We start from the raw sequence: 55,860 nt of genomic DNA on the forward strand, positions 1-55,860 counted from the left end.
CCGCTCGGGCATGGGCACGGCCTCGCGCTTCGGGCCGCGGGGCGGCGCCGCGCGCCGGACGGTGCGGTCGGGCCGGGCCGGCGCGGGGGCCACACGGGCGCCGCGCGCCGCGCGCACGGGGCGTTCGCCGACGGCGGTCGCCGTGCCGCCGTCGGTCTGCGTTGTCTCCTTGTCGATGCTCATTCCGGCTCCCGGATCCTCTCTGCCGCCCGCAACCTGGCCGAGGCGGCGCGCGGGTTGCGCGCCACCTCCTCCTCGTCTGGGAGCTCGGCTCCCCTCGTCACCAGACGGAACCGCGGCTGGTGGGCCGGCAGCGGGACGGGCAGCCCCGGAGGGCTGGTGTCCCTGGTTCGCGCCGTGAGGACCTGCTTGCACAGCCGGTCCTCCAGTGAGTGGTAGGAGAGCACGACCACGCGCCCTCCGACCTTCAGTGCGTCGAGTGCCGCGGGGAGCGCTCCTTCGAGAGCGGACAACTCCCCGTTCACCTCGATGCGTAACGCCTGGAACGTTCTTTTTGCGGGGTTTCCGCCGGTACGGCGGGTGGCGGCGGGGATCGCCTCGCGGACGATCTCCGCCAGCCGCTTGGTGGAGGTGATCGGCTCGGCCTCCCGCTCGCGCACGATGAACCGCGCGACGCGGGCGGCGAAACGCTCTTCGCCGTAGTCGCGGAGAATGCGCGTCAACTCTCCCTCGGAGTAGGTGTTGACCACGCCGTCGGCGGTGAGCGCCTGCTCGGGGTCCATGCGCATGTCCAGCGGGGCGTCATAGGAGTAGGCGAACCCGCGGCCGGCCTCGTCGAGCTGCGGGGAGGACACCCCGAGGTCGAACAGGGCGCCGTCGACGCGGGGATGGCCGGCGCGCGCCAGCACCTCGGGAAGCTCGTCGGAGACGGCCCGCACCAGGGTGGTGCGCGCGGCGTACGGCGCGAGGCGCGCGGTGGAGCGCTCGATGGCGGTCGGGTCGCGGTCGATGCCGACCAGGTGCAGGCCCGGGTGCGCGGCGAGCAGCGCCTCGGCGTGCCCGCCCAGCCCGAGGTTGGCGTCCACCACCACGGGGCTCGGACCTTCGAGCGCGGGCGCGAGCAGTTCGAGGACGCGCTGAAGCATCACCGGGACGTGACCGCCCGGCTCGGCGTGATCGTGGACATGCATGGTCTAACCCCCTTTTGCCGCCTCGGTCGTGTCCATGGCCCCCGGACACGTCCTGCTCGCGGATTCGCGGCCTTGCTTTCGGTCACCTCGCCGGAGGGCCACGCCCCCGCGCCACTGAACGGCTCGCCCGGCCAGGTCCCCATCCGCGTCCCCTCTTCGCGCCCCGCCACCTGACACCGGGGAAGGTGCATCAGCTGGCGGTGGCGCCGCGGTGACCGGGGAACCTTCCCGGCACCATGGGAGCGGGTGGAGACCTCGCCGAACGACGTTTTCACCGACGAGTCGACCTAGTGTCAAAGAACTCCTGGCAGCACCTCCTCCGACAGCTCGGAGAACGCCTGCTCTTGGTCGGCCAGATAGGTGTCCCAGGCCGTCGCGTCCCAGATCTCCAGCCGGGTGTTGGCCCCGATGACCACACAGTCTCGGCGGAGGCCCGCGTACTCGCGCAGGCTCTGGGGAATGGTGATCCGCCCCTGTTTGTCGGGCGTCTCGTCGGAAGCACTGGCGAAGAAGACACGACTGTAATCGCGGACGGCCTTGGCTGTCACGGGCGCGGTACGCAGCGCCTCGGTGATGCGCTGGAACTCCTCTACGGGAAAGACGTAGAGGCACCGCTCCTGGCCCTTGGTGATCACAAGACCCTCCGCCAGCTCCTCACGGTACTTCGCCGGCAGGAACAGTCGTCCTTTCTCGTCCAGACGCGGTTGATGGGTGCCGAGGAACACCGGCCCCACCTCCCGTGCCACGTGGAAAGACTGGTCGCTACTACCCCAGCCCCTCCACTGCGCACCACCATACTCCACTTCTCCCCACCGTCAACTGATCCAGACCGCGCCGCGCCGATATACGCCCGGCGTTTGCGCAGGTCAGCAGCGGTGGAGCGAAGTGGAGCGCCTCGAGTCGCCGCACATGCCCCGGGCGTGTCGCACCGCCTTCTCGCCACCACTCGAACCGGCCTGCGCCCGCCTCCTTTCCGGGCTGAGCAGGACGCGGCCGCGGTGCGCACGGCGGCGGAGAAAGGCGGAGCGCCCGACACCGGCGGCGCGGGTGGGGAAAAGTGGTGCCGCCGGCACCCGGCACCGGTGGAGGAAAGTGGAGCACCCCCGGCGAGGCGGGTGGGGAATAGTGGAGCGCCCCAGGCGAGGGCGGGTCGGCGGGAAGCGGGGCGGCCGGCCGGCCGCCGCCCGGGCCGGGGAAAGGGGAGGCCCCGGACGCGGCGCAGTGTCACGGGATTCGCACATCGGCGGCACCTGAACGCGACCGCGGAGAAGAACACTAGGGCTGTTCATCCCGAATATGACGGATAGTCGCCCTGGAACGCACGGCACCGTAGTGTCGGTACGCACAATGGAAAAGGAAAGCAAAGCCCCCCGCGAAACGATCCAGGCGTGGGGCTGCCACACCCTCATGGAGGCCCGGTGGGAATAACCCACGATGTCGGACAGGAGCTGGAAGGTCTGGTCGCCACTGCGCACCGGATCCGTGAGGCGATCGAATCGGTCATCGAGGGCAAGGACGACGTCGTCCGGCTCACCCTCACGGTGCTCCTCGCCGAAGGGCACCTGCTCATCGAGGACGTGCCGGGCGTCGGCAAGACCATGCTGGCCAAGGCGCTGGCCCGCTCGATCGCCTGCCCCGTGCGCCGCGTCCAGTTCACCCCCGACCTGCTTCCCAGCGACATCACGGGCGTCAGCGCCTTCAACCAGCAGTCCCGCGAGTTCGAGTTCAAGCCCGGCCCGGTCTTCGCCAACATCGTCGTCGGCGACGAGATCAACCGCGCCTCCCCCAAGACCCAGTCGGCGCTGCTGGAATGCATGGAGGAGCACCAGGTCACCGTCGACGGCGTCACCTACCACCTCGAGGCGCCGTTCATGGTCATCGCGACCCAGAACCCGATCGAGATGGAGGGCACCTACCCCCTCCCCGAGGCGCAGCGCGACCGCTTCACCGCCCGCATCGCGATGGGCTACCCCGAGGCCGCCGCCGAGCTGAAGATGCTCGACTCCCACGGCGCCTCCTCGCCGCTGGACAAGCTGGAGCCGGTCGCCACGACCGCGGAGGTGCAGGCCCTCATCGACGCCGTGCGCGCCGTCTATGTCTCCCAGCCGATCAAGAAGTACGCCATCGACCTGGTGTCCGCCACCCGCCAGTCCCCCGACCTGCGGCTCGGCGCCTCGCCGCGCGCGACCCTCCACCTGGTGCGCGCCGCCCGCGCCCACGCCGCGCTCGCCGGGCGCGACTACGTCATCCCCGACGACCTGCAGGAGCTGGCCGTCCCGGTGCTGGCCCACCGCCTGCTCCCGAGCCTGGAGGCCCAGGGCCGGCGCCGCCGTCCCGAGCACGTCCTGGCCGAGCTGGTCCACCGCGTCCCGGTGCCGGACAGCCGGGAGAGGGGGTACGGCGGGGAGGGGCCGGAACGGTGATGGCGGGGCTCCGGGCGCTCACCTCGCGCGGCCGCTCGTTCCTGGCCTCGGGCGCCGCGGCCCTGCTGTGCGCCTTCTTCCTCGGCGAGCACGACCTGCTGCGGGTGAGCGTGCTCATCATCGCGTTGCCGCTGATCGCCGCCCTGGTCGTGGTCCGCACCCGCTACCGCCTGAGCTGCGCGCGGCGGCTGGACCCCGCGAGGGTCGAGGTCGGCTCCGACAGCACGGTCACCGTGCGGCTGGAGAACGTCACACGGCTGCCCACGGGGCTGCTGCTGATCGAGGACACCGTCCCCTACGCCGTCGGCACCCGTCCCCGGTTCGTCCTTGACCGGGTGGAGTCGCGCGGCGTCCGGGAGATCGACTACAAGGTCCGCTCCGACCTTCGCGGCCGGTTCCCCATCGGGCCTCTGTCGGTGCGCATCGCCGACCCGTTCGGCCTGGTCGAGCTGACCCGCGCGTTCACGGCCACCGACACGCTGATGGTCATCCCCGAGGTCGTGCCGCTCCCCCACGTGCGCCTGTCGGGCGAGCTGACCGGCGGCGGCGACAGCCGCAGCACCAGCGTGGCGGCGGCCGGCGACGACGACATCGGCCCGCGCGAGTACCGCCAGGGCGACGACCTGCGCCGGGTGCACTGGCGCTCGACCGCGCGGTACGGCGAGCTGATGGTCCGCCGCGAGGAGCAGCAGTGGCAGAGCCGGGGCGCGTTGCTGCTGGACACCCGCAGGCACGCCCACCGCGGCGAGGGCCCGCGCTCGTCCTTCGAGGTGGGCGTCTCGGCCGCCGCCTCGATCGGGATGCAGCTGGCCCGCGAGGGTCTCGGCCTGCGGCTGGTCACCGACCAGGGCGCCCAGCACCTGCCCGACTCCGGGGGCGGGCACGCCCTGCTGGACGCGCTCGCCGTCGTGCGGCAGAGCACCGCCCGCTCGCTGGAGTCCGGCGTCACCGCGCTGCGCCAGGGCGGCGGTGACGGCCTCATCGTCGCCGTCCTCGGCGACCTGGACGCCGAGGAGGCCCAGGCGCTCGCCCGGCTGCGCACCGGCGGCGTCACCGGCGTCGCCGTCATGCTCGACGTGCGCGGCTGGCAGCAGACCCCCGCCCACCATCCGCAGGTGGACGAGTCGTTCGAGACGGCGCGGGCCGTGCTGGCCGGGTCGGGCTGGCGCGTCGTGCGGCTGCCCGCGGGCACCTCCCTGGCGGCCGTCTGGCAGGAGGCCGGCCAGAGCGGCCGGTACGCCGGCCCGCCGGAACCGATGACGGCAGGAGACGCCGCATGAGACTTCCGATCGCGGCGGGCCTGGCCACGGCCGCGGCATCCCTCACCCTCTACCCGCTGTTCCGCGGGGGCACCTGGTTCTGGGCGGGCATGGGCGCGATCATCGTGATCGTCGCCGCGTCCGTGCTCACCGCGCGCCACACCACGCCGCGATGGCTCGGCCCCCCGGCCGAGCTTCTCGTGCTCGGGGTCTACCTCACGGTGGTGTTCACCCGCGACGACAACTGGGCCTGGATCCTCCCCACCAAGGACTCCGCCCTCTCCCTGGCCGGGCTGCTCGGGCAGGGGTTGTCGGACATCCAGCACTACGCGGCGCCCGTGCCCGACCATCCGCCGATCGCGCTGCTCGCGGTGGGCGGCATCGGCCTGATCGCCGTGCTGGTCGACCTGACGGCCGTGCGGCTGCGCCGAGCGGCGCTGGCCGGGCTGCCGCTGCTGGCCCTGTTCACCGTCCCGGCGGCGGTGCTGACCGACCCGATCGGCTGGCCGGCGTTCATCATCGGCGCCCTCGGGTACGTGGGGCTGCTCACCGCCGACGGGCGCGAGCGCCTCAGTCACTGGGGCCGCGCCGTCCTGGTGCGCCGCTCGCGCGGCACCGGCGCCCGCGCGCAGGTGGACACCGCCCCGCTGTCGGTGACCGGCAAGCGCATCGGCTTCGCGGCGATCGCCCTGGCGATCGTGCTGCCCGCGCTGCTGCCGACGCTGGAGCCGAGCCCGCTGTTCGGCTTCGGCGTGGGGTCGGGCGACGGCAGGGGCGGCAACACGATCACCATCCCCAACCCGATCGCCAGCCTGCGCGGCCAGCTCACCCAGCCGGCGAACGCCACGGTGCTGACCTACAGCAACAACGACAACGTCCCGCGCTACCTGCGCATGTACGCCCTGGACACCTTCGACGGCGCACAGTGGACGATGTCGCAGCCCAAGGGGCGGCCCGAGGACCGCGTCTCGGAGGGGCCGATGCCCCCGCCGCCCGGCCTGTCGACGCTGGTCCCGCTCAAGCCGTTCAGCACCCGGATCACCGTCAGCGACGACGTGGAGGGGCTCAGCTTCCTGCCCCTGCCCTACCCGTCCTCCACGGTGCGGGTCGATGGCGACTGGCGCGCCGACCAGAGCAGCCTGATGGTGTTCTCCACGCGCGACACGGCCGGCGGGCAGACCTACAGCGTCACCGGGCAGGAGCCTCAGCCGCCCGCCGAGGAGCTGCGGGCGATGCTCCCCGCCTCCGATCCCGAGATCCTGACGCGCTACCTGGCCCTCCCCCCGGATCTGCCGCGGCAGATCCGGGCGCTGGCCCACGAGCGGGTCTCCGACACCGACACGCCCTACGAGATGGCGGTCAAGCTGCAGTCGTGGTTCACCGGCGGCGACTTCGTCTACAGCCTGGCCACCCAGGGCAACGGCAACGACGCGCTGGCCGACTTCCTGCGCAACCGCGCCGGCTACTGCGAGCAGTTCGCCGCGGCCATGGCGGTGATGGCCCGCGTCCTTGGCATCCCCGCGCGCGTCGGCATCGGCTACACCGGCGGCAGCTTCATCGGCGGGACCTGGCAGGTGCGCACCCACGACCTGCACGCCTGGCCCGAGCTGTACTTCCAGGGGGCCGGCTGGCTGCGGTTCGAGCCCACCCCGGCCGGCGGCCTCGGACAGGCCACCGCCCGCGTCCCCGACTACAGCCGCCCGCCCGTCGACGCCGCCGCCCCCGGGGACGTCCCGAGCGCCGGGCCGAGCGACGGGACCGAGACCGGTGACCCGGCCGGCGCGCTCGGGGCCCGCGGGCGCACCCCCCGCGACCCCGATACCGGCCTGCCGGTGGACCCGGTCGCCGTGGACCCCGGCGTGCCCCTGGCCGGCAAGATCGGCATCGGCGTGGGCATCGTGCTGCTCATCGGGCTCATCCCGGCCGCCGCGCGGACGGTGGTACGCCGCCGGCGCCGGCGTGCCTGGGCGAGGGCCGGCGTCGGCGGGCTCGCCTTGGACGCCACCTCGCCGGAGGTACCGGCGGGCACCGCCGCACCGCCGGAGAGGCGGGCGGGCATGGTCGGACCGTCAAAGGTGCGGACGCAGGGGCGGGTCCCGGCGCCGGCGGCCCACCTGGGCGAGGCCGTGCACGGGTCCTGGCAGGAGCTGATCGACACGCTGTACGACCTCGGACTGGGCCACGAGGCGAGCGAGAGCCCGCGCGCCCTGGCGCGCAGGATCGCCGAGCAGTGCGGGCTGGACCAGGACGCCGCCGTCTCGGTCACGGCCATCGCCGCGGCCGAGGAGCGCATGCGGTACGCGCGGACGCCGGGGCCGGTGCGCCCGCTGGACGGCGATCTGCGGCGCGTGCGGGACGCCCTGCGCGCCGGGGTCACGCGCGGGCGGCGGCTGCGGGCCACGCTGCTGCCGCCCTCCACGCTGCGCCGGCTCAGGCACGCCGGGGAGAAGGTGCTCGACGGGTTCGACCGGCTGGAGACGCTGCGCCTGTGGCCGCGCCGCCGCGACGCCGCCGAGCCCACCGGCGCCGACCCCGTGGAGGAGCGGGTGCTGACCGCCTCCCGCCGCTGACCCGCCACCCGTCGCCGTAGGCCCGCAGGCGACCTGCGGGCCTTCACGCCGCACCTTCCACGTGAGGGCCTTCGCGGTCGCGCGCGCGGGGGCGAGTGTTCTCCGAGCGAAAATCTTCCGCGGTGATGACACGCGGGTGCGGAGTCGCGGTGGGTGGAGGGGATGGTCACCGTGCGTGCGGAGATTCGGGCGGGTGAGAGGTCGCCGTCGGGTCGCTGGAGTGGGAGGAGCGCACCGTGCCGCCGGGGGCGGGCCGTCGCCGTGGGATCACAGGGGCCCGCCGCGGCGGATCAGCGTTCTTCGCCCCTGCGGCGCCAGCGCTCTTCCATGCGCTCCATGAAACTCGGCTTCGCGGCCCGCCGGCGGTCCGGCTTGCCGGTGGCGCCCGGCCTGGTCTCACCGCCGAACCCGTTCATGCGTTTCCAGCACGACAGGCCCCACATGCATGCGGCGAGCATGACCACAAAGCCGACGACACTGAGCGGGATCAGGTCGGGTGCCACGACGCCGACCATCAACAGGACGACACCCAGGACGAAGCCGATGGCGGCTTTGACCAGGCGGCGCTTGTAGTGGTTGCGCGGATCACTGATCCGAACGGTATTGGCCCACTTCGGGTCCTCGGCATAAAGGGCCTGCTCGATCTGGTCGAGCAAGCGCTGCTCGTGCTCAGAGAGCGGCACGGCGCCTCCCAAGGACGGCCCCTAGTCGGGGAAGACGGCAACGGGCACCACAGGGTGTCCGGACCTCGCGGTCGGTTATCCCCAGAATACGAGGCTGTAGACGTAGGCGAAAGAAAACGTCCAACGTAGACCAAACCGGAGGTGACGTCATAGATCCATTCCATCGAACCGAGGGCGAACGAGTGAAGCCGGGCGGACCGCCTCGGGGCCGAACCTCCGCGTGGCGCGGTCCATCGCCATTTCGGCCTCCCGCCAGCCCGTTTCCCGTTCTCCGAGACCGAGCTGATGCGTCGCGGTGCCGGCGGGACGGAGGTTCTCGACCCGCACGCCGACCAGACGGAGCCGTACGCGCTCGAGACCGGCGGCCCGGTAGAGCGCACAGGCAGTGGCATATATCTCTTTCGCCACATCGGTCGCCTCACGGAGCGTACGCGAGCGGGTGATCGTCGTGAAGTCGGAGCGGCGGAGCTTGACGCTCACCGTGCGGCCGACGTGGCCGCCCGCGCGCAGCCGGGCGGCCACCCGCTCGGACAGCCGCAGCAACTCGCGCTGGATGGCCTCGGGGTCGTCCACGTCGTGGGAGAAGGTCTCTTCGGCGCCGATGCTCTTGTCGGGGGCGTGCGGGGTGACCCTGCGCTCGTCGCGCCCCCAGGCGAGGGCCGCCAGATGGGCCCCGACGGCCCCGAACTCGCGCTGGAGGGTCGATGCGGGCACGTGGGCCAGATCGCCCACGGTCTTGATCCCGAGGCGCACCAGGGCCTGCTCGGTGCGCTCGCCGACGCCCCACAGGGCGGCGACCGGCAGCGGGTGGAGGAACTCCACGACCCCGTCGGGGGGGATGACCAGCAGGCCATCGGGCTTGCAGTGCCGGGAGGCGAGCTTGGCGACGAATTTGCTGCTCGCGACGCCGACCGAGCACGTGATGCCGTGACGCTCGGCGACCTGGGCGCGGATGAGCGCGGCGATCTCGGCGGGCGGCCCGAGCCGGCGCACGGCCCCGCGCACGTCGAGGAACGCCTCGTCGGAGGCGATCGGCTCGACCTCGGGGGTGATGGCGTGGAAGATCTCCATCACGCCCTTGGAGACCTCGGAGTACTTGCCGTGGCTGGGCGGGATGATCACGGCCTGCGGGCACAGGCGGCGGGCGCGGGTCATCGGCATCGCCGAGTGCACCCCGAACCGCCGCGCCTCGTAGGTGGCGCTGAGCACGACCCCCCGGGCGCCCGCGGCGCCGATGATCACGGGGGTGCCCTTCAGCTCGGGGCGGTCGAGCAGTTCGACGCTGGCGAAGAAGGCGTCCATGTCGACGTGCAGGATCGGGCAGCCGGTGTCGTCGGCCAGCGGGGCCCGGCCCGGGCCCTGGCGCAGCCCCGGCTCGGACCGCAGAACCTGCTTGCGCGACACGAGGTCATCCTATCCGAACGGACGTTCCATCCGGCGGGTGCGCCGGCACGAGGGGCCCCTCATCGGTGCCCGAGGAAGTGGAGCTGGGTGGCGATGTCGCGCAGCACCGGGTGGGCGGCGGCGGCCTGTTCGAGCGCGATCAGCGCCCGCGCGGCCCCCGGCTCGCCGTCCAGCAGCCGGCCGGGCACCAGGTCGGCGAAGACGCGCACGCCCCTGGCCTCACCGGGGGTGAACCCGGCCGCCGCCAGCAGGCCGGCGAGCGCCTCGCCGCTGAAACGCCGGGGCGTCGGGTCGTGCTCGCCCCACCGGCCGGACGGATCGGCCAGCGCCTGGCGGGCCTCGTCGAAATGGCCCGACAGCGAGCGGTGGATCGCCGTGGCGACCGGGTTGGCCGCAAGGACGCTGACCACCCCGCCGGGCCTGAGCACGGCGGCGACGGCCTCCAGGGCGCTCGCGGGGTCCTCGACGTACTCCAGCACGCTGTGGCACAGCACCAGGTCGGCGCAGCCCGGCTCGAGCAGCTCGCGCAGGTCGGAGGCGTCGCCTTGGATGCCCTTGACGCTCACCCCCGCCTCGGCCGCCCGGCGTTCGAGGGCGGCCAGCGAGTCGGGGCTGGGGTCGACCACCGTGACGGCGTGGCCCCGCACGGCGAGCGGCACGGCGAACCCGCCCGTGCCGCCGCCGGCGTCGACGATGTCGAGCCGCTCGCGCCCGGTGGCGCCGACCCGGCCGGCCAGCGCGGCCAGCAGCGCGTCCCACACCACGGCGGTGCGCACCGCCGGAGAGGTGGCCGCCTGGCGTGCGGCGCCTTCGGTGCGCAACTTCGGCTCGCCTCCTAAAAGCATGTCGGTCGGCCCCAGCCTACGCCGTGCGGGCCACGGCCCGGCCTCAGAGGGCGAGAGACGGCTTGAGCTGCTTGAAACGGGCGAGCAGGCCGTTGACGAACTGCGGCGACTCGTCGGTGGACAGCTCGGAGGCCAGGTGCACCCACTCGCTGATGACCACCGCCTCGGGAACGTCGGTGACCCAAAGCAGCTCGTAGGTGCCGGCCCGCAGCAGGTTGCGGTCGACGGCGGGCATGCGGTCGAGGGTCCAGCCCTCGGAGTAGGTCGAGATCAGCTCGTCGATGCGCGAGCGGTGGCGGCTCACGCCTTCGACCAGCGTCGCGGTGTACTCGTTGACGGGCGGCTCGGCGCGCTCCACCCGTTCGGCGAGCACGCCGACCGGCGGCTCGTCGCGCAATTCCGCCTCGAAGAGGATGTCAAGGGCGCGCCTGCGAGCCTTTCCCCGAGCCGACACCTCAGGCCCGGCCGAGGTACTCGCCGGTGCGAGTGTCGACCTTGACCTTCTCACCCGTCGTGATGAACAGCGGCACCTTGATCTCGGCGCCGGTCTCGAGCGTGGCGGGCTTGGTGCCGCCGGTCGAGCGGTCGCCCTGCAGCCCGGGCTCGGTCTGGGCGATGAGCAGCTCGACGGCCGCCGGGAGCTCGACGTACAGGACGTTGCCCTCGTTGACGGCCACCGTCGCCAGGGTGTTCTCCAGCAGGTAGTTGGCCGCGTCGCCGACGGTCGCCCGCGACACGTTCAGCATGTCGTAGGTCTCGGTGTCCATGAAGACGAAGTCGTCGCCGTCGAGGTAGGAGAACTGCATCTCGCGCTTGTCGACGTTGGCCACCTCGACCTTCACGCCGGCGTTGAAGGTCTTGTCGACGACCTTGCCGGAAAGCACGTTCTTGAGCTTGGTGCGGACGAAGGCACCGCCCTTGCCGGGCTTGACGTGCTGGAAATCCACCACGCTCCAGAGGTCGCCGCCTTCGAGCTTGAGCACCAGGCCGGTCTTGAGGTCGTTGGTCGTCGCCACTCGTTACTCTCCTGCGTCGTCATGGTCACACTGAGCGCCGTTCCGCCTCACAGGACCAGCAGCTCCTTGGTGGTGCGGGTGAGGAGCTCCGGGCCGCCGGCGCGCGTCACGAGGGTGTCCTCGATGCGGACGCCGCCCCTGCCTGGCAGGTAGACGCCGGGCTCGACGGTGATCGGAACCCGATCGTCAAGTCTACCGGCACCGGCGGGACGCAGGAACGGGTCCTCGTGGATCTCCAGGCCCACTCCGTGCCCGAGGCCGTGGCCGAAGTGCGCGGCGTGCCCGGCGGCGTCGATCACCTCGCGCGCGGCGGCGTCCACCTCGGCCGTGGACGCCCCCGGCGCGAGCGCGTGCCGCCCGGCGCGTTGCGCCACCCTGACCAGGTCGTACAGCTCTCGCTGCCACCCGGCCACCGGGCCGACGGCGACGGTCCTGGTCATGTCGGCGTGGTAGCCGCCGTACAGGGCGCCGAAGTCGATGGTGACCAGGTCGCCGCGCTCGATGGGGCGCTCGCCGGGGCTGTGGTGCGGGACGGCGCCGTTCGGCCCGCTCGCCACGATGGTGTCGAAGGCGGGTTTGTCGGCTCCGAGCTCCATCATGCGAGCCTCCAGGACGCGGGCGACCTGCCGTTCGGTCATGCCGGGCGCGATCGCGGCGACCACGTCGGCGAAGGCGCGGTCGGTCAGCTCGCACGCGGTGCGCAGCGCCTGGATCTCCGGCTCGTCCTTCACGACGCGCACGGCCTCCACCAGGCCCTCGACCGGCGGCAGGTCGCCGCCGAGCCGCCGGTAGCGGGCCACGGACATGTCGTGGGCCTCGATCGCCGGCCGGTCGGCCATCGAGGCCAGGCCGCCGGCCACGTCGCGCTCCTGGACGACCTCGACCCCGGGACAGTCGCGGCGGGCGGTCTCGATGTAGCGGGAGTCGGTCGCGAGGACCGCGGAGGCGTCCGCGCGCACGAGCACGGCGGCGTTCGAGCTGACCAGGCCGGTGAGGTAGCGGACGTTGACGCCGCGGGTGACCAGCAGGGCGGTGACCCCGCGCTCGGCCAGCAGGGCGGCGACCCTGGCCCTCCGCGATTCGTACATGATGGTCATGTCCCGAACTGTACGGTCAGCCGGCCTTCGCCGGGGCGTTGCGGGAGGAGCGCAGCGGCAGCTCGCGCAGGTAGATCACCGCGACGAAGCCGATGACGGCCGCCGGGACGCACGCGAGGAACACCGACTGCATGGCGGCGGTGAAGGATTCCACGACGATGTGCTGCAGGGCCGGGGACAGCCGTCTGATGGCGTCGGGGGTGCCGAGACCGAGGTCGGCGCCCGCCGGGACCGGGACGCGGCCGGAGGCCACCATGGCCGTGATCTCGTCCCTGACCCGGGTGGTGAGCAGGGCTCCCAGGGCCGCCACGCCCACCGCTCCGCCGAGGTTGCGGAAGAAGGAGACGCCGGAGGTGGACACGGCCATGTCGCGCGCCTGCGCGGCGTTCTGGGCGGCCAGGACGAGCATCTGCATGCTGAAGCCGAACCCGGTGCCGAGCAGGGCGGTGTCCAGGCCGATGCTCCAGCCGCTGGAGTCGGTGCGCAGCAGCGACAGCAGAGCGCTGCCGGCGCAGATCAGCAGCAGGCCCGCCACCGGGAAGATCTTCCAGCGGCCCGTGCGGGTGACCACGCGCCCGGAGGCCACGGCCGACACCAGCAGGCTCAGCACCAGTGGCGTGGTCATGATGCCGGACATGGTGGGGGTCATGCCCTTGACGACCTGGAAGTACTGCGGCAGGTAGGTCATCGCGCCGTACAGGGCGAGGCCGACGAGCAGGGAGGCGCCGCCGGCCAGGACGAAGGTGCGGTCGCGGAACAGGCGCGGCGGCAGGATGGGGTCGGCGGCGCGGCGCTCGGCGAGGACCGACAGGGCGACCAGCACCGCCGCGAGGGCGCCCAGGCCGAAGCTCCAGCCGGAGTTCCACGCGAACTCGTCGCCGCCGAACGACAGCAGCAGCATCAGCGCGCTGGCCCCGCCGGTGATGGCGAAGGCGCCCCACCAGTCGACGCGGGCGTCGCGGGGGTCGCGGTCGTGGCGCAGCACCCGCTGGATGACGGCGAAGGCCACCAGGGCGAAGGGGACGCAGATGTAGAAGCACCAGCGCCAGCCGAGCCACGGGGCGTCCACGATGAACCCGCCGAGCAGCGGGCCGCCGACCGTGGAGACGCCGAAGACCGCGCCGATGTAGCCGGAGTAGCGGCCCCGCTCGCGCGGAAGCACCACGTCGCCGAGGATCACCTGGGTCAGCGCCGACAGACCGCCGGTGCCGATGCCCTGCAGGGCGCGGGCGCTGACGAGCATGCCGACGCTCTGCGACGCGCCCGCCAGGAGGGAGGCGGCGATGAACACCACCAGGGCGAGCTGGAACATGCGCTTGCGCCCGAACAGGTCGGACAGCCTGCCCCACAGCGGCGTGGAGGCGGTCATCGTCAGCAGCGGCGCGCTCGCGACCCAGGCGAGCTCGTCCTGCGCGCGGAACTCGCCCACGATGGTGGGCAGCGCGTTGCCGACCAAAGACGTCGAGATCATCGAGGTCATCAGGGCGATGAGCAGCCCGGACATGACCTTGAGGATCTCGCGATGAGTGTAGGTCCGGCGGCCCCCCGACTCGCCATGCGCGTCCGCCCGGGTGTCCCCCTGCACCACCACTACAGGCCCCCAGTTTTCAGCTTTTACCAACTATTTGTATTAGAGACCTGTTTACCTGTCAAACAGCTACAGAGCGTTATATGCAGCCATGCGCATGTTGAGGGCCGGAGCGAAGGGGACGGCCGCGCGGGCGCCTCCGGCCTGGGACGGGGACCGGACGACGCCGCCGCGCGACGCGCCGCGAGACAGGTCAGCCCGCCAGCTCCCTGATCTTCTCGATCAGCGCCAGGCGCTCCTTGTGCGAGCCCGCGACCGGGTTGACGTTGATGGTGGTGACCCCCGACTCCCGCAGGGCCGCGACGCGGTCGCGGACGAAGCCCTCGGGACCGACCAGCGACATCTTCTCCAGCAGTTCCATCGGCACCTGGGCCGCGGCCTCGTCCTTCTTGCCTTCGAGGTAGAGGTCCTGGATGCGCTCGGCCTCCCGCTCGTAGCCGTAGCGCCGCGCCAGGTCGTTGTAGAAGTTCTTGCCCTTGGCGCCCATGCCGCCGATGTAGAGCGCCGCCATCGGCCTGCCGAACTCCAGGTAGCCCGAGACGTCATCGCCGATCGCCAGGGTGGCCTGGGCGATGACGTCCAGTTCCCCCAGTTCGGGGTCGCGTCTGGCCTTGCCCGCCACAAGGGACGCGCCCCACACGTCGGCGGCCTTCTCGGGGACGTAGAAGATCGGCTCCCAGCCCTCGGCGAGCTCGGCGGTCAGCTCGACGTTCTTCGGGCCGATGGCCGCCACCACGATCGGGATGCGCGGCCGGACCGGGTGGTTGATCAGCTTGAGCGGTTTGCCCAAGCCGGTGCCCTGTCCGGCGGGAAGCGGCAGGGTGTAGTGGCGGCCCTCGTAGGTCAGCCTCTCGCGCCGCCACACCTTGCGGCAGATGTCGATCACCTCGCGCGTGCGGGCCAGCGGCGCGGTGTAGGGCACGCCGTGGAAGCCCTCGATCACCTGCGGGCCCGAGGCGCCGAGGCCGAGCACGAAACGGCCGTCGGAGACGTAGTCCATGCCGGCCGCCGTCATGGCGAGCAGCGTGGGCGTGCGCGAGTAGATGGGCAGGATGCCGGAGGCGATCTGCAGTCGTTCGGTTCTCGCGGCGATGTAGCCCATCTGGCTCACGGCGTCGAAGCTGTAAGCCTCGGCGACGAAGACGATGTCGAGCCCGGCGCTCTCGTAGTCGGCCAGCTCGGCGACGGTCTCCTTGAACCCCCCGGCGTAGTTCAGTGCCATGCCGATGCGCATCCCGGTCCTCCTACTCGTGGGTAACAGAAGGATGTTCCCCTATTTCGGCGGCCAAGGCCAACAGCGCCGTGGCCGGAAGCGGTCACGGCACGCCGAGGACCCCGGCGGACGTCAGGGCACACCAGAGGCGAGGAGACGTAGCGGACGACAGGGCACCCCAAGGGACGTCAGGTCGACGCTAGGGGACGCGGCCGACGCCGCCCAGCACCGGCAGGAACCCCCCGCCCAGCGGCAGGGCGTCCGGGGACGGCCGCCACTCGTTGAGCGGGACGACGCCGGGGTCGATGACCTGCAGCCCGTCGAACAGCCGCAGGATGGACGCGCGCGGCCGGGCCTCCAAGACGGCGTTGGCCGCGCCGTAGACCTTGCGGCCTTGGGCCATCTCCGAGGGGAACGCGTCGGAGCCGAGATGCGAGATCACGATGTGGCTACCGCTCGGCAGCGCCCGGGCGTAGGCGGCGACCAGGCCCCAGGGGTCCTCATGGTCGGGGACGAAGTGCAGGCACGACACCATGAGCACGCCGACGGGGCGGTCGAGGGCGAAGCCGGCGGGCAGCGCCGCGATGATCTCGTCGGGGCGCCGCAGGTCGGCCTCCAGGAAGGACACCCGCGGGTTGGTGGCGAGCAGCGCCCTGCCGTGGGTGGCCACGACGGGGTCGTTGTCGACGTAGACGACCTGGGCGTCCGGAGCGGCGGCCAGCGCCACCTCGTGCACGTTGCTCTGGGTGGGCAGGCCGGCGCCGAGGTCGAGGAAGCCGCGCACCCCGACCTCGCGGGCCAGGAACCTGACCGCCCTGCCGAGGAAGTCGCGGTTCTCGCGCACCGCCTCCCGCACCTTCCCCTGCGAGATCTCGATCACCTTCTCGGCGGCGGCGCGGTCGGCGGGGAAGTGGTTCTTACCGCCGAGGTAGTAGTCGTACATCCGGGCGACGTTCGGGCGGCCCACGTCCAGCTCTTTGGAAGGACGTTGCTCGTCCACCATCACCCGTCTCCTCTCCGCCGATGGCATGATCGTACTGCCCGCGCCGGTGGCCGGGAAAGGCGCAGGTCGCGCTGGATCAGCCGTCGTGGGCGCCGAGCGCGTCCAGATCGCCCGGGGTGTCGACGTCCGCGGGGTCGCCGGCGTCGTCGCAGGGCACCAGCGTCACCAGCTCGGGATGGGCCCCCAGGAACGGCCGGGCGCCGACGTCGCCCTCGGCGAGCGCCCCGACCTCGGCGAAGTGCTCGCGCGCGATCAGCACCGGGTTGCGCGGCGCGCCGCCGTAGGCGGCCACCGCGACCGTCGCGCCGGCCCGGAAGGCGGCGACCAGGCGGCGCACGGCCTCCGGGCGGATCAGCGGCTGGTCGGCCAGGGCCACCACCACCGCCCCGGCCTCGCCGGGCACCGCCGCCAGCCCGGCGCGCAGGGACGATCCCATGCCGGTGGCCCAGTGCGGGTTGTGCACCTCGACCGCGCCGGGGACCCCTGCGGGCGCCGCGCCCAGCACCACCAGCACCGGGTCGCATCCGCCGTCGCGCAGCAGCCGCACGCCGCGGTCGGCGAGCCGCTCCCCCGCGTACTCCACCAGGGCCTTCGGCGCGCCGAAGCGGCTGCCGCCGCCGGCGGCGAGCAGCAGGCCGGCGACCGGGGTCACGGGCGCTCCTCGCGGGGGCCGGCGGCGCCGGTCTCCCCCTGGTCGGCGCCGTGGATGCGGCCGCTGGTCTCGGTCAGCGCCCGCCCCGAGCCGCCCCAGCGGAGCTGGATCAGCTCGGCGGCGATGGACACCGCCGTCTCCTCCGGGGTGCGGGCGCCGAGGTCCAGGCCGATGGGCGAGCGCAGCCGCACCAGGTCGGCCTCGGGCACCCCCGATTCGCGCAGCCGTTCCAGGCGGTCCTCGTGGGTGCGGCGCGAGCCCATGGCGCCGACGTACCCGGCCGGGGTGCGCAGCGCGACCTCCAGCAGCGGAACGTCGAACTTGGGGTCGTGGGTGAGCACGCAGATGACGGTGCGCTCGTCGACCTGCGCGGTGGACAGGTAGTCGTGCGGCCACTTCACCACGACCTCGTCGGCCTCGGGGAAGCGCTTTGCGGTGGCGAACACCGGGCGGGCGTCGCAGACCACGACGTGGTAGCCGAGGAACTTGCCGAGGCGCGCGACGGCGGCGGCGAAGTCGATCGCACCGAAGACCAGCATGCGCGGCGGCGGGGCGAAAGAGTGGACGAACACCGCCAGGTCGTCCAGCCGCCGCTCGCCCTCGGGGCCGTACCTGCGCACGCCGGTGAGGCCCTGGGCGAGCATGCCGCGCGCGTCGTCGTCCACGGCGGCGTCCAGCCTGGCGGCCCCGAGCGACCCCGACGCCCGGCCGTCCCAGGCGACCCTTCGCGCGCCGACCCGCCCGGGCCCGGACATGACGGTGGCGACCGCGACCGGCTCGTGCCGGCGCACCGACGCGGCGATCTCGCCCAGCTCGGGGAAGGTCCGGCGCGACACCGGCTCGACGAGGATGTCGATGATCCCTCCGCAGGTGAGCCCGACGGAGAAGGCGTCGTCGTCGCTGACCCCGTACCGCTGCAGCACCGGGCGGCCGGTGGCGGTCACCTCCTGAGCCAGCTCGTACACCGCGCCCTCCACGCAGCCGCCGGACACGCTGCCGACGGCCTCCTCGCCGAGGACGGCCATGGAGGCGCCGGGCGGCCTCGGGGCGCTGCGGAAGGTGCCGACCACCGTCGCCAGGCCGAAGGTCTTTCCGGCCTCCCACCACCGCACGATCTGCGACAGCACATCACGCATGCGACAGCCTTTCCGCCAGTTCCTCGAACGCCGCCAGGCTATGCCCCGCGACGAACGCCCCGACGTGCGGCAACGCCGCGCGCATGCCGCCGGTCAGCGGCAGGTAGCCCTCCCGGCCCTTGTGCGGGTTGACCCACACCACCCGGCGGGCGAGCCGCGACAGCCGCGCCATCTGGGCCCCGAGCAGCGAGGGGTCGCCCCGCTCCCAGCCGTCGGAGGCGATGACCACGACCGCGCCCCGGGCGCAGGACCAGCGGTCGAGGAACTCCTTGAGCTCCTCGCCGAGGCGCGTGCCGCCGCTCCAGTCGGGGATCGCCTCGGACGCGCGCAGCATCGCGGCGCCGGCGTCGCGCCGGCGCAGCTCGCCGGTGACCCGCGTGAGCCGGGTGCCGACGCTGAAGACCTCGGTGGCGCGCGGCTCGCACCGCACCAGCGCGTGGGCGAAGCGCAGCAGCGTGTCGGCGTAGGGGGCCATCGACCCGCTGACGTCGACCAGCAGGACGACGCGCCGGGGAGTCGTGCGCGGCGCGCGGCGGCGCAGGCGGGCGATCTCCCCGCCCCTGCGCAGGGTCTCGCGCATCGTCCGGCGCGGGTCCAGGATGCCGCGGGCGGCCGGGGTGAACCGCCGGGTGCGGCGCTGCTCGCGGCGGGCGCGCAGCAGGGCGAGCAGGCGGTTGATCTCCTCGCGCTCGGCGGCGGTCAGGCGGGCGACGTCGCGGCGTCTGAGCACCTCGGTGGGGCTGGCCGTCGCCGCGAGGGCCTCCTGGTCGCCGGGCTCGCGCGTCCCGGCGCCGTCCGCGGCGGCGACGTGCCGGACGACGGTGACCGCCGGCGGGGCCGCGCGGCCGGCGCGGGCGCGCTCACCGCCGAAGTAGGCGGCGAAGCACCGGTCGTAGCGGGGCAGGTCGTCGGGGCCGGCGCACAGGGTCAGGCGGCCGGCCCAGTAGACGCTCCCCGGGTCCCCGGCGCCGAGATGGCCCGCGGCGCGCAGGAACGCCTGGGTGCGCTCGTGGTCGGCGGGGACGCCGGCCGCCCGCAGCGTGCGGGCGAACCCCGTCATGGTCGCCGTCATGGTCGCGGCGACCCCCTCGCCCGGGCGGGCTCCGGCGGCGGTGCGGCGGGGGCCGCCCTCACGCATGGCGCAGCAGGCCGTTCGCCAGGGCGGCCTGCTGGTCCTCGCGGTACTTCAGCACCGCGCCCAGCGTCGCGGCGGCGAGCCCCGGGTCCAGGTCGCGGGCGCCGAGGGTGAGCAGGGCCTGCGTCCAGTCGAGGGTCTCGGCGACGCCCGGCGGCTTGAGCAGGCCGGCGCCGCGCAGCCGCCCCGCCGCGGCGGCCACCTGGCCGGCGAGGGTCTCGGTGCAGTCGGGCAGCCGCCGGAGCAGGATGGCGACCTCCCGGTCGAAGGACGGGTGCTCCAGCCAGTGGTACAGGCACCGGCGCTTGAGCGCGTCGTGCACGTCGCGGGTGCGGTTGGAGGTGACGACCACGACGGGCGGCGTCTCGGCCCTGACCGTGCCGAGCTCGGGGATGGAGATGGTGAAGTCGGACAGCACCTCCAGCAGGAACGCCTCGAACTCGTCGTCGGCCCGGTCGACCTCGTCGACCAGGAGCACGCTGGGCCGGGTCTCCAGCGCCCGCAGCAGCGGGCGGGCGATGAGGAAGCGCCGGTCGTACAGCTCGCCCTCCAGCCGGGCGGCCTCGCCCGCGCCGGTCGCGCCGGTGGCCTCGGCGGCCTTCAGGTGCAGGAGCTGGCGGGCGAAGTCCCAGTCGTAGAGCGCCTGGGCGGCGTCGAGGCCCTCGTAGCACTGCAGGCGGATCAGCGGCGCGCCGAGCACGGCGGCGAGGGTCTTGGCCAGTTCGGTCTTGCCGACGCCGGCCTCCCCTTCCAGGAACAGGGGGCGGCCCATTCTCAGCGCGAGGAAGCACGCGGTCGCGAGCCCCTCGTCGGCGAGGTACGCCCGCTCGCCGAGCAGGCCGGCCAGCATGGCGGGGCTCTCGATGTCGCGGGCCCGCGATGTCTCTTGCCGCACCTCCTCAGATTACGCGCCACCCGGGCCCCTCGCCCCTGCCCGGACAGGCCCGCCCGGCGAATTACCTATTGACTTGGTAGGTTTAGGGGGCAACCATGAGGGGACGCCCCCACGCGACGATCCTGCGAGGTCCTCCCATGTCCTCCCCCGCACTGGACGCCCAGACGGTGCGCGGACCGGCCGCCCCCCTGGTGACCACCCACCGGCCGCCCCGCCCACGCTCCACCCCCGCCACCGGACACTCCGGGGCATGGCGGCGGTGGCTCAGTCCGCTGGCCGCCGTGGCCCTCTGGCAGGCCGCCAGCGCCACGGGCCTGCTGCCCGCACGCCTGCTGGCCTCCCCCACGACGATCGCCGTCACCGCCGGCGGCCTGGTCACCAGCGGCACCCTGCCCGAGGCCATCGCCGTCTCGCTCCAGCGCGTGGCCGCCGGCTTCGTGCTCGGCGGCGCCTGCGGCGTGCTGCTGGCCCTGGCCGCCGGGCTGAGCAGGGCCGGCGAGCACGCCGTCGACCCGCTCATGCAGATGCTGCGCGCCCTGCCGTTCTTCGGGCTCATCCCGCTGTTCATCCTGTGGTTCGGCATCGGCGAGACGCCCAAGGTGGCCCTGGTGGCGCTCGCGGTCTCCTTCCCCCTTTATCTCAACACCTTCGCGGGCGTCCGCGGCGTGGACGGCAAGCTCGCCGAGCTGGCCCGCACGCTGAAACTCGGCCGCGCCGCCCTGGTCCGGCACATCGTGCTCCCCGGCGCGCTGCCGCAGACGCTGGTCGGCCTGCGCCAGAGCCTCGGCGTCGCCTGGCTCGCGCTCATCGTGGCCGAGCAGGTCAACGCGGACGCCGGCCTCGGCTTCATGATCAACGACGCGCGGGAGTTCCTGCGCACCGACGTCATCGTCGTCGGCCTGCTCGTCTACAGCGCCCTCGGACTGCTCACCGACGCGGCCGTGCGGCTCATGGAAAGGAGGGCGCTGTCGTGGCGACGCGGGTTCCTGGGCGAGTAGCCGTCATCCGGGGCCTGACCCGGCGCTTCGGCGAGCGGGCCGTGCTGGACGGGCTCGACCTGGACATCGCCCCCGGCGAGTTCATCGCCCTGCTGGGCCGCAGCGGCTCGGGCAAGTCCACGCTCCTTCGGGCGCTGGCCGGCCTGGACGGCGGCGCCGAAGGCGAGCTGTCGGTGACCGGCTCGGTGGCCGTCGCCTTCCAGGAGCCGCGCCTGGTGCCGTGGAAGCGCGTGCTGGCCAACATCACCCTCGGCCTGTCCGGGCCCGGCGCCGAGGAGCGCGCGCGGCGGGCGCTGTCGGAGGTCGGCCTCACCGAGCGGGCGGGCGCCTGGCCGCTGACGCTGTCGGGCGGGGAGGCCCAGCGCGCCAGCCTGGCCCGCGCACTGGTCAGGGAGCCGGAGCTGCTGCTGCTCGACGAGCCGTTCAGCGCGCTGGACGCGCTCACCCGCATCACCGTCCACCGGCTCGTCCTTCGGCTGTGGCAGGCGCACCGGCCGGCCGTCCTGCTGGTCACCCACGACGTGGACGAGGCCCTGGTCCTCGCCGACCGCGTGCTGGTGCTCCAGGACGGCGGGATCGCCCACGAGGAGGTCATCGGCGCGGCCCGCCCCCGGCACCGCGACCACCCGGAACTGGTCTCCCTGCGCGACCGCCTGCTCACCGCCCTCGGCGTGGGCGCCGAGGGCGGCCCCGCCCCCGCCCCCCACGACCCCCCGCACGACCCCCGCCACGCCGTCACCGAAGGCCGGCGATGACCGCCGGGTCCCGCGTCACCCCGGAGGGAACATGATGATCACCAAGGCCGTACGGCTGCTCGCCGCCCTTGGCCTGGCGGCGGCGCTCACCGCCTGCGCCGGCGCCACCCGAGACGGCGCAGCCGGCGCAGCCGAGACCGGCCCGGCAGGGGTCACCCTCAGGGTCGGCGACCAGAAGGCCGGGTCACGGGCGCTGCTCACGGCGGCCGGAGAGCTGAGCGGAACGCCCTACAAGATCACCTGGGCCCAGTTCACCTCCGGGCCGCCCCTGCTCGAGGCCGTCAACGCCGGGGGCGTGGACCTCGGCGGGGTCGGCAACACCCCGCCGATCTTCGCCGCCGCCGCCGGCTCGAAGATCGCCGTGGTGGCGGCCGAGAAGCAGAGCGTCGCCGGGTCGGCCGTCCTGGTGCCGTCAGGGTCGGCCATCACCTCCCCCGCCCAGCTGAAGGGCAGGCGCGTCGCGGTCGCCAAGGGAAGCTCGGCCCACTACCACCTGCTCGCCGTGCTGAAGAAGGAGAACCTGTCCTTCAAGGACATCACGGTGAGCTACCTGCAGCCCGCCGACGCGCTGGCCGCCTTCACCTCCGGGCGCGTCGACGCCTGGGCCATCTGGGACCCCTACACCTCACAGGCCCGCCTCGGCAACGCCGCCAAGGTGCTGGTCGACGGCGAGGGCTACGCCAACGGCTACGCCTTCCAGGTCGCCGGACGGGCCGCGCTCGCCGACCAGGCCAAGGCCGGAGCGATCCGCGACTACCTCGCCCGGCTGCGGCGCGCCAAGCTCTGGGCCAACACCCACCAGGCCGAGTGGGCGAAGGTCTGGGCGAAGGAGACGGGCCTGCCGCTCCCGGTCACCACCGCCGCCGCGGGCAACCGCACCACCACCCCGGTACCCATCGACGACACCGTCATCGCCTCCGAGCAGGAGATGGCCGACGCCTTCACCGCCGAGGGGCTGATCCCGGGCAAGGTCGCCTTCGCCGACTACACCGACCGCCGCTTCAACGACATCGTCACGAAGGACGCCTGAGCCATGACCCTGAAGTTCCACTGGTTCCTGCCCACCTCCGGAGACAGCAGGGCGATCATCGGCGGGGGCCACGGGCTCTCGCGCGGCCACGGCCGCAGCGCCGCGGCCGCCTACCGGCCCCCGTCGGTCGACTACCTCGGGCAGATCGCCCGCTCGGCCGAGCAGCTCGGGTTCGAGGCGGTGCTCACCCCGACCGGCACCTGGTGCGAGGACGCCTGGCTGGTCACCGCGGCGCTCACGCAGCAGACCACGCGGCTGAAGTTCCTGGTCGCCTTCCGTCCCGGCTTCCTGTCCCCCACGCTCGCGGCGCAGATGGCCGCCACCTACCAGCGCATCTCCGGCGGCCGGCTCCTGCTCAACATCGTCACCGGCGGCGAGGGCGCCGAGCAGCGCCGCTTCGGCGACCACCTGTCCAAGGACGAGCGGTACGCGCGCACCGACGAGTTCCTGACGGTGGTGCGCGGGGCGTGGAGCGGCGTCCCGTGCGACTTCTCCGGCGCCTACTACCAGGTGGAGGGCGCCACGGTCGCCGAGGCGCCCGACCCGGTGCCCGAGCTGTACTTCGGCGGATCATCCCCGGCGGCGGGCGCGGTCGCGGCCCGGCACGTGCAGACCTACCTCACCTGGGGCGAACCGCCCGCCCAGGTCGCCGAGAAGCTCGCCTGGGTGCGCGGGCTGGCCGCCGAGCAGGGGCGCACGCTGCGGTTCGGCATCCGGCTGCACGTGATCACCCGGGACACCTCCGAGGAGGCGTGGGCCGAGGCCGGTCGCCTGCTGTCGCGCATCGACCCCGCCGACATCGCGGCCGCGCAGCGCACTCTGGCCCGCAGCGAGTCGGTCGGGCAGAAGCGCATGCTGGCGCTGCACGAGGGCTACCGGCGCGACGGCGGCGACCCGCACGAGCTGGAGGTGTACCCGAACCTGTGGGCGGGGGTCGGCCTGGTGCGCGGCGGCGCGGGCACCGCGCTGGTGGGCAGCCACGCCGAGGTGGCCGGTCTCATCGAGGAGTACGCCGCCCTGGGCATCACCGAGTTCGTCCTGTCGGGCTACCCGCACCTGGAGGAGGCCTACTGGTTCGGCGAAGGCGTCCTGCCCGAACTCCACCGCCGCGGCGCCCTGGACCGCGCCCTCACCCCCGTCACCGTCTGACCCGCCCTCCTTCCCTCTCCGTGGTATCCGCCCGCTTCAGATCTTCAGCGCGTGGCTCGCGCGGATGTGCCCGTCTCTTGGTGGCCCGGGCCGGCCCCTTGTGCCCGGCCTGGGCCACGGGCGGGCCGCGGCGCCCGGCGAGGACGACGCGGCCGTTCCGCGACGGTCAGCGGACCTTGGCGAAGAACGCGCGGACGTCGGCGGCGAGGTGGTCCGGCTGGTCCATGGCGATGAAGTGGTGGCCGCCGGGGTTGTCCTGCGGCCAGTGGACGATGGTGTTGTGGCGTTCGGCGAGCCGGCGGATTCCGGGCGGTCCGCTGTAGACGCCGGTCGGTACGGCCATCTGTCCTTCCGGCCAGCCGAAACCGGTGCTGTCGTAGTACGGCCAGGCCGACGTCCCGAACGTCCCGGTGAACCAGTACAGGCTCACGTTGGTGAGGAACAGGTCGCGGTCGATCACCTGCTCGAGCGGCCTGCCGGAGGCGTTGAACTCGTGGAACTTCTGCGTCATCCAGGCCAGTGCCGCGATCGGGGAGTCGTGCCATCCGTAGGCGAAGGTCTGCGGCGCCGCGCGCAACAGCGCATGGTGGTCGACTCCGTTCATCCAATCCTGCCGCTGAAACCACGCGAAGGCCGCCCGCTCCTCCTCGGTCATGTCCGGAAGGTCCTTCTCGGTGGGGAAGCCGAGGCCGCTGACGACGTAGACGCCGGCCACGTGGTCAGGAGCGGCCTTGGCCACCTCCGGCGCGACGTAGGCGCCGAAATCTCCGCCCTGCGCGCCGTACCGCTCGTAACCGAGACGGCGCATCAGCTCCGTCCAGACGCGCGCCACGCGCGCCGCGGTCCATCCTGTCCCGCGCGGCGGTGCGGAGAAGCCGAAGCCCGGCAGGGAGGGCACGACGACATGGAACGCTTCGGCGGGATCACCGCCGTGCGCGCGGGGATCGGTGAGCCGGCCGATGAGATGGGCGAACTCCGCGAACGAGTTCGGCCAGCCGTGCGTGAGGATGAGCGGGAGAGCGTCGGGCTCGGCTGAGCGCACGTGCAGGAAATGGATCTCCTGACCGTCGATCTCGGTCATGAACTGCGCGAACCCGTTCAGTCGCGCCTCGTGCGTGCGCCAGTCGTACTCCTCGCGCCAGTAGCGGGCCAGTTCCCGGAGGTAGGTGACGGGGACGCCGCGAGCCCATCCGTCGCCGGGCAGTTCGCGAGGCCACCGGGTGCGGTCCAGCCGGTGGTGCAGGTCGTCCAGGTCGGCCTGGGCGATGTCGATCTGGAAGGGACGAATGTGGGTGCTCATGCTTCTCTCCCGATGTGCCGCGATGACGGGATCGACGCTAGAGGCCATGTAGGCCGGATCCTGACCTACATGGCCGGGCATGCTGGAGGCATGGGAGACATGCCCGCACGCCTGCTCGATCTGCTGTCATTGCTGCAGAGTCCGCGCGACTGGCCGGGGAGCGAGTTGGCCGGGCGCCTCGGGGTCAGCCGCCGCACCGTCCGCCGCGACATCGACCGCCTGCGCGAGCTGGGATATCCGGTGCGGGCGGCGATGGGCGCGGTGGGCGGCTATCGGCTCGCCGCGGGCACGGCCATGCCGCCGTTGCTGCTGGACGACGAGGAGGCGGTGGCCATCGCCGTGGGCCTGCGCACCGCGGCCTCGCATCCGGTGGCCGGCATCGAGGAGGCGTCGGTACGTGCTCTGGCCAAGCTGGAGCAGGTTCTGCCGTCCCGGCTGCGGCACCGAGCAGGCGTGCTCGCCGCGGCGACCGTGACGATGCCACCCGGAGGCGAGGCGCCCGTCGACCCGCGGAATCTGGTGGTGCTCGCCGCGGCCGCCACCAACCGTGAACGCCTGCGCTTCGCCTACCGGTCCGGCGACGGCACCGAGACCAGGCGCCTGACCGAGCCGTACCGCCTGGTGGCGGCGGGGCGCCGCTGGTATCTGCTGGCGTACGACAACGACCGCGACGACTGGCGCTTCTTCCGCGTCGACCGCATCGGCGAGCCGCAGGCGACCGGCGTGCGGGTCCCGGCCCGTGTGCCGCCCGAACAGGACGCGGCCGCGTTCATCAGCGGCAAGATGTACTCGCTCGCGCCGACCTACCAGGTGGTAGCGACCTTGCACCTTCCGGCAGGCCAGGTGAGAAGCCGGCTCGGCCCCGCCGCGGGAGAGGTCGAACCGGTCGGCGAGCGTAGCTGCCGGCTGCGCGGACCGGCCGACACCCTGGAGTGGACGGCGGCGCGCCTGCTCATGCTGGGCTGCGAGTTCGAGGTGCACGAGCCGCCCGAGCTAGCGGCGTATCTGCGCGAACTGGGCGCCCGTGCCACCCGCGCCGCCGAGCCCCCCGGCGGAGCCGGCGACGCACCGGGCTCCGGCGATCGTCCGGACGACACGCGCACCCTGTCACCTGGGTCCGAAACCTGACAGGTCCTGCCTGGACTCCACCGCCGAGGCGCCCCGAACCCGCCCTCCGTCCCGGTCACCGGCCTCCGGCATGTCCCCCTCTTCTTCAGCCGCGGTCGGGGGCTTCGCCGTAGGTGTGGATGAGGGCGCGGAGTTCGGCCACGGCCTTGCGGGAGCGGGCCTTCTCGGCGCCCTGGATGCCCATGGCGCCGACGCTGGACCCGTCGGCCAGGTCGAGCTTGGGCCACGGCTCACCCTCGGGCATGGTCACGCCGAGCACCTCGGGCCACTCGTACCGGTGGACGCGCACGGCGTTGACGACGGTGATGCCGCGGTCGTCGGCCTCCACCCGCAGCCGGCCGAGCAGGTGGAGGATGAAGCCGACCAGGCACCCGAAGGCCACCAGGCCGATGCGGTCGGGCAGCTTGAACGGCGCCGGGAGCACCAGGGCCAGCACGAGCGACCCCACGACCATCACCGTGGCGAACCCGTAGGCCAGGATCATGGCCCGGCGCGGACGCCAGGTCATCGGCAGGGGCGGCGTCTGCTCCGTGTCAGGCACGACGGCCCGTCCGACGGTGGCGGCAGGTCGGCCGGCGGGCCGGTCGGCAGGTTGAACGGCGCGGCAAATCGCTCATCCCTTCAGGTCACGCAGCACCATCGCTGTCTCGAGCGCCGCGACCGTGGCCTCGTACCCCTTGTCCTCATGGCTGCCGGGGAGGCCCGCCCGGTCGACGGCCTGATCAAGGTTGTCACATGTCAGCACCCCGTTGCCCACCGGAGTCGACTCGTCCAGGGACACCCGGGTCAGTCCGGATGTGACCGAGTCGCAGACGTACTGGAAGTGGGCGGTCTCGCCGCGGACGACCACGCCGAGGGCGACGACCGCGTCGCAGCGCCGCGCCAGGGCCTGGGCGACGACCGGGACCTCCAGGGAGCCCGCGACCCGGACGGTGACCCACTCGGCCCCGCACTCCTTGGCCGCCTGCTCCGCGCGAGCCACCAGCTGGTCGGTGATCTCCTGGTGCCAGCGGGCCGCGACGATGCCGACCCGCAGTCCCTCGGCGACGACGGGGGCGGCCTGGGGCCGTCCGGTACCGCTCACCGGTGCTCCTCTCTCGCCGAGGCCGGCGTGGGCCGGCTCATCGGACGCCTTCGATCTGGTGGCCGAGGCGGTCGCGCTTGGCCGTCAGGTACTTGATGTTGTACTGGTTGGCGGCGGCGGGCATGGCCTCGCGGCCGAGCACCTTGATGCCGTAGCCGTCCAGCCCGCGCAGTTTGGCCGGGTTGTTGGTCAGCACGCGCACCGACTTGACCCCGAGGTCGGCCAGCATCTGGCCGGCGTTGGAGAACTCGCGGGCGTCCACCGGCAGGCCGAGCTCCAGGTTGGCGTCCACGGTGTCGCTGCCGTTGTCCTGCAGGCTGTAGGCCCGGAGCTTGGCCAGCAGGCCGATGCCGCGGCCCTCGTGCCCGCGCAGGTAGACGATCACTCCCCTGCCCTCGGCGGCGACCGCGCGCATGGCGTGGTCGAGCTGCACCCCGCAGTCGCAGCGCAGCGAACCCAGGACGTCCCCGGTCAGGCACTCGCTGTGGGCGCGGACCAGGATGTTCTCCCCGTCGCCGAGGTCGCCGTACACCAGGGCGAGGTGCTCGCCGCCGTCGATGCCGCTGGCGAAGCCGTAGGCCCGCCACACGCCGTAGCGGTTGGGGATCTCGGTGACCGCGACCCGCTGGACCACCCGCTCGGTGCGGCGGCGGTACTCGGCGAGCTGCTCGATGGACACCAGCGCAAGGTCGTGCTCGTCGGCGAACACCCGCAGCTCGGGCAGGCGCGCCATCGTCCCGTCGTCGTTGACGATCTCGGCCAGCACTCCGGCGGGGGTGAGCCCGGCCAGCCGGGCGAGGTCGACGGCGGCCTCGGTGTGGCCGCGCCGGGCGAGCACGCCGCCCTCGTGGTAGCGCAGCGGGAAGATGTGGCCCGGCCGCGCCAGCTCGAACGGCTCGGTGGCCGAGTCCGCCAGCGTGCGGATGGTCTTGGCGCGGTCGGCGGCCGAAATGCCGGTGCTCACCCCGTCGCGGGCGTCCACGCTGATGGTGTAGGCGGTGCGCAGCCGCTCGCGGTTCTGGTGGACCATGAGCGGCAGGCCGAGGCGGTCCAGGTCCCGCCCGAGCATGGGGACGCAGATCACGCCGCTGGTGTAGCGGATGGTGAAGGCCAGCAGCTCCGGGGTCGCCTTGGAGGCGGCGAAGATGATGTCGCCCTCGTTCTCGCGGTTCTCGTCGTCGACGACGACCACCGGCCTGCCGCGGCCGATGTCCTCGATCGCCCGCTCGATCGGGTCCAGCGTGATGTCGCTCATGCCGTTGCCACCTCCAGTCCGCGGCTGTACTGCCGCCGCCATTCGCGGATCCCGAGCAGGACCATGACGAAGAAGATCCCGTAGACGACGCCGGAGACGACCAGGCCCGAACCGAACGCCAGGGGCACGCCGACGAGGTCGACGGCGATCCAGATCCACCAGAAGTCGATCAGGGCCCTGCCCTGGGCGTAGGTCGCGATCGCGCTGCCGACGAAGATGTAGGCGTCCGGGAGCGGCGCCCACGACCAGCCGGTGACCGAGAAGAACAGCGCGACCAGCGCCGTCGCGGCCACCATGACCGCGACCAGCGTGAGGCGCTCGCGGGTGCGCCCGGGACGCACGGGCAGCGGCTCGCCGTCCCTGGTGCCGCGCATCCAGCGGAACCAGCCGTAGAGGGCCAGCAGGCCGAACATCGCCTGCTTCAGCGCGTTGCCGGTGATGTGGGCCTGGACCGAGGCGACGAACAGCAGCACCGAGCCGACGAGCTGCACCGGCCAGGTCCAGATGGTGCGCTTCATGGCGAGCACGACGGTGGACAGCGCGCAGATGTTGCCGACCAGGTCGGTCCACAGCACGTGCTGGCCGAGCAGGTCGAACCCGGCCTCGGTCCAGCTCATGACGCCACGCCCTGTCCCCGGGGGGCGAGGAGCTTCTCGACGTACTTGGCGATGACGTCGACCTCGAGGTTGACCGGGTCGCCGGGCTTCTTGGTGCCGAGGGTGGTGAGGCCGAGGGTGGTGGGGATGAGGCTGACGGCGAACGCGCCGGGCTCCACGGCGGCGACGGTGAGGCTGACGCCGTCGACGGCGATCGAGCCCTTCTCGACCACGTACCGGTCGAGCTCGGCGGGCAGGGACACCCGCACGATCTCCCAGTGCTCGGCGGGCTCGCGCGCGAGCACGACGCCGGTGCCGTCCACGTGGCCCTGGACGATGTGACCGCCGAGCCGCTGGTCGGCGCGCACGGCCCGTTCGAGGTTGACCGGGTCGCCGGGGGTGAGCGCGCCGAGCGAGCTGCGGTCGAGGGTCTCCTTCATCACGTCGGCGGTGAAGGTCTCGCCCTCGACGGTGACGACGGTCAGGCAGACCCCGTTGACCGAGATCGACTCCCCGTGGCGGGCCCCGGGGGCGACGGCCGGGCCGCGGACGGAGAAGCGGGCCGCGTCGGGCAGCGCCTCCACCGCGGCGATCTCGCCGAGCTCCTCGACGATTCCTGTGAACATCAGATCTCCTTGTGCGACGCGACCGGCGGCGGGCCGGAGCGCGGGCCGTTCAGTGGCGTGCGTGAGGGACCAACCCATCGGGGCGCCCGCCTCTTCCGCGCCTCGCGCGCGGCACGGGGGACCCACGCCGGGATGTGCACGGCACGGGACGGCGCGGCGCGCTCTGCGGCGCGGCACGCGGGATACGACGATCGACCCACCCGGCCCCTCCTACTCGCCAGTAGCTTTCTTGCCACGGCGGGCCCCGGGGTGATCGGGTGCGGCACGGCACCACGAAGGCGCACGGCGACGGATCGCCGGACGCTCGCGCGCTTCCTCCCATCCGGACTTTCACCGTCGGTCCTGGAATTCCACCAGGTCCACCGGCCGATGGACTCGGCCGGGTCGCGGACTGTCACCGCCGGTTCGGAATTTCACCGACCCCGGAGCACGCTGCTCTGCTATCAGTGTGCCACGCTCGGCAAAGCGGGCGTAACCCGCGAGAACCCCTATGGTCAACAAGCGCTTGGTAGGTGGGGTACCCCCGGGGTCAGGCCGCCGACATCAGCTTCCGGGCGCGCCGGGCGTCCGGGCTGTAGCGCAGCCCCTCGGGGATCACCCGCGTGCCGTGGTACAGCGCCTTGAGCGCCACGCCCGCCCACACGTCCTCCAGCGGGGTCGCCGGCAGCCGGTACAGCCGCCGGGCCCAGCGCGGCAGCGTGGCGAAGGCGAGCAGGGTGATGAGCGGGACGGCCGGCTTGAGCGCGGCAAGGCGCATGGGCACCGGGGCGTTCAGGGACAGCAGCAGCGGATGGGCCGCCTCGGGCACCAGGTACAGGCCCGGGCGCCGGGCCTCGATGTAGGCGCGCATCTCGGCCACCGAGCCGGGCACGTCGTCCTCGGCCAGCCCGACGAGCGCGGCCGAACGCCGCTGCTCGGCGACGAACCGGTCGGCGTCCTCGGCGCTGAGCCGCACGCCCGCGCGGCGGGCCACCGTCAGGTAGGAGTCGACCTCGCCGACGTGCACCCAGCGCAGCGCGTCGGGGTCGTCGAGCCGGAAGTCCTCGCCGGTGTCGGGGTCGTGCGCGGTCAGCCTGGCGTGGATCTTGCGCACCCGGGCGCCCGCCTTGCCGGCCTCGGCCGTGGTGCCGTAGGTGCGGACCCGGACGAACTCGGTGGTGCGCCAGAAACGCGCCCACGCCTCGTCGGGGTCCAGCAGGGCGGAGTTCTGCACCAGGCCGCGCATCGCCCGCGGGTGCAGGCCCTGCATGAGCAGCGCGCGGAAGCCGCCGACGAACTGGACGGGCTCCCCCATCACCCGCCAGGTCACCGACTGCGGACCGAAGAGCCCGTGGTCCATCGCGCACACCTCCGCAGAACCCCGTAAGTGACGCGTTACCCCGGATTCCGCCGTCCACACCGGGAACCGCGCAGGAGCGGGCACTTTCACGGGGGACGCCTGTTATGCGGACGGTCACGTCATGACCAGGTCATGGCTGTGTCACAAAATCGTGACACAGCGCGCGACAGGGGATCCATAGTGTGTCGTACGCCATCACCGCAGGTCAATGGGGTAGCGGACACAACCTGATTGACATTGCACAACGAACGTTAAAAAGCTCCTCAGCGAGCTGCCAGGAGATTGACCAACGGCTAATTAATTGCCAAAGTTCCCTCTAGTCACGATTTACTGCGATCAGATCTCTGGGGTGGCACCCGCACAATGGCTCTCCCCTCTCCGGCAAGGACCGAAGGCTCCGACCCCGTGGACGCCGTCCAGGCCGCGACCGCCGGCACCGGCGCGACCACCCTCGTGGGCCGCTCGCCGGCCCAGCTCATGTGGCGGCGCTTCCGCCGCGACAAGACGGGCGTGGTCTCCGCCGTCATCGTCGTGTTCTTCGTCCTGGTCGCGCTCGGCGCGCCGCTGATCTCGGCGGTGTACGGCAAGGACCCCTACACGACCTACGGGCTGGACAACCCCGGGCTGCTCAACGCCTACGGCTTCCCGATCCTGCCGAACGGCGGCATCAGCTCGCAGTTCTGGTTCGGCATCGAACCCGGGCTCGGCCGCGACGTGTTCACGCAACTCGTCTACGGCATCCGCACCTCACTGCTGATCGCCCTGGCCGCCACGATCATCACGACGGTGCTCGGCATCGTGGTGGGCATCGTCGCCGGGTACGCGGGAGGGCGCACCGACTACCTCATCGGCCGCGCCATCGACGTCCTGCTGTCCTTCCCCTCGACGCTGTTCATCATCGCCTTCATGCCCGTGCTGGAGAACCTCCTGGTCAAGCCGGACGAGGAGACCCCGGTGTGGCTGCGCGCCGCCGCGCTGATCATCTTCTTGACCGTGTTCGGCTGGGCCGGGCTGGCGCGCCTGCTGCGCGGCAACGTGCTGTCGCTGCGCGAGCGGGAGTTCGTGGAGGCCGCCCGGGTCACCGGCGCGTCTCCGGCCCGGATCATCTTCAAGGAACTGCTGCCCAACCTGTGGACGCCGATCCTCATCCAGTCGACGCTGCTGCTGCCGGCGCTGGTCACCTCCGAGGCGGCGCTGTCCTTCCTCGGCGTCGGCATGATCGAGCCGGTCCCCGACTGGGGCCGCATGTTCCTGCGCGGCACCGAGGTCTACCAGTCCGACATCACCTACCTGATGTTCCCCGGCATCGCGCTCCTCATCTTCGTCATCGCCTTCAACCTCCTGGGTGACTCGGTCCGGGACGCCTTCGACCCGAGGATCAGACATTGACCCGGCCACGCACCCTGCACATCTCTAAGACCAGGAGTGAAATGTCAGCACGAACGCGGTCCGCTCTGGCCGTCTTCGCCATCGGATCCCTCGCCCTCACCGCGGCGTGCTCGCAGGGCAACGCCGGCGCACCCCCCGCGAGCTCCGGCGGCGCCTCCGCGTCCGCGTCCCCGACCAGCATGACGGACCTGTTCGCGCCGCCGAAGGTCACGGTGGGCACGGCGGACGACTCCAAGGGCCCGTCCATCCCGCCGGAGGGCGTCGTCAAGGGCGGCACGGTCAACATGATCGACCGTGACGACTACCCGCACTTCGACCCGGCCCGGGTCTACGACAACGTGACGGCCAACTTCCACAAGCTCATCACCCGCCAGCTCACCGGCTACAAGCGCGTGGCCAAGGGCGAGTACAAGGTGGTCGGCGACCTCGCCACCGACGCCGGGCAGGTGTCCGACGGCGGCAAGACCTGGAAGTTCACCCTCAAGGACGGGGTGAAGTGGCAGGACGGCAGCGCCATCACCTCCGCCGACGTCAAGTGGACGATGGAGCGGCTGTTCGCCCCGTTCATCACCGAGGGCCCGCCCTACATCCAGCAGTGGCTGACCGCCGAGGACTACAAGAAGGCCTACGGCGGGCCGTACAGCGGCAAGGAACTCGACACCATCGAGACCCCCGATGACAAGACGGTGGTCTTCCACTTCACCTCGCCGCACGCGGACGCCAACTACGCCCTGGCCATGACCGGCTACGGCATCGTGCCCAAGGCGAAGGACACCAAGGAGAAGTACGACAAGGAGCCCTTCTCCAGCGGCCCGTACATCATCGCCAAGCACACCGTCGACAAGTCGATGGACCTGGAGCGCAACCCCAACTGGGACGCGGCCACCGACCCGATCCGCGGCGCCTACCCCGACAAGTGGCACCTGGAGTTCGGCTTCCAGGCGCTGCAGGTGACCGACCGGTTCGTCGCCGACACCGGCGACGACAAGAAGACCCTCAGCTTCTACAGCCACGTCGCCGCCGAGCGGACCCAGCAGGTCGTCGAGAACGCCGACCTGCAGTCGCGCCTGCTCAAGCAGCCCTCGCCCTACGGTGACTACTACTACTTCAACCTCGACCGGGTGAAGGACATCAAGCTGCGGCAGGCGATCAACTACGCCTGGCCGACCCAGCAGATCATGCAGATCAGCGGCGGCCCCGCCAGCTCGGTGATCAACACCACGATCCTCAACCCGAGCGTGTCGGGCTGGCAGGACTACGACGCCTTCGGCATGAAGCAGCACCCCAACGGCGACCTGGCCAAGGCCAAGGAGCTGATGGCCCAGGCGAGCGACAAGACGCCGACGCTGGTCTACGGCTACAACGACACCCCGACCGAAGAGCGCATCACGGTCGCCATCAAGAACCAGCTCGCCAAGATCGGCGTCAAGATCGTCGCCAAGCCGATGAACACCAAGACCTGGTACGACTCGACCAGCAAGGTGGACAACGGCCTGGACATGTACTGGGGCGGCTGGGGCGCCGACTGGCCGACCGCGGCCACCGTGTTCCCGGTCATCTTCGGCCCGATCCACGACGGCGGCTACAACCAGTCGCACCTCAACGACCCGGCCGTCACCGCCGAGATCAAGCGCATCGAGGGTCTGGCGGACGCCACCGAGGCCAACAAGGCGTGGGGCGACCTGGACAAGAAGATCATGGAGACCATCACCCCGCTGGTGCCCGCGCTCAACAACGTGGGTCTCCAGCTGCACGGCTCGCTGGTGGGCGGCGCCGAGATCGACCCGATCCAGTGGGTCGTCTCGCCCGACACCATCTTCGTGAAGTCTTCGTGAAGCACTAGCAGTCCCGGCTCCGGGGCGCCGCGCGGCGCCCCGGAGCACCTCCACTGAGATCGACAGGCCATGCTCAGATTCCTGACCCGCCGGACCCTCGGCGCGGCGGTCATCCTCGTGATCATCGCCGCAGTGACGTTCTTCCTGTTCTTCGCCATCCCCGCCGACCCGGCGCGGCTGGCCTGCGGCAAGGTGTGCCCGCCCGAGACGCTCGCGCAGGCGCGGCACAATCTGGGCTTCGACCAGCCGATCTTCGTCCAGTTCGTCAACTGGCTGGTCGGCGTCTTCGTGGGACGGGACTACGAGGGGCTCGGGCACTGCCCCGCGCCGTGCCTCGGCTACTCCTTCGTCAACCACGCCCCGGTCTTCGACACCATCACCGACCGGATGCCGCTGACGATCTCGCTGACCGTGGGCTCCGCCGTCATCTTCCTGCTGTTCGGCGTGGGCACCGGCATCATCGCCGCGCTCAACCAGGGCCGGCCGCTGGACAAGATCGCCAGTGTCTCGTCGCTGATCGGCGCCTCGGTGCAGATCTACTTCGTCGGCACGCTGGCCATGTACTTCCTGGTCTACCAGTGGCACCTCATCGAGCGCCCGCAGTACGTGCCCTTCACCGACAACCCGCTCCAGTGGGCCTACGGACTGCTGCTGCCGTGGGTGGTGCTCGCGATCATCTTCACCGCGAACTACACCCGCATGGCCCGCTCCACGATGGTCGAGCAACTGTCGGAGGACTACGTCCGCACGGCGCGGGCCAAGGGCATGTCGGGCCGCACGGTGGTCCTGCGCTTCGCGCTCAGGGGCACCCTCACTCCCATCGCCACGATCTTCGGCATCGACATCGGCACGCTCATCGGCGGCGCGATCATCACCGAGAACACCTTCAGCCTCCAGGGCATCGGCCGGCTGTCCATCCAGGCCGTCCTCAACTCCGACCTGCCGATGCTGATGGCGACGGTCCTGCTCGCCGCCACCGCCATCGTCGTCTTCAACGTCGTCGTGGACGCGATGTACGCGGTCATCGACCCGCGCGTCCGTCTCAGCTAGGTGTCACCCGCTCGACCGCTCAGCTAGGAGCAACCGCTTGACCGCCGTCACACTCTCCGACGCAGGCCCCGGACGCCGGGGCGACTCCTTCCTGTCCGTGCAGGACCTGCGCGTCTCCTTCAGCACCGAGGACGGCGTGGTGCGGGCCGTCAACGGGCTGTCCTTCGAGGTGGAGAAGGGCACGACGCTCGGCATCGTGGGCGAGTCCGGCTCGGGCAAGTCGGTGACCAACCTGGCCATCCTCGGGCTGCACGACACCGACCGCACCGAGATGCACGGCGAGATCTGGTTCGAGGACCAGGAGCTGATCGGCGCGAGCCGCGCGACCATGGAGCGCCTGCGCGGCAACCGCATCGCCATGATCTTCCAGGACCCGCTGACCTCCCTGTCGCCCTACCACACCGTGGGCCGCCAGATCAGCGAGGTGTACCGCAAGCACAAGGGCGCGAGCAAGAAGGAGTCCCGCGACCGGGCCGTCGAGATGCTCGAACGGGTCGGAATCCCGCACGCCACGACCCGCGTGGACGACTACCCCCACCACTTCTCCGGCGGCATGCGCCAGCGCGTCATGATCGCCATGGCGCTGGTGTGCGACCCCGACCTGCTGATCGCCGACGAGCCCACCACGGCGCTGGACGTGACCGTCCAGGCGCAGGTGCTGGACCTGCTCAAGGACCTGCAGCAGCAGATGGGCACCTCGATCATCCTGATCACCCACGACCTGGGCGTGATCGCCAGGACGGCGCACCAGGTGCTGGTCATGTACGCGGGCCGGGCCGCCGAGCGGGGAACCGTCCGCGAGGTCCTGACCGAGCCGCGCCACCCCTACACCTGGGGCCTGCTGTCGTCGATCCCGCGGCTCGGCGGGTCGGTCGACGTGCCGCTCACGCCGATCAGGGGCACCCCTCCCAGCATGCTCGCCCCGCCGCCCGGCTGCCCGTTCCACCCGCGCTGCGACTACGTCAAGTACGCGGGCCCGGAGCTGTGCACCGGTGAGCGGCCGGAACTGTCGCCCGCCACCGGGCACGGGGACGCGTGCTACCTGACGCTCGCCCAGAAGCAGGAATTCCTCGGACAGATCAAGGGACGACCGTGACCACGCCGCTGCTGCAACTCGAAGGGCTGACCAAGTACTTCCCGGTCATGGGCGGGTTCGTCCTGAAGCACCAGGTGGGCAAGGTGCACGCCGTGGACGGCGTCGACCTGGCCGTGGACGCCGGCCAGACGCTGGGCCTGGTCGGGGAGTCCGGGTGCGGCAAGTCCACCCTGGGCCGGCTGGTCGCCCGGTTGCACGAGCCGACCGACGGGAAGATCCTCTACCAGGGCGGCGACATCGCGCACAGCTCGCGGCGCGAGCTCAAGCCGATCCGCCGGGACATCCAGATGATCTTCCAGGACCCCTACAGCTCGCTCAACCCGCGCCAGACCGTGGGCGCGATCGTCGGCGGCCCCATGGAGATCAACGACATCCGGCCCGAGGGCGGCGTGCAGAAGCGCGTCCGGGAGCTGCTGGAGATCGTCGGCCTCAACCCCGAGCACTACAACCGGTTCCCGCACGAGTTCTCCGGCGGGCAGCGGCAGCGCATCGGCATCGCCCGCGCGCTCGCCCTGTCCCCCAAGCTGATCGTCGCCGACGAGCCGGTGTCGGCGCTGGACGTCTCCATCCAGGCGCAGGTGGTGAACCTGCTGCAGCAGCTCCAGCGCGACCTCGGCATCGCGTTCCTGTTCATCGCCCACGACCTGGCCGTGGTGCGGCACGTCTCCCAGCGGGTGGCCGTCATGTACCTCGGGAAGATCGTCGAGGTGGGCGACCGGACGTCGATCTACGAGCGGCCGCGTCACCCCTACACCCACGCGCTGCTGTCGGCCGTCCCGGAGGTGGAGCTGCCCGAGGAGGGCGCCCCGCCGGCCGAGCGGATCCGGCTGGCGGGCGACGTGCCCTCGCCCATCGACCCGCCGTCCGGCTGCCGGTTCCGCACCCGGTGCTGGAAGGCCAAGGAGAAGTGCGCCGCCGAGGAGCCGCCGCTGCTCCAGATCACCGGCAACCGCGACGGCCACCTCACCGCCTGCCACTTCCCCGAGGAACCCACCACCCACGGCCGCGACGTCGTCCTGGACCCCGCCCTCGCCTGACCGGCGCCCCGCGCCGGGCCGGCACCTCCGGTATGAGCGAAAGCCCAGGTCGTAGGCATGCCTCTCTAGCCTGGGCATGCCGCTCTGTTGTGGGCGTGCGTTCCAACGTGGGCATGATGCTCTGTCGTGGGCATGATGCTCTGAGGGGAGTCGGCACGAAGGGGGCGGGGCCTCATGGAGCCCACCGGTGCGCCGGCCGTGCGGGTGGTGCCGCCCGGCGGCGGAGAGCCGGTCGCCATCCCCGGATTCGGCGCGGTCTTCAAGCTCTACGGCCGCGACACCGGCGGGCTGGTGGCCATCGTGGAGCACCCGTTCGCCGTGGGGGCGATCACCGCGCCGCACCGTCACACGCGCGAGGATGAGCACTCCATAGTGGTCGAGGGCCAGATCGGCTTCCGGTCCGACGACGAGGAGGTCGTCCTCGGGCCAGGCGGCTACATCACCAAACCACGCGCGCAGATGCACGCCATGTGGAACGCGGGGACGACGCCCGGCCGCATCATCGAGGTCATCACCCCGGGCGGCTTCGAGACCTACTTCCGCGAGCTGGGGGACCTGCTCGCCTCCGCCGAGCGCACGCCCGGCGTGGACCTCCACCAGACCCGTGAGTTCACCGACCTGGCCGACAGGTACGGCCTCACCTACGGCACCCCCGCCTGGCTCCCCGACATCGTGGCCCGCTACCACCTGACCCCGCCGTCCCACTGATGCGGTGACCACACACGTCACCGGGCTCGGCTCTCCACCTCCGCCCATGCGGTGATCGGCGCCGTGTCGGCGGGTCGTGGTACGGCGATGCCGGCGCCCGCTCACGGCGCCCGAGCCGGTGAACGGTCGTGGACCGCGCGCGGTGATGACCGCGTCTATGTGGGCTGACGGGCGCGGAACTTGGCGACCTTGGCCCGGTTGCCGCAGCGGCTCATGTCGCACCAGCGGCGGGTCCCGCGTGCGGAGTTGTCGAGGAACATCCGGGTGCAGGCGGGGCCCTCGCATTCGTGCAGCTGAGCCGCAGACGGACCGGTGACGAGCGCGATCGCCGCGCGGGCGACGAGCGAGAGGGACGCCTCCGTGGACCCTGTACGGACGAGCGCGCCGGTGTCGTCGATGCGCACCAGCGGCGGCGCGACCGCGGCCGCCTGGTTCACGATGGCCCGATCGGCCGGATCGAACAGGGCGGCGCCGGCCGCGACAGCGCGGTCCGAGGCGGCTGAGCCGGTGTCGCCGTCCACGGTGTGACGGCTGGAGTGGGCGATCATGGCGGCGTACGCGAGGCGGTAGACGGCTTCTCTCAGGATCTTGGCGGTGGCGAGGTCGTCGTCGTCCGTGGCGGCCGAGGGGTCGGCGATGCCGGCGGCCGTGAGCCAGCGGCGCAGGTCGGCGGGGGTGTGCAGGAACTCCACGGGGGTACCGCCGTACCGCCTGCCGAGGGTGCCGGTCAGGTCGAGCGCGAGGTCACCGCCGAAGAAGTTGAACTCCACAACGCCATGGTAACCACCTTGACCGGTTTCATCGGGCCGTCCATCATGTAACTCCATAGTCTGGTTACATCACGGAGGTTGTTCGCCATGACCGTGCGTGTGGGCATCAACGGCTTCGGCCGCATCGGCCGCGCCCTGCTCCGAGCCCAACTGGGACGCCGGGAGGACGTCGAGATCGTCGCCGTGAACGACCTCACCGACGCGCGGACGCTCGCGCACCTTCTGAAGTACGACACGACCGCCGGCCCTCTGCCCGCCGGTGTCACGGGCGGCGACGACGCGATCGAGGTGGACGGCACGAAGATCGCCGTTCTGGCCGAGCGGGATCCGGCGCGGCTGCCGTGGAAGGAGCTGGACGTCGACCTCGTCGTGGAGTCGACCGGCCGGTTCACCGACGCCCACCAGGCCCGGGCGCACCTCGACGCCGGCGCGAAGCGGGTGCTGATCTCCGCCCCCGCCAAGAACGAGGACCTGACGCTGGCGATCGGCATCAACGACGACCTGTACGACCCGGAACGCCACACGATCGTCTCGAACGCCTCCTGCACGACGAACTGTCTCGCCCCGATGGCGAAGGTCCTCGACGACACGTTCGGGATCGAGCGGGGCGCGATGACCACGATCCACGCCTACACGCAAGACCAGAACCTGCAGGACGGACCGCACCGCGACCCTCGGCGTGCGCGTGCGGCGGCGCTGAACCTGATCCCGACCACGACGGGCGCGGCGAAGGCCATCGGGCTGGTTCTGCCCCGGCTCAGCGGCAAGCTGGACGGCTACTCGATCCGCGTGCCGGTGCCCGTCGGCTCGCTCACCGATCTGACCGCCGAACTCGGCCGTGAAACCACCGCTGAGGAGATCAACGCCGCGTTCCGGGCGGCCGCCGAGGGCCCGCTACGGGGCATCCTGGAGTACACCGAGGACCCGATCGTCTCGAGCGACATCGTGGGCAGCCCGGCCTCCTGCATCTTCGACGCCGGCCTCACCAAGGTCGTCGGCGGCACCCAGGCCAAGATCTACGGCTGGTACGACAACGAGACCGGCTTCGCCAACCGCCTCCTTGACACCACCCTCCTCATGTCCGCCTGAGAACCCCGGTACAGCCGTTCGCCACACGCCCCGCCTCGCCCGCCCGGGGCGGTTCGACCGCCACCGGGCGGGCCGGCGGCGGCCAGAAGACGGCGGCGAACAGTGTGGTGAGCAGAAGGGTGGCGAATCCGCGCAGCTTGCGCACGGCCGGCTCTCCCGGAGTTCAGGACGCGACGCACGCGCACGACAGAAGGCACTCCCGTCACCCGCATCGCCACGCCGCGTGGAGAAGGTGGTGCAGCCCGTTCCATCGTTCGCGGCCCCGCCGGGCACCCGGTGATCTCCGGCCGCGCGCGGGCCGTCCCCGCGCACTAGGTTCGAGGAGTACCCTCGACCGGCGATCACGGAGGTGGGCACGATGACAGTGCTCTCGGGCAGGAAGGCCGTCGTCACCGGAGGCTCCCGGGGCATCGGCCGCGCGATCGTCGAACGGCTGGCCCGCGACGGCGCGCAGGTCGTCTTCACCTACGCCGAGAACGCCGGCGCCGCGGCCGAGGTCGAGAAGGCCGTCGCCGACCTGGGCGGCGCCGCCCACGTCGTACGGGCCGACCTCGCCGAGCCAGGGGCCGCCGAGCGGCTGATGCGGGAGGCGGAGGAACGGCTCGGCGCCGTGGACATCCTGGTCAACAACGCGGCGCTGACCTTCGCCCCGGCCGGCCTCGCCGACACCGGCGACGAGCTGTACGACCGAGCCATGGCGGTCAACGCCAAGGCGGTCTTCCTCACCATGCGGCACGCCGCCCGGCACATGCCCGACGGCGGCCGCATCGTGAACATCTCCACCCTCAACACCGTGCGGCCCGCGCCAGGCACCACGGCGTACGTGGCGAGCAAGGGGGCGCTCGAGCAGCTCACCGCCGTCGCCGCCCAGGAGCTAGGGCCGCGCGGCATCACCGTCAACACCGTCTCCCCCGGCGCGACCGACACCGACCTGCTGCGCGGTACCAACTCCGAGGAGAACCTCGCGATGGCGGCGGCGCTCACCCCGCTGCGCCGCCTCGGGCAGCCCTCCGACGTGGCCGACGTCGTCGCCTTCCTGGCCGGCCCCGACGCCCGCTGGGTGACCGGTCAGAACATCCTGGTCACCGGCGGCCTCGCCTGACACCGGCCCCACCGAGGACGGCATCCCGAGGATGAGCGGACCGCCGGTGGCGGGCATGATGCGCAGAAGGGAGTCATTCAGCGGAGGTCACTGGTACAGGAAGAAGTGCTGCGCCGGGTTGCCGAGGGTGCAGTGGTAGTTCTGCAGCCACGCCCGGTCCGCCAGCGAGCCGCCCTGGACGTCCAGGCAGTCCGCGCTCCTGGCGTTGACCAGTTGCCGGCTGCTCTGGAAGTCGTCGTACAGCCCCCACAGCATGGTCGTGCTGTTGGCGTTGCACGCCCACTGCTGGATGATCGCCCCGTCGACCGCGTTGCCGTCCTTGAGATCGAGGCAGCGGCCGGTGTACTGATTGACGAACAGGTAGCGGACGACCGTGCCCAGCCCGCCGATCGGGCCGTTGGCGGCGCGGGTCAGCAGCCACGACTGCTGGGGCGAGCCGTCGCAGGCCCGCTGCCAGATGCGGTTGCCGTTGGAGAAGAGGTTCCCCGCCGAATCGGGCGCGACCTCGACGCACTTCCAGCTTCCGTAGTTCAGCAGGCGGAAGGCGCCCACCGGCAGGGTGGTGTCGGCCTGGGCGGGCTGTCCGACGGCGGCCACCGAGACGGCGGCCAACAGGGTGGCGAGCAGAAGGGTGACGATTCGGTGGAGCTTGCGCACGGCCGGCTCCCCGGGTTCAGAACGCGATCGACACGCGGGCAGGAGACACTCCCATCGCACGCATCGCCACGCCACATGGAGAAGATGGTGCAGCCTGTTCCGAGGCTGTCGCTTGTTGATCGCCTCGTGACGCGATGCGTTACCGCCCCGCACTCCCCGAACCGCCCAAGCCGTGGCAGCCTCTCAGATCATGACCGGCTCGCTCAGACCGCGGCCGGCTCACTCAAGCCGTGGCCGGCTCGCTCAGCCAGGTGAGGGTGAACTCTCCGTCGTGGCGGACGCCGTCGAGGAACGCCTGCCACTCGGCCGGCGTGTAGACGACCGGCGGGCCGTATGCGCGGCCCTGGACGACCACCCCGCGCTCGTCGCGGGAGACCGTCGCCTCCGCCACCGACCGCGCATCGACGCCCAGCCGGTCCAGCCCCAGCTCACCGGCCCGCACCCCCTCCAGGAACACCGGCCACCGCTCGGCCCCGAACCCGACCACCGCCCGCCCCGGCCCCACGTCGTTGGAGTTCCGCACCCACACGGTGACCCCATCGAACCGCGCCTCCACACAGTTGCTCTGAGCGCCGCTCCGTGAACTCTTCCGCCAAATGCCTCTCAACCGCCGACCTCCCGGCCTATCAGGTATCTTCGGCGCGAAGTGTGCCGGTTACAGCGTATCTGCCAATTCTGCTAGATAACGGACCGTCTCCTCGGGCGACCAGGCGATCTCGCACAGCAGGTCATAGGCGCGCAAGTACTGCGTGACGGCATGTTCGTCTTCGAGGTAGATGTCAGTATTCATCGCCTCGATATGCACCACATCCAGCTGAGGCAACTTGAGGATCGTGAAAGCTCCTGACATGCCGGGATGAGGGCGATCGGTGAACGGGAGAACCTGGACGGTGACGCCCGCCCGGCTCGCGCATTCGCACAGGTACTTGATCTGCTCCCTGAAGGTCTCCGCCCCGCCGATGGGATGCCGCAGCGCCGCCTCACTGATCAGGGCCCGAAGAACGACCGGCCGCCCGCCTGTGAGCACCGCCTTGCGCGTCATGCGCACCGCGACGAACTCCTCCACCTCGGTCTCGCTGCTCAGCCCCCGCATCGCGGCCACGAAAACGCGGGCGTACGCCTCGGTCTGCAGCAGCCCCGGTATGAGGAACGTCTCGTAGGTGCGGATCTCGGTGGCCGTGGCCTCGAGCCGGATCAGATCGACGTACGAGGGCGACAGCGCATCGCTGTGTTCGACCCACCACCCGCGTCGCTCCTGCTGGATCTCCGCCGCGACGACCATCAGCTTCTGGCGGACGGCCGGATCTGTGACCTGGTATGCGTCCAGAATCGGCGGTATATCCCGGGGCGGAATACCCACCAGACCGTTCTCGATGCGGCTCAGGGAACCAGTGGAGCGTCTGCACCTCTCCGCCGCCACGGCGAGGGAAGGAATTCCCGCTTCGAGGCGTAGTTCCGCGAGCTTCGCACCCAACCAACGCTGCCGAAGTGACGGCACATCCATCCTTTATGTCCTCCTTTACATCATCTCTCCACTTCAGCATCACCCGTGAAGGGTTCTTGAGTGGAAGGATTTCACTGAAGCAGCTTGCGGAGCAGGAATTTCGGACCCACTATAGGGTCGCCAGACGGTCACGAAAAGCGATCGATCGAAAGCATGCCGCAATGTCCCACGGGAAGACCGTCGAACGGCGGACCGGAGGAACGCTCGCCGGTCTCTCAAGACACAAATCGAGACAGGAGGGATAAAGGTGATCGTGATGCGTTCCCACGTGATGATCTCGGTGGTCGGTCGGCTCACCAGCCGCCTTCGTCAGCGATCGGACGTGGACCGGCGCCGTGGGGTTTACGCGCCCACGTGGCCGGACTCACCGCTCGACCCCATCGACTGCCCGACGTTCAGTCAGCCGTTCTCGGCGGTGCCGTCGGAGGTGAGGGCGGCCCGAGCGTTCGTCACCGCGCTGCTCGGGCCGGACCATCCCTGTCACGACGACGCGATCCTGCTGACCAGCGAGCTGGCCGGGAACGTCATCCGGCACGCGGTGCGCGGCGAGTTCGCCGTCTCGGTGGCTCTGGTGCCCGGTGGCGTGAAGATCACCGTGGGCGATCGGGGGTCGGCCGCGATCCCCCGGCCGCGAACGGCCGGGGACGACGACCTGTCAGGCAGAGGGCTGGCCATGGTGGACGCGCTGGCCACCCGATGGGGGTTCCAGCGCACCACCGGCAACACCAGCGTCTGGTTCCACCTCACCGAACCCGCCAAAGCCGACGCCTGAACGTTGCCGGCATCTGAAGCCCGGGCCGACGCTGGGTCGCCGCGTCCCGAAGGACGACCTGGACCGACGAATGATCGCCGGGGCTACGCTCGACCGAAAGGGATCCGGCCTCGCTGATCAGGACGAGGCGCGTTCGACCTGTGCTCTGAGGTCGCGGACGGCCTTCGCGGGGTCGTCGGAGCCGTAGACGGCGTTGCCCGCGACGAAGACGTCGGCGCCGGCCTCGGCGCAACGCTCGATCGTCCGGGAGGAGACACCGCCGTCGACCTGGAGCCAGATCTCGCCGCCGTGCTTGCGGATCATCTCGCGGGCCTTGCGGACCTTGGGCAGCATGATGTCCAGGAAGGACTGCCCGCCGAAGCCCGGCTCGACGGTCATCACCAGCAGCATGTCGATCTCGCCGAGGATGTCCTCGTAGTCCTGCACATTGGTGGCCGGGTTGAGCGCGAACCCGGCGCGGGCGCCGGCCTTGCGGATCTCCCGCAGCGTGCGCACGGGGGCCTTGGCGGCCTCGGCGTGGATGGTGACGCTGCCCGCGCCGGCCTCGACGAACGAGGGCGCCCAGCGGTCGGGGTTCTCGATCATCAGGTGGCAGTCGAGCGGCAGCGTGGTCGCCTTGGCCAGCGACTCCACCACCGGCGCCCCGATGGTGAGGTTGGGCACGAAGTGGTTGTCCATGACGTCGACGTGCAGCCAGTCGGCGACGCCCGCCACCTGCCCGGCCACATCCGCCAGTCGGGCGAAGTCAGCGGTCAGAATGCTGGGTGAGATCTGTACGGCCATAATGCCGCAGTCTAGAACCCTCCCGCCCCCGCAACGGCTCCCGAGCACTGAGCCTTGCCGAGTTCAGGAGTCCGAGCGCCTGCCGGAACGTCGATCGGAGGCCTGGCTCCGGGTCAGATGCGTTCGAGGTCGGTGAAGGAGGTCTCGAGCTTCATGCCTTCGGGCAGTTCGGTGACCAACGTCCCTCTGTGCACGGCGGCGAGTTGGTAGTTGCGCCCGCTCCAGTCAAGGCGGTATTCCTCCACCGAGCCGACCCTGTCGCCGTCCATGACGACGATCAGATAGACCGGTATGCCCTGGGCTGCGTACTCGGCACGTTTGTCGTTGAAGTCGACCTCGTCATCGGAGGAGGTGATCTCGATGGCGACCAGGACGTCACCGGACCATAGGCGCGCACCGGCGTCCAGGCAGTGCAAGACGCTGATGTCCGGTCTCCTGAACGTGAACCGCTTCCCCGCCTGCGTGACATGCGGATTGCGGTGGCGATAGCGCATGTCGGTGTCCTGAAGGACGTCGATGCAGGGATGCGACGGGCGAGCCGCCAAGAGCGCGATAGTCAGATTGCGCGAGACGCGCTGGTGACCCGGCGTCGGCGACTCGCAGAACACGACACGGCCGTCGACGACCTCGATCGTCTTACAGATCTCCTCCGGCAGCGCCTCGTACTCCTCCTCCGTGATGAGCAGGCTGGACGGGTCTGTGGCCCATGCTGGGAGAGGCATATAAGACTCCTTATGAAGGCCGCGCTCCGCCGAGATCGATCCTAGTGTCCCGTCCGACGCCGCCCCGGCCTCAATGAGGCTGCGGCCGTCCTCGCACCGCTTCCCGGATGCACCGGTTCGACCTGCCCGTCCGCCATCACGACACCCCTGTTCACAGCCTCCGCGACAGACGTAATGCTCACAGGCCAGCACCTGGCCCGCCCGTTCTACGGCGAAACGATCACGAGCCAGGGATGACGTTCCCGGATGGTCCGCGCTCGGTGTACGTCGCTCGTCGGGTCAGACCTCGGGGGTGCGGGGGCGGAGCCCCTGCTGTGGGGGCGGAGCCCCAAAGCAAGACTGTCCGAGCGGAGCGAGGGCCGTTTCCCGGTGGGTCTTCAGTTGTGGCGGAGGCCTTCTATCCAGCCGGATTCGACGGCTATGCGGACGGCGTCGGTGCGGTTGCGGGCGCCGGTCTTGGTGATGACGCTGGAGATGTAGTTGCGGACGGTCGCGGCCGACAGGTGCAGTTCGGCGGCGATCTCGCCGGTCGTGGCGCCGGAGCCGACCAGGCCGAGCACGGCGGCCTCCCGGTCGGTGAGCGGGGTGACGGTGGCGGACATGGCGGCCAGGGCGAGGGTGGCGTCGATCACGCGCTCGCCCTGGACGATCCTGCGGATGCTCTCGGCCAGCCGTTCGGTGGGGGCGTCCTTGAGCAGGAAGCCGCTCGCGCCCGCGTCCATCGCCCGCTTGAGCAGCCCGCTGCTGGCGAGCCCGGTGAGGATGAGCACCTGGCAGGACGGCATCGCGCGCTTGAGGCGGCAGGTGGCCTCGATGCCGTCGACGCCCGGCATCTCGATGTCGATGACGGCGACGTCGGGCGCGCAGGCCAGGGCGTGCGGGACGACCTTGTCGCCCCGGTCGATGCCGGCCACCACCTCGATGTCGCCGGTCAGGTTCAGCAGCGCGGTGAGGGCGCCGCGGACGACGCCGTGGTCTTCGGCCAGCAGAACGCGTATCAACGGTGCTCACTTTCCCGATCGTCTACGGCGGGCAGCCACGCCCGCACCTCGAACCCGCCTTCCCCCGTGCCGCCCGCCGAAAGGGACCCGCCCATCTTCGCCGCCCTCTGGCGCAGCCCGGACAGGCCCGAGCCGCCGCGCCGGGCGGCCGTCTCCCGCCGGGCTCCGTCGTTGCGCACCAGCAGGCGGACTCCCCCGTCGACCTCGTCCAGCTCGATCAGGCAGTGCCGGGCGTCGCTGTGCCTGACGATGTTGGTGGCCGCCTCGCGCACGATCCAGCCGAGCGCGTCGCCGATCTCCTCGTCGATCTTCTCAAGGCCCAGGCGCAGGTCGCAGCGCGCGCCGGTCAGTTCGATGAGCGCGACGGCCGCCGACAGCTCCGCGCCCACGTCCAGGGAGCGCCTGGCCGCCACGACGTCGCGGATCTCCTGGCGCGCCTCGACGGCGATGGCGATGGTGGCCTCCACCTCGGCGGCGGCCCGCTTCCTGTCCGCGCCGGCCAGGGCCAGGGCCAGCTCGGTCTTCAGGGTGATGGACGCGAGCGTCTGGCCGAGCAGGTCGTGCAGCTCCCCCGCCATGCGCAGCCGGTCCTGGTCCATGGCCGTCGTGGCGAGCGCGACCCGCAGTTCGCGAAGTTCGCGCACGAACCTGGCGTAGTGCACGATGCCCGCGGCGACCACCGAGGCGACGAGGACTCCGGCGCTCTTCTGCACGGCGGGCACGGCCACGGGGGACCATTCCACGAGGGTCAGAGGGTACTCGGCGGCGGCGACGGCGAGCAGCACGCCGACGCCGTACCGGAAGCGGAACAGCAGCAGCCCGGCGGTGGCGACGATGAGCGGGGTGTAGATCCAGACCGATCCGAGGAACGGGACCGCTCCATAGACGACGGCGGCGAACAGCAGGAAGGTCCGCACCCGGTGCGGCCCTTGGCTCGTTCCCGCGATGTGCCTGGCGACGATGCGCGCGTACACGACGAGCAGCCCGCCGAGCAGCACGACGGCCAGCAGGGCCCGGCCGAGGTCGCCGACGAGCACGAAGGCGAGGGGGGTGAGCCCCCACAGCGCTCCGGTGGCCGCGACGACACCCGTGGTCAGCCATCTGACCTGAGCTTCACTCTCCTGAGCCACGGGTGGTCTCCAACTTGTCCGGATGCATCATGATTTCGTACGCATCGTGACGCCTCCCGGGGCCGGGAATCAACCGTCGGCCGTGACCGTCCTGTCCTCCAGCCACCCATTGGCCCGGGCGATGCGCACGGCCTCCTCGTCGCTGCGGGCGCCGGTCTTCAGGCGGGCCGCCGCGAGGTAGTTGCGGATGGTGTGCACCGACAGCCCGAGGGTGCTGCGCAGATCGCTGCCCCGCCCGCCGGCCGCGACTGCCGAAAGCACGGCGCTCTCGCGCGCGGTGAGCGGGTTGGTGTCGATCTCCTGCTCACCGCCGTCAGCGGCGATGTCCAGGTCGATGTAACGTTCACCCCTCGCCACCACGCGGATGGCGTCGGTGAGCCGGTGGGCGGGCGCGTCCTTGACCAGGAAGCCGCGCACGCCGGCGGCCATGGCCCGCTCGAAGTTGCCCGGCGAGCCGACGCTGGTGAGGATCAGCACCGGCGGCGGCTGCTCCAGCTCCTTGATCAGCCCGGCGGCCTCCAGGCCGTCGATTCCCGGGAGCCCGATGTCGAGCAGGGCGACGTCGGGCCTGCTGCCGACCACGGCGGGCACGATCTGGTCGCCCCTGGACACCTCCTCGACCACGCGGATGTCGCGCTCCTCCGAGAGCAGCGCGATCAGCGCTCCTCTGATGAGATCGTGATCCTCCGCGATCAGAACTTTGATCATTTCCGGTCTCCTGTGGCCGAGATCAGTGCGGCCGCCATCGGGCCGCCGGGAACGTCCAGCGACAGCGTGAACCAGCCGTCTTCGATGTGCCGCCCGCTGCTCCCGCCGACCTGCGTGAGCCGCTCGTCGAGACCGGCCAGGCCGCTCCCGCCCACGGTCGCCTCGGCGGCGTCCGCCGCGCTCGCCCCGGAGGCGGACAGACCGCCACCCGCGCGCACGCCGTCGTTGGCCACGGTCACGGTGATGCGGTCGCCGCACGGCTCGACGCCGAGCAGGCAGACCGTGGCATCGCTGTGCCGCAGCAGGTTGGTGGCCGCCTCGCGCACCGCCCAGGCCAGCGCCACGCGGACCTCCGGAGTGAGCGTGGAGGGCAGCTCGGCGAAGTCGCACCTGACGCCCGCGGTCTCCAGCACCCGGCGCACCCCGCTCAGCTCCCTCTCCAGCGACATCTCGCGGTAGCCCTTCACCACCGCGCGCACGTCGTGCAGGGAGCGCCGGGCGATGTCGTGGATCTCGGTCAGCTCGCGGCGCACCCGGGCGATCTCCTCCGGGGGGATCCGGGTGGCCAGTTCGGTCCGCATGGCGACGACCGACAGGTTGTGCCCCAGCACGTCGTGCAGTTCGCGGGCGAACCGCAGGCGCTCCTCGGTGATGGCGAGCTTGGCGGCCTCCTCACGGGTGCGCTGCAGTTCGCCGAGCAGCGTCGCGAAGATGGCCAGGCCGGCGAGCGCCCCGGCCGTGAGCAGGTTCTGCACCGAGCCGAACAGCACCCAGCTCATCGGCTGCGCGGCCGAGAGCAGGACGCCGGCGGCGATCGAGGCGAAGAACCCGGCCGCCGCGCCCCACCCTCGCAGGGTGACGGCGAAGGCCAGCGGGAGCATGAACCCCACGCTCAGCCAGGTGGGGCCCGCGACGAACGGGACGGCCGCCGCGAGCGCGGACATCCCGGCGAGCACCGCGAGGTCCCAGCGGGAGCCCCGGTCGAGCACGGCCCGCACCGACAGCCACAGATAGCAGCCGGTGAGGCCGATGATGAGCAGGACGGCGCCCGCCGCCCGCAGGGCGGGGTAGGCGCCGAGCGCCTCCGCCAGGGGCACGGCGGCGAAGGCCGCCATGCCGACCAGGAACACCCCGGCGGTCACCCGGGCCAGCCGGACCGTCCCCGGCCCGACCCCCCTCAGCCTCTGCGAGGCTCCCACTTGAACCACCTCTTCGCGGCGAGCAGTGACAGGACGAGCCAGGCCGCCATGACCAGCCACCCCGGCCACATCACGGCGAAGCCCTCCAGGACCGAGACCTTGGCGGGCACGCCCGCGCCGGCGTGCCCCACGTAGTCCCGCCCGAGGTAGGCCGTGGTGATCCCCTCGGCGACCCGCCCGAAGGGCAGGAAGGAGGAGACGGTGCGCAGCCAGCCGGGGAAGGCGGAGACCGGGTAGGCGAACCCCGACAGGCCGATGGCGAGCAGCAGGAACGGCAGGCTGACCACGACGGTGGAGCCCTGGGCGGGGATCCTGCCGCTGACCGCGACGGCCATCGCGGCGAACACCGCGAGCCCGAGCAGCACCGTGGCCGCCAGCAGCGCGGGGTTGGCCGGCAGCGCGATGCCGTGCGCCGCCCTGGCCACGCCGATGATCAGCACGAGCTGGAGCAGGCCGATGGACAGCACGGTGAGGATCTCGCCGCCGAACAGGGCCAGGTCGGGCAGTTCGGTGCCGCGCAGCCGCTTGAGGATCAGCAGTTGCCGGCGCATGACGAATGACTCCACCAGCGTCATGAAGCCCAGCGTGGCCATGCCCATGACGATGACGCCGGTCATGACGGCCACCTCGACCGGCGCCCCTCCCCTGGTGCCGCCCGGCAGCAGGGCCGGCATGATCCCGCCGAACACGACGGGGAACAGCAGGGCGACGCCGACCGACACCGGCGTGCGCCAGAACAGCGTCTGGGTGAGCCGGAAGTGCGAGAGCGTGTAGGCGGTCACGTGCCCTCCTCGATGGACCGCGGGCGTGGGAGCGGACGGGCGGTCACGACGGGCCGCGAGCGCGGGAGCATGCGGGCGGTCACGACGGGCCGCGATCGCGGGAGCATGCGGACGGTCACGACGAGCCGCGAGCGCGGGAGCATGCGAACGGTCACGACGAGCCGCGGGCGCGGGAGCATGCGAACGGTCACGACGAGCCGCGGATGCGGGAGTGTGCGGGCGGTCATGTGCGGACCTCCTGCCCGCGCCGGTCGGCGATGTCGAGGAAGACCTCTTCGAGCGTGGCCTGGCGGACGTCCAGGCCGCTCAGCCGCAGGCCCCGCACGTGGGCCCAGCCCAGCACCGCGTGCGCGGCCGACTCGGGGTCGGCGGTCACGATGACGCACCGGCGCCCGTCCACGGTGAGCGCGTCGCCGTCGCCCACCGGCAGCCCTTCGGGGGTGGCGCCATCGGGCAGCTCGAAGGCGACCCGTCCCGAGCCCCGGCCGAGCACCTCGGCCATGGTGCCCTGGGTGACGATCTCGCCCTTGTCCATGATGGCGACCCGCGCGGCCAGCTCCTGAGCCTCCTCCAGGTAGTGCGTGGTGAGCAAGACCGTCATGCCCCGGGCGGCGAGGTCGCGGACCAGGTCGCGCACCTTGCGCCTGGCCTCGGCGTCCAGGCCGGTCGTGGGCTCGTCGAGGAACAGCAACTCGGGGTCGCCGAGGGTGGCCAGGGCGATGTCGAGCTTGCGGCGCTCGCCGCCGGACATGCGCTTGACCCGCGTCCCCGCCTGGCCGGACAGCCCCACCAGCTCCAGCGCCTCGGCCACCGGGCGGGAGCCGGAGGTGAACCTGCGCCAGGCGGCCACCGTCTCGGCCGCCGTCAGGTCGCCGAACAGGCCGGACTCCTGGAGCACCAGGCCGGTGCGCGAGCGCAGGGCCGCGCGGTCGGCGGGGTCGTGGCCGAAGACCCGCGCCGTGCCCGCGGAGGGGCGCAGGTAGCCTTCGAGGATCTCGATCGTGGTGGTCTTGCCGGCGCCGTTGGTGCCGAGGAGGGCGAACACCTCTCCCTGGCCGACCTCGAAGGAGATGCCGTCGACGGCGGTGAAGGAGCCGTAGCTCTTGCGCAGACCGCCGACCTCGATGACCGGCCCGTTCACGTCGTCACCCCCGAGTCGCACAGGTAGCCGCAGGGCAGGCAGCCGTTCCAGCTGGAGATGCTGCTGACGGTGCCGATGGAGCTCGCCGCGTCGCCGGCCGCGGTCTCCAGGTCGGTGATGTCGAACTCGCCGTCGGGTTTGGGGGGCAGCGGCGGTGTCCTGACCCCTTCGGGGTAGACGATGCCGTACTGGTGCAGCACGGCCCTGGGCTCGGTCTCGTAGCGGTCGCGCAGTTCACCGTCGCCCCACGCCGCCGCGATCAGCCGCGCGAACTTCCTGCGGTCCTGATCTCCGAGGATGTAGATGCTCTCCGCCATCAGGCGTTGTCTCCTCTCCGGCCGACTGGGCCTCCCGCCTGCAACGATGCCGACTCGTGCCGGGAACCGGCAGATGCAGACGACATCTGTCGCCCATGACGGACATCACGAACCGGGCGCGGCGTCTGCCGGGGCTCCGCCGATGAGGAAGTCGCCCACCGACGACTCCTTAACCCAGTCGAGGCCGAACGTGCGGGCGGCCAGGTCGGCGTCGCCGCTGCCGAGGCCGCAGGGGGCCATTCCCATCGCGGTGGCCACCAGGTACAGGGTCTGGTAGAGCGCGCCGACGTTCTTCAGCGTGGCGGCGTAGGCGAGCCCGGAGTACTTCCACGACATCCGCTGGAAGCGCGAGGTGACGGTGATGAGCACGTCAGGGGTGGCCATGCCGCCGGTCGCCAGGCGGGCCACGCCGAGCATCGCGCGCGCGTCCGCGTCCCTGGCGGGCAGCGCGGCGAGCCGGTGCCCGAGCGGGTCGTAGTGGTAGACACCGGGGTCCAGGCCCTCGCATCGTGCGACGGTGAGGTACAGCTCCAGTTCGTAGGCGGCGCCGCCGGCCGGGTAGGGCCTGCTGCTGGCCTCGTACGGCATGCCAGGGGCCGGTCCGAAGACGCCCCGCACCCTGGCGGCGCGGTAGAGCAGCTCGCCGAGCTGGCGGACCGTCGGCGGCGCGTCGGCGTACTCGCGCACCGACCGGCGCGACTCCAGCACGGTGGTGAACGGCGGGTCGGCCGCGGCGGCCTCCTCCAGCGAGGGGGTGAACAGCTCCACGGCGGGGCCCGCGGGCGGGCGCTTGACCACCGGCTCGGGCGGCACGTCCCCGACGAAGCGGAAGCTCGCGCCGAACGGCTGGTCGTGCCGCCCCATCCGGCTGCGGGCGTGGAAGAGCAGGTCGTGGAAGTCCCAGGCGCGCAGCGCCGGGTCGCTCTCCTCGGCGTCGCCGGTGACGGCCATGCCGGCGGCGACCAGGTGGCCGATCGCCTCGGGGGCCTGCTTGGCCATGACCGGACGGGCGAGCGCGCCGAGCAGCGGCATGGCCTCCTCGGTGAGCATGACGCGGTGCCGCGACAGCGGGGACTCCAGGACCAGTCCCTCCTCGGTCGCGCGGACCAGCGCGAACCTCGACAGGCGCGCGGTGTCGTCGGGGGCCAGGACCGGCGGCCGGAACTCGGCGTCCCGGGCGACGGGGACGACCCGCAGCAGCGGTTCCACCGCGTGGACCAGGACCGGGCGCAGCCGCGACAGCGTCAGGTAGAGCAGGGCGGCTTCCTGGCTGGTGCCGCCGGCGGCCAGGAGTCGCTCGGCGAGCTCGTCCTCGGCGGCCAGCGTGCCCGGCAGCCCTCGCAGGACCTCCTCGACGGCGGGCGGCAGGCCGCGCAGCTTTGAGGCGCCGAAGGGGTTGGTGATGGTCAGCGTCCCGTCCGCCGAGGTGACCACGGCGTCCTCGCGCAGGCCGACCATGGGGGCCGGTGGGTCCGGCCGCGCCGCAGGAACGGTCACAGGAACATCGTGATGGGGTTCATCTGCTCCTCCGGGGTGGGCTCGGCGAGCCAGCCGAGCTGGACGGGCACGTCGTACAGGCGGCCGGGGGCGAGCCGGCGCCAGAAGTGGCGCAGGCCCGGCACGATGACCTTGACGACCGGCAGGCCGATGTCGGGCCTGGTCTGGTCGAGCACGAGCATCTCCATGCCGCGCTCCTCGACCACGGCGCGGGCGGCGGCGACGTCGTCCAGCAGGTCGGTGGTGGCCGGCCGCGCGTGCGCCGACGCGGGCACCGGCGCGCCGTCGGGCGACAGGTACGGGTGCGCCTCCATGCGGGCGTTCTTCCACCAGTCGAGCTGGTCGCTCGCGTCGAAGCGGTAGCGGGTGGCGCCGTCCGCGCCGACGTCGATGACCGCGGGGATGAACTGGTTCATCTCGGCCAGCGCGCGCTGGACGGCGATGCGCGGGTCGAAGTGGGCGCCGAAGGCCATGAGGATGTCCTCGCTGGGCCCGCCGACACGGCGGCTGATCGCGGCGGCGACCGGGACGCCGAGGTCGGTGGTGAGGTCCAGCACGTGCATCTCGCGGCCGAAACCGGCGTAGACCTCCTGGAACTCCTCCATCCACGGGTCGGCGAAGGTGGCCAGGTCGAAGGCCGGGCGGCGCAGGCGGTTGTACCACCACAGGGCCACCGCGTCCCGTTCGACGAGCTCCATGAAGCCCTGGACGACGGCGTCCTCCCGCGAGGAGCCGGCCGCGTTGCCGTTGGAGTCGGCCCAGGCGTAGATCGGGCCGGTCTGGTGGGAGTCGTTGTAGTAGTAGTACAGGTAGCCGGTGGGCACGTACTTGTGCCGCCGCTCGGTCAGCGACCACACCGGCGTCCACTCGATGGGGGCGTCCTCGTCGAGGGGGTCGCTGACGAAGGAGTAGCTGGAGGTGTGCGCCAGGTCGCGGCGGGTGCGGTACTGCTCCTCGCTGTAGAGCGCGCAGGCGTTGGGGTGCAGGGCGTCGGCGCCCAGCCGCCGGTAGGTCGCCGTGCGCCTGGCCTCGTCGCCCTGGAAGATGCCCGAGTACCGTTCCATCGCCTCGCACATCGCGCTGACCTTGGCCTGCAGGTCGGTCATGCCCTTGCCGGCGCTCTGGCTGCGCAGGCCCTTGCGCAGCGAGCCGAGGTCGCGGATCTGCCGGGCGAAGTTGTGCCCGGCCATGTAGGTCTTGACGAAGGGCGTGCCCGTCTCCACCCGCGCGAGCTCCCTGACGACGCCGGTGACCGGGCTGACCAGGTGGGCGTACCGGTCGGCGGTGTCCTCGGGGTGGCGGGAGCGGTGGCCTCCGTCGGCGGTGAAGGTCTTGGGCCGGGAGCGCAGCTCGACCGGCGACTCGGCCGCGGCGGCCATCATGCCGGCGTCGCCGCACTCGGGGCACTGCGGCCTGCGGCGCAGCTCGTGGCGGGTGGCGCCCAGGTGCATGGTGTCCAGGGTGATCACGTCGCGCTGCTGCGGACTCCTGGCCCCGGCCAGCCACTTCAGCGCCTCGGCCGCGACCAGCCGCGCGCCGGCGCCGCGGGTGAGCGGCAGGTCGGCGGCGGGCAGGGCCAGCGGCCTCTGCCCGCGCAGCCGCTCCTCCAGGTAGGTCAGCGACTGCCGGTGCCCTTCCAGTCGCTGCGTCAGGCACCGCCAGCAGCCGCCTTCCTTGCCCGGCTGGAACACCGGCCCGACCCACAGGACCGGGCCGACGGTGCGGGCCAGCAGCCAGGGACGCCCGTCGGCCAGGTGCCGCCTGTTGATCTCGGCCAGCTCGCCGCGCAGGTAGTCGTCGGTGAGCACGATGGTGAACGCCGCGTCCGCCGGGCCGGTGACCTGCACGCCCTCGGCGGCCAGCAGCGCCCGCAGCTCCTCGTCGGGGGCGTCCCCGACGGCCAGCACCTCGGCGCGCCCGCCCCGCACCCCGGCGACCGCCTCCTCGGCGGTGCGCCCGGTCATCTCCCAGAAGGCGGCCGTGCCCCGTTCCAGGTCCTCGGTGACGTCGACCAGCAGGTCGCGCGCCCGCAGCGTGTGGAGCACGTAGTAGACGTTCTCCGGCGGGACGTCCGGCTCGACCGCGACGAGGATGTCCTGCACGGTGTGCTTGCCGTCGAGCAGGCCCGCCACCGCCTCGATCGACCGGCCGGTCAGGACGTGCGTGTCGCGCTCCGAGATCAGGAATACCCCGTCTCCCTCGATGACCTCCACCCGGTACTGGCGGCGAAATGCTGGTCGG

The 55,860-nt window shown here is 71.9% G+C and carries 56 protein-coding genes and 1 riboswitch (1 of these 57 only partly in view); of the genes, 17 read left to right on the forward strand and 39 right to left on the reverse strand.

Features of this window, described 5'->3' with window-relative positions:
- From ACWEN6_RS35640 to mraZ, 3 genes are all read right to left on the reverse strand, one after another.
- A partial coding sequence (locus ACWEN6_RS35640; RefSeq protein WP_452576426.1) for a hypothetical protein occupies window positions 1-183 on the reverse strand: 183 nt, incomplete at its 3' end.
- Window positions 180-1,151: a 16S rRNA (cytosine(1402)-N(4))-methyltransferase RsmH gene (gene rsmH / locus ACWEN6_RS35645; RefSeq protein ID WP_452576427.1), complete on the reverse strand. Its 972-nt coding sequence runs from the start codon at window positions 1,149-1,151 to the stop codon at window positions 180-182. The genes rsmH and ACWEN6_RS35640, both read right to left, overlap by 4 nt.
- 293 nt (window positions 1,152-1,444) lie before the next feature.
- Window positions 1,445-1,876 carry a division/cell wall cluster transcriptional repressor MraZ gene (gene mraZ / locus ACWEN6_RS35650; protein WP_248965511.1) on the reverse strand — a complete coding sequence of 144 codons (432 nt, stop codon included), beginning with the start codon at window positions 1,874-1,876 and terminating at the stop codon, window positions 1,445-1,447.
- A 663-nt stretch (window positions 1,877-2,539) separates the two neighbouring features.
- Between mraZ and ACWEN6_RS35655 the strand changes: the two genes are divergently transcribed.
- Genes ACWEN6_RS35655 through ACWEN6_RS35665 form a run of 3 tightly spaced genes read left to right on the forward strand, consistent with a single transcriptional unit; the run spans window position 2,540 to window position 7,403 of the window.
- A complete protein-coding gene (locus ACWEN6_RS35655) occupies window positions 2,540-3,574 on the forward strand; it encodes an AAA family ATPase (protein ID WP_452576428.1) in 1,035 nt (344 codons plus the stop codon).
- Window positions 3,574-4,854 (forward strand): DUF58 domain-containing protein, encoded by a 1,281-nt coding sequence (locus ACWEN6_RS35660; protein WP_452576429.1) that lies wholly within the window; start codon window positions 3,574-3,576, stop codon window positions 4,852-4,854. Before ACWEN6_RS35655 ends, ACWEN6_RS35660 begins: the two co-directional genes overlap by 1 nt.
- Complete coding sequence (locus tag ACWEN6_RS35665; RefSeq protein WP_452576430.1) at window positions 4,851-7,403, forward strand: transglutaminaseTgpA domain-containing protein; 2,553 nt, start codon at window positions 4,851-4,853, stop codon at window positions 7,401-7,403. The genes ACWEN6_RS35660 and ACWEN6_RS35665 overlap by 4 nt, the downstream gene beginning before the upstream one ends.
- Before the next feature lie 290 nt (window positions 7,404-7,693).
- On the opposite strand, the gene ACWEN6_RS35670 is transcribed toward ACWEN6_RS35665, so the two are convergent.
- The 13 genes from ACWEN6_RS35670 to ACWEN6_RS35730 form a co-directional block, all read right to left on the reverse strand.
- A complete protein-coding gene (locus ACWEN6_RS35670; protein ID WP_452576431.1) occupies window positions 7,694-8,086 on the reverse strand; it encodes a DUF3040 domain-containing protein in 393 nt (130 codons plus the stop codon).
- Between the two features lie 147 nt (window positions 8,087-8,233).
- Window positions 8,234-9,490 carry a DNA polymerase IV gene (locus tag ACWEN6_RS35675; protein ID WP_452576432.1) on the reverse strand — a complete coding sequence of 419 codons (1,257 nt, stop codon included), beginning with the start codon at window positions 9,488-9,490 and terminating at the stop codon, window positions 8,234-8,236.
- A gap of 59 nt (window positions 9,491-9,549) precedes the next feature.
- A complete protein-coding gene (locus ACWEN6_RS35680) occupies window positions 9,550-10,335 on the reverse strand; it encodes a class I SAM-dependent methyltransferase (RefSeq protein ID WP_452576433.1) in 786 nt (261 codons plus the stop codon).
- A gap of 43 nt (window positions 10,336-10,378) precedes the next feature.
- Window positions 10,379-10,789 (reverse strand): transcription antitermination factor NusB, encoded by a 411-nt coding sequence (nusB, locus tag ACWEN6_RS35685; protein ID WP_354850255.1) that lies wholly within the window; start codon window positions 10,787-10,789, stop codon window positions 10,379-10,381.
- A gap of 1 nt (window position 10,790) precedes the next feature.
- On the reverse strand, window positions 10,791-11,351 hold the full coding sequence (gene efp, locus ACWEN6_RS35690) for an elongation factor P (protein WP_354850252.1): 561 nt from the start codon (window positions 11,349-11,351) through the stop codon (window positions 10,791-10,793).
- 47 nt (window positions 11,352-11,398) lie between these two features.
- Window positions 11,399-12,448 carry a M24 family metallopeptidase gene (locus tag ACWEN6_RS35695; protein WP_452576434.1) on the reverse strand — a complete coding sequence of 350 codons (1,050 nt, stop codon included), beginning with the start codon at window positions 12,446-12,448 and terminating at the stop codon, window positions 11,399-11,401.
- 16 nt (window positions 12,449-12,464) lie between these two features.
- Entirely contained in the window at window positions 12,465-14,039 is a 1,575-nt protein-coding gene (locus ACWEN6_RS35700) for an MDR family MFS transporter (RefSeq protein WP_452576482.1), read from the reverse strand.
- A gap of 190 nt (window positions 14,040-14,229) precedes the next feature.
- Window positions 14,230-15,270, reverse strand: a complete 1,041-nt coding sequence (locus tag ACWEN6_RS35705; protein WP_452576435.1) for an LLM class F420-dependent oxidoreductase — start codon at window positions 15,268-15,270, stop codon at window positions 14,230-14,232.
- A 178-nt stretch (window positions 15,271-15,448) separates the two neighbouring features.
- Complete coding sequence (locus ACWEN6_RS35710; RefSeq protein ID WP_452576436.1) at window positions 15,449-16,252, reverse strand: SAM-dependent methyltransferase; 804 nt, start codon at window positions 16,250-16,252, stop codon at window positions 15,449-15,451.
- A 76-nt stretch (window positions 16,253-16,328) separates the two neighbouring features.
- Window positions 16,329-16,904: a nucleotidyltransferase family protein gene (locus ACWEN6_RS35715; protein WP_452576437.1), complete on the reverse strand. Its 576-nt coding sequence runs from the start codon at window positions 16,902-16,904 to the stop codon at window positions 16,329-16,331.
- A complete protein-coding gene (locus tag ACWEN6_RS35720; RefSeq protein WP_452576438.1) occupies window positions 16,901-18,040 on the reverse strand; it encodes an XdhC family protein in 1,140 nt (379 codons plus the stop codon). The genes ACWEN6_RS35715 and ACWEN6_RS35720 overlap by 4 nt, the downstream gene beginning before the upstream one ends.
- Complete coding sequence (locus tag ACWEN6_RS35725; RefSeq protein WP_452576439.1) at window positions 18,033-19,178, reverse strand: vWA domain-containing protein; 1,146 nt, start codon at window positions 19,176-19,178, stop codon at window positions 18,033-18,035. The genes ACWEN6_RS35720 and ACWEN6_RS35725 overlap by 8 nt, the downstream gene beginning before the upstream one ends.
- A complete protein-coding gene (locus ACWEN6_RS35730) occupies window positions 19,171-20,025 on the reverse strand; it encodes an AAA family ATPase (protein WP_354928438.1) in 855 nt (284 codons plus the stop codon). Before ACWEN6_RS35730 ends, ACWEN6_RS35725 begins: the two co-directional genes overlap by 8 nt.
- Before the next feature lie 182 nt (window positions 20,026-20,207).
- On the opposite strand from ACWEN6_RS35730, the gene ACWEN6_RS35735 reads away from it, so the two are divergent.
- The 4 genes from ACWEN6_RS35735 to ACWEN6_RS35750 are packed head-to-tail and all read left to right on the forward strand — an operon-like array spanning window position 20,208 to window position 24,002.
- Window positions 20,208-21,068, forward strand: a complete 861-nt coding sequence (locus ACWEN6_RS35735; RefSeq protein ID WP_452576440.1) for an ABC transporter permease — start codon at window positions 20,208-20,210, stop codon at window positions 21,066-21,068.
- On the forward strand, window positions 21,041-21,823 hold the full coding sequence (locus ACWEN6_RS35740) for an ABC transporter ATP-binding protein (protein WP_452576441.1): 783 nt from the start codon (window positions 21,041-21,043) through the stop codon (window positions 21,821-21,823). The genes ACWEN6_RS35735 and ACWEN6_RS35740 overlap by 28 nt, the downstream gene beginning before the upstream one ends.
- Window positions 21,824-21,854: 31 nt before the next feature.
- The gene (locus ACWEN6_RS35745) at window positions 21,855-22,853 is read left to right on the forward strand and encodes an ABC transporter substrate-binding protein (protein ID WP_452576442.1); all 999 of its coding nucleotides are present in this window, start codon (window positions 21,855-21,857) and stop codon (window positions 22,851-22,853) included.
- A gap of 3 nt (window positions 22,854-22,856) precedes the next feature.
- Entirely contained in the window at window positions 22,857-24,002 is a 1,146-nt protein-coding gene (locus ACWEN6_RS35750) for an LLM class flavin-dependent oxidoreductase (protein WP_452576443.1), read from the forward strand.
- A 166-nt stretch (window positions 24,003-24,168) separates the two neighbouring features.
- Here the strand turns inward: ACWEN6_RS35750 and ACWEN6_RS35755 are convergent, their stop codons facing one another.
- Window positions 24,169-25,302: an epoxide hydrolase family protein gene (locus ACWEN6_RS35755; RefSeq protein WP_452576444.1), complete on the reverse strand. Its 1,134-nt coding sequence runs from the start codon at window positions 25,300-25,302 to the stop codon at window positions 24,169-24,171.
- Between the two features lie 90 nt (window positions 25,303-25,392).
- Between ACWEN6_RS35755 and ACWEN6_RS35760 the strand changes: the two genes are divergently transcribed.
- Window positions 25,393-26,430, forward strand: coding sequence for a helix-turn-helix transcriptional regulator (locus ACWEN6_RS35760; protein ID WP_452576445.1), 1,038 nt, complete (start codon window positions 25,393-25,395; stop codon window positions 26,428-26,430).
- 85 nt (window positions 26,431-26,515) lie between these two features.
- Here ACWEN6_RS35760 and ACWEN6_RS35765 read toward each other — a convergent pair whose 3' ends face one another.
- The 6 genes from ACWEN6_RS35765 to ACWEN6_RS35790 all read right to left on the reverse strand — a co-directional run bounded on the left by ACWEN6_RS35765 (window position 26,516) and on the right by ACWEN6_RS35790 (window position 31,330).
- The gene (locus ACWEN6_RS35765) at window positions 26,516-26,971 is read right to left on the reverse strand and encodes a PH domain-containing protein (RefSeq protein ID WP_354850224.1); all 456 of its coding nucleotides are present in this window, start codon (window positions 26,969-26,971) and stop codon (window positions 26,516-26,518) included.
- A 72-nt stretch (window positions 26,972-27,043) separates the two neighbouring features.
- Window positions 27,044-27,514: a 6,7-dimethyl-8-ribityllumazine synthase gene (gene ribH, locus ACWEN6_RS35770; protein WP_354850221.1), complete on the reverse strand. Its 471-nt coding sequence runs from the start codon at window positions 27,512-27,514 to the stop codon at window positions 27,044-27,046.
- Between the two features lie 37 nt (window positions 27,515-27,551).
- Window positions 27,552-28,769, reverse strand: coding sequence for a bifunctional 3,4-dihydroxy-2-butanone-4-phosphate synthase/GTP cyclohydrolase II (locus ACWEN6_RS35775; RefSeq protein WP_354928391.1), 1,218 nt, complete (start codon window positions 28,767-28,769; stop codon window positions 27,552-27,554).
- On the reverse strand, window positions 28,766-29,386 hold the full coding sequence (pnuC, locus tag ACWEN6_RS35780) for a nicotinamide riboside transporter PnuC (RefSeq protein ID WP_354850215.1): 621 nt from the start codon (window positions 29,384-29,386) through the stop codon (window positions 28,766-28,768). The genes ACWEN6_RS35775 and pnuC overlap by 4 nt, the downstream gene beginning before the upstream one ends.
- Complete coding sequence (locus ACWEN6_RS35785) at window positions 29,383-29,991, reverse strand: riboflavin synthase (protein WP_354850212.1); 609 nt, start codon at window positions 29,989-29,991, stop codon at window positions 29,383-29,385. Before ACWEN6_RS35785 ends, pnuC begins: the two co-directional genes overlap by 4 nt.
- Before the next feature lie 304 nt (window positions 29,992-30,295).
- Window positions 30,296-30,426, reverse strand: a riboswitch (FMN riboswitch).
- A 94-nt stretch (window positions 30,427-30,520) separates the two neighbouring features.
- Window positions 30,521-31,330, reverse strand: coding sequence for an oxygenase MpaB family protein (locus tag ACWEN6_RS35790; RefSeq protein WP_452576446.1), 810 nt, complete (start codon window positions 31,328-31,330; stop codon window positions 30,521-30,523).
- 405 nt (window positions 31,331-31,735) lie between these two features.
- Between ACWEN6_RS35790 and ACWEN6_RS35795 the strand changes: the two genes are divergently transcribed.
- From ACWEN6_RS35795 to ACWEN6_RS35820, 6 genes are all read left to right on the forward strand, one after another.
- On the forward strand, window positions 31,736-32,719 hold the full coding sequence (locus ACWEN6_RS35795; RefSeq protein ID WP_354850206.1) for an ABC transporter permease: 984 nt from the start codon (window positions 31,736-31,738) through the stop codon (window positions 32,717-32,719).
- Between the two features lie 41 nt (window positions 32,720-32,760).
- A complete protein-coding gene (locus ACWEN6_RS35800) occupies window positions 32,761-34,554 on the forward strand; it encodes an ABC transporter substrate-binding protein (RefSeq protein ID WP_354928379.1) in 1,794 nt (597 codons plus the stop codon).
- A gap of 69 nt (window positions 34,555-34,623) precedes the next feature.
- Window positions 34,624-35,604, forward strand: coding sequence for an ABC transporter permease (locus tag ACWEN6_RS35805; RefSeq protein WP_452576447.1), 981 nt, complete (start codon window positions 34,624-34,626; stop codon window positions 35,602-35,604).
- A 37-nt stretch (window positions 35,605-35,641) separates the two neighbouring features.
- Window positions 35,642-36,700, forward strand: a complete 1,059-nt coding sequence (locus tag ACWEN6_RS35810; protein ID WP_452576448.1) for an ABC transporter ATP-binding protein — start codon at window positions 35,642-35,644, stop codon at window positions 36,698-36,700.
- Window positions 36,701-36,747: 47 nt separating this feature from the next.
- Window positions 36,748-37,737, forward strand: a complete 990-nt coding sequence (locus tag ACWEN6_RS35815) for an ABC transporter ATP-binding protein (protein ID WP_452576483.1) — start codon at window positions 36,748-36,750, stop codon at window positions 37,735-37,737.
- A 174-nt stretch (window positions 37,738-37,911) separates the two neighbouring features.
- The gene (locus ACWEN6_RS35820; protein ID WP_452576449.1) at window positions 37,912-38,445 is read left to right on the forward strand and encodes a cupin domain-containing protein; all 534 of its coding nucleotides are present in this window, start codon (window positions 37,912-37,914) and stop codon (window positions 38,443-38,445) included.
- 155 nt (window positions 38,446-38,600) lie between these two features.
- On the opposite strand, the gene ACWEN6_RS35825 is transcribed toward ACWEN6_RS35820, so the two are convergent.
- On the reverse strand, window positions 38,601-39,215 hold the full coding sequence (locus ACWEN6_RS35825; RefSeq protein ID WP_452576450.1) for a CGNR zinc finger domain-containing protein: 615 nt from the start codon (window positions 39,213-39,215) through the stop codon (window positions 38,601-38,603).
- Between the two features lie 87 nt (window positions 39,216-39,302).
- On the opposite strand from ACWEN6_RS35825, the gene gap reads away from it, so the two are divergent.
- Both gap and ACWEN6_RS35835 read left to right on the forward strand, forming a co-directional pair.
- Entirely contained in the window at window positions 39,303-40,304 is a 1,002-nt protein-coding gene (gene gap / locus ACWEN6_RS35830) for a type I glyceraldehyde-3-phosphate dehydrogenase (RefSeq protein ID WP_452576451.1), read from the forward strand.
- A gap of 358 nt (window positions 40,305-40,662) precedes the next feature.
- Complete coding sequence (locus tag ACWEN6_RS35835; protein ID WP_452576452.1) at window positions 40,663-41,406, forward strand: SDR family NAD(P)-dependent oxidoreductase; 744 nt, start codon at window positions 40,663-40,665, stop codon at window positions 41,404-41,406.
- A gap of 87 nt (window positions 41,407-41,493) precedes the next feature.
- Here the strand turns inward: ACWEN6_RS35835 and ACWEN6_RS35840 are convergent, their stop codons facing one another.
- The 3 genes from ACWEN6_RS35840 to ACWEN6_RS35850 form a co-directional block, all read right to left on the reverse strand.
- Window positions 41,494-42,063 carry an RICIN domain-containing protein gene (locus ACWEN6_RS35840; RefSeq protein ID WP_452576453.1) on the reverse strand — a complete coding sequence of 190 codons (570 nt, stop codon included), beginning with the start codon at window positions 42,061-42,063 and terminating at the stop codon, window positions 41,494-41,496.
- A gap of 223 nt (window positions 42,064-42,286) precedes the next feature.
- On the reverse strand, window positions 42,287-42,670 hold the full coding sequence (locus ACWEN6_RS35845; RefSeq protein WP_452576454.1) for a DUF397 domain-containing protein: 384 nt from the start codon (window positions 42,668-42,670) through the stop codon (window positions 42,287-42,289).
- A gap of 48 nt (window positions 42,671-42,718) precedes the next feature.
- Window positions 42,719-43,567: a helix-turn-helix domain-containing protein gene (locus tag ACWEN6_RS35850; protein WP_452576455.1), complete on the reverse strand. Its 849-nt coding sequence runs from the start codon at window positions 43,565-43,567 to the stop codon at window positions 42,719-42,721.
- Window positions 43,568-43,823: 256 nt separating this feature from the next.
- On the opposite strand from ACWEN6_RS35850, the gene ACWEN6_RS35855 reads away from it, so the two are divergent.
- Complete coding sequence (locus ACWEN6_RS35855) at window positions 43,824-44,339, forward strand: ATP-binding protein (RefSeq protein WP_452576456.1); 516 nt, start codon at window positions 43,824-43,826, stop codon at window positions 44,337-44,339.
- Window positions 44,340-44,456: 117 nt separating this feature from the next.
- Here ACWEN6_RS35855 and rpe read toward each other — a convergent pair whose 3' ends face one another.
- The 12 genes from rpe to ACWEN6_RS35915 all read right to left on the reverse strand — a co-directional run.
- Window positions 44,457-45,122 carry a ribulose-phosphate 3-epimerase gene (gene rpe, locus ACWEN6_RS35860; RefSeq protein WP_452576457.1) on the reverse strand — a complete coding sequence of 222 codons (666 nt, stop codon included), beginning with the start codon at window positions 45,120-45,122 and terminating at the stop codon, window positions 44,457-44,459.
- Between the two features lie 113 nt (window positions 45,123-45,235).
- Entirely contained in the window at window positions 45,236-45,844 is a 609-nt protein-coding gene (locus ACWEN6_RS35865) for a Uma2 family endonuclease (RefSeq protein ID WP_452576458.1), read from the reverse strand.
- A gap of 377 nt (window positions 45,845-46,221) precedes the next feature.
- The gene (locus tag ACWEN6_RS35870) at window positions 46,222-46,845 is read right to left on the reverse strand and encodes a response regulator (protein ID WP_380830235.1); all 624 of its coding nucleotides are present in this window, start codon (window positions 46,843-46,845) and stop codon (window positions 46,222-46,224) included.
- A complete protein-coding gene (locus ACWEN6_RS35875; protein ID WP_452576459.1) occupies window positions 46,842-47,975 on the reverse strand; it encodes a sensor histidine kinase in 1,134 nt (377 codons plus the stop codon). Before ACWEN6_RS35875 ends, ACWEN6_RS35870 begins: the two co-directional genes overlap by 4 nt.
- Before the next feature lie 69 nt (window positions 47,976-48,044).
- Complete coding sequence (locus tag ACWEN6_RS35880) at window positions 48,045-48,683, reverse strand: response regulator (protein ID WP_380830237.1); 639 nt, start codon at window positions 48,681-48,683, stop codon at window positions 48,045-48,047.
- Complete coding sequence (locus ACWEN6_RS35885) at window positions 48,680-49,882, reverse strand: sensor histidine kinase (RefSeq protein WP_452576460.1); 1,203 nt, start codon at window positions 49,880-49,882, stop codon at window positions 48,680-48,682. Before ACWEN6_RS35885 ends, ACWEN6_RS35880 begins: the two co-directional genes overlap by 4 nt.
- Entirely contained in the window at window positions 49,861-50,664 is an 804-nt protein-coding gene (locus ACWEN6_RS35890; RefSeq protein WP_452576461.1) for an ABC transporter permease, read from the reverse strand. The genes ACWEN6_RS35885 and ACWEN6_RS35890 overlap by 22 nt, the downstream gene beginning before the upstream one ends.
- Window positions 50,661-50,891, reverse strand: coding sequence for a hypothetical protein (locus ACWEN6_RS35895; protein WP_452576462.1), 231 nt, complete (start codon window positions 50,889-50,891; stop codon window positions 50,661-50,663). Before ACWEN6_RS35895 ends, ACWEN6_RS35890 begins: the two co-directional genes overlap by 4 nt.
- Window positions 50,888-51,805, reverse strand: coding sequence for an ABC transporter ATP-binding protein (locus tag ACWEN6_RS35900; RefSeq protein ID WP_354850144.1), 918 nt, complete (start codon window positions 51,803-51,805; stop codon window positions 50,888-50,890). The genes ACWEN6_RS35895 and ACWEN6_RS35900 overlap by 4 nt, the downstream gene beginning before the upstream one ends.
- The gene (locus ACWEN6_RS35905; RefSeq protein WP_354850141.1) at window positions 51,802-52,122 is read right to left on the reverse strand and encodes a TIGR04351 family putative TOMM peptide; all 321 of its coding nucleotides are present in this window, start codon (window positions 52,120-52,122) and stop codon (window positions 51,802-51,804) included. Before ACWEN6_RS35905 ends, ACWEN6_RS35900 begins: the two co-directional genes overlap by 4 nt.
- Before the next feature lie 105 nt (window positions 52,123-52,227).
- Complete coding sequence (locus ACWEN6_RS35910; protein ID WP_452576463.1) at window positions 52,228-53,619, reverse strand: SagB family peptide dehydrogenase; 1,392 nt, start codon at window positions 53,617-53,619, stop codon at window positions 52,228-52,230.
- Window positions 53,616-55,860, reverse strand: partial view of a TOMM precursor leader peptide-binding protein gene (locus ACWEN6_RS35915; protein ID WP_452576464.1) — the 3' portion only. The gene runs 8 nt beyond the window's last position; only the last 2,245 of its 2,253 coding nucleotides appear in the window; the start codon falls outside the window, past its right edge; its stop codon occupies window positions 53,616-53,618. The genes ACWEN6_RS35910 and ACWEN6_RS35915 overlap by 4 nt, the downstream gene beginning before the upstream one ends.

The sequence above is a fragment of the Sphaerisporangium sp. NPDC004334 genome (assembly GCF_053602655.1).

Bases quoted from the DNA above. Each gene is read 5' to 3' on its own strand.
- rsmH (WP_452576427.1), bottom strand. From the start codon at position 1,151: ATGCATGTCCACGATCACGCCGAGCCGGGCGGTCACGTCCCGGTGATG.
- ACWEN6_RS35660 (WP_452576429.1), top strand. From the start codon at position 3,574: ATGGCGGGGCTCCGGGCGCTCACCTCGCGCGGCCGCTCGTTCCTGGCC.
- ACWEN6_RS35665 (WP_452576430.1), top strand. From the start codon at position 4,851: ATGAGACTTCCGATCGCGGCGGGCCTGGCCACGGCCGCGGCATCCCTC.
- ACWEN6_RS35680 (WP_452576433.1), bottom strand. From the start codon at position 10,335: ATGCTTTTAGGAGGCGAGCCGAAGTTGCGCACCGAAGGCGCCGCACGC.
- ACWEN6_RS35695 (WP_452576434.1), bottom strand. From the start codon at position 12,448: ATGACCATCATGTACGAATCGCGGAGGGCCAGGGTCGCCGCCCTGCTG.
- ACWEN6_RS35705 (WP_452576435.1), bottom strand. From the start codon at position 15,270: ATGCGCATCGGCATGGCACTGAACTACGCCGGGGGGTTCAAGGAGACC.
- ACWEN6_RS35710 (WP_452576436.1), bottom strand. From the start codon at position 16,252: ATGGTGGACGAGCAACGTCCTTCCAAAGAGCTGGACGTGGGCCGCCCG.
- ACWEN6_RS35720 (WP_452576438.1), bottom strand. From the start codon at position 18,040: ATGCGTGATGTGCTGTCGCAGATCGTGCGGTGGTGGGAGGCCGGAAAG.
- ACWEN6_RS35725 (WP_452576439.1), bottom strand. From the start codon at position 19,178: ATGCGTGAGGGCGGCCCCCGCCGCACCGCCGCCGGAGCCCGCCCGGGC.
- ACWEN6_RS35730 (WP_354928438.1), bottom strand. From the start codon at position 20,025: ATGCTGGCCGGCCTGCTCGGCGAGCGGGCGTACCTCGCCGACGAGGGG.
- ACWEN6_RS35735 (WP_452576440.1), top strand. From the start codon at position 20,208: ATGTCCTCCCCCGCACTGGACGCCCAGACGGTGCGCGGACCGGCCGCC.
- ACWEN6_RS35745 (WP_452576442.1), top strand. From the start codon at position 21,855: ATGATGATCACCAAGGCCGTACGGCTGCTCGCCGCCCTTGGCCTGGCG.
- ACWEN6_RS35750 (WP_452576443.1), top strand. From the start codon at position 22,857: ATGACCCTGAAGTTCCACTGGTTCCTGCCCACCTCCGGAGACAGCAGG.
- ACWEN6_RS35755 (WP_452576444.1), bottom strand. From the start codon at position 25,302: ATGAGCACCCACATTCGTCCCTTCCAGATCGACATCGCCCAGGCCGAC.
- ACWEN6_RS35760 (WP_452576445.1), top strand. From the start codon at position 25,393: ATGGGAGACATGCCCGCACGCCTGCTCGATCTGCTGTCATTGCTGCAG.
- ACWEN6_RS35775 (WP_354928391.1), bottom strand. From the start codon at position 28,769: ATGAGCGACATCACGCTGGACCCGATCGAGCGGGCGATCGAGGACATC.
- pnuC (WP_354850215.1), bottom strand. From the start codon at position 29,386: ATGAGCTGGACCGAGGCCGGGTTCGACCTGCTCGGCCAGCACGTGCTG.
- ACWEN6_RS35785 (WP_354850212.1), bottom strand. From the start codon at position 29,991: ATGTTCACAGGAATCGTCGAGGAGCTCGGCGAGATCGCCGCGGTGGAG.
- ACWEN6_RS35790 (WP_452576446.1), bottom strand. From the start codon at position 31,330: ATGGACCACGGGCTCTTCGGTCCGCAGTCGGTGACCTGGCGGGTGATG.
- ACWEN6_RS35800 (WP_354928379.1), top strand. From the start codon at position 32,761: ATGTCAGCACGAACGCGGTCCGCTCTGGCCGTCTTCGCCATCGGATCC.
- ACWEN6_RS35805 (WP_452576447.1), top strand. From the start codon at position 34,624: ATGCTCAGATTCCTGACCCGCCGGACCCTCGGCGCGGCGGTCATCCTC.
- ACWEN6_RS35815 (WP_452576483.1), top strand. From the start codon at position 36,748: ATGGGCGGGTTCGTCCTGAAGCACCAGGTGGGCAAGGTGCACGCCGTG.
- ACWEN6_RS35820 (WP_452576449.1), top strand. From the start codon at position 37,912: ATGGAGCCCACCGGTGCGCCGGCCGTGCGGGTGGTGCCGCCCGGCGGC.
- gap (WP_452576451.1), top strand. From the start codon at position 39,303: ATGACCGTGCGTGTGGGCATCAACGGCTTCGGCCGCATCGGCCGCGCC.
- ACWEN6_RS35835 (WP_452576452.1), top strand. From the start codon at position 40,663: ATGACAGTGCTCTCGGGCAGGAAGGCCGTCGTCACCGGAGGCTCCCGG.
- ACWEN6_RS35850 (WP_452576455.1), bottom strand. From the start codon at position 43,567: ATGGATGTGCCGTCACTTCGGCAGCGTTGGTTGGGTGCGAAGCTCGCG.
- ACWEN6_RS35855 (WP_452576456.1), top strand. From the start codon at position 43,824: ATGCGTTCCCACGTGATGATCTCGGTGGTCGGTCGGCTCACCAGCCGC.
- rpe (WP_452576457.1), bottom strand. From the start codon at position 45,122: ATGGCCGTACAGATCTCACCCAGCATTCTGACCGCTGACTTCGCCCGA.
- ACWEN6_RS35865 (WP_452576458.1), bottom strand. From the start codon at position 45,844: ATGCCTCTCCCAGCATGGGCCACAGACCCGTCCAGCCTGCTCATCACG.
- ACWEN6_RS35880 (WP_380830237.1), bottom strand. From the start codon at position 48,683: ATGATCAAAGTTCTGATCGCGGAGGATCACGATCTCATCAGAGGAGCG.
- ACWEN6_RS35895 (WP_452576462.1), bottom strand. From the start codon at position 50,891: ATGACCGCCCGCACACTCCCGCATCCGCGGCTCGTCGTGACCGTTCGC.
- ACWEN6_RS35905 (WP_354850141.1), bottom strand. From the start codon at position 52,122: ATGGCGGAGAGCATCTACATCCTCGGAGATCAGGACCGCAGGAAGTTC.